Annotated in this window: 36 protein-coding genes; 25 read left to right on the plus strand and 11 right to left on the minus strand. The window is 71.3% G+C overall.

Annotated features, from left to right (window positions below; translation table 11 throughout):
• Positions 1–617: 617 nt before the first annotated feature.
• The 21 genes from KBY19_RS24405 to KBY19_RS24505 all read left to right on the plus strand — a co-directional run bounded on the left by KBY19_RS24405 (position 618) and on the right by KBY19_RS24505 (position 28,296).
• Positions 618–2,096, plus strand: coding sequence for a sugar transferase (locus KBY19_RS24405; RefSeq protein ID WP_185016282.1), 1,479 nt, complete (start codon positions 618–620; stop codon positions 2,094–2,096).
• Positions 2,097–2,178: 82 nt separating this feature from the next.
• Entirely contained in the window at positions 2,179–3,504 is a 1,326-nt protein-coding gene (locus tag KBY19_RS24410) for a nucleotide sugar dehydrogenase (protein ID WP_099878544.1), read from the plus strand.
• Positions 3,494–4,774, plus strand: a complete 1,281-nt coding sequence (locus KBY19_RS24415) for a glycosyltransferase family 4 protein (protein ID WP_210966726.1) — start codon at positions 3,494–3,496, stop codon at positions 4,772–4,774. Before KBY19_RS24410 ends, KBY19_RS24415 begins: the two co-directional genes overlap by 11 nt.
• Positions 4,771–6,171 (plus strand): Wzz/FepE/Etk N-terminal domain-containing protein, encoded by a 1,401-nt coding sequence (locus KBY19_RS24420; protein ID WP_210966727.1) that lies wholly within the window; start codon positions 4,771–4,773, stop codon positions 6,169–6,171. Before KBY19_RS24415 ends, KBY19_RS24420 begins: the two co-directional genes overlap by 4 nt.
• On the plus strand, positions 6,168–7,703 hold the full coding sequence (locus KBY19_RS24425; RefSeq protein WP_210966728.1) for a Wzz/FepE/Etk N-terminal domain-containing protein: 1,536 nt from the start codon (positions 6,168–6,170) through the stop codon (positions 7,701–7,703). The genes KBY19_RS24420 and KBY19_RS24425 overlap by 4 nt, the downstream gene beginning before the upstream one ends.
• Before the next feature lie 3 nt (positions 7,704–7,706).
• Positions 7,707–9,632: an asparagine synthase (glutamine-hydrolyzing) gene (asnB, locus tag KBY19_RS24430; protein WP_210966729.1), complete on the plus strand. Its 1,926-nt coding sequence runs from the start codon at positions 7,707–7,709 to the stop codon at positions 9,630–9,632.
• Positions 9,629–11,806, plus strand: coding sequence for a bi-domain-containing oxidoreductase (locus KBY19_RS24435; protein ID WP_185016276.1), 2,178 nt, complete (start codon positions 9,629–9,631; stop codon positions 11,804–11,806). The genes asnB and KBY19_RS24435 overlap by 4 nt, the downstream gene beginning before the upstream one ends.
• Positions 11,803–13,827, plus strand: coding sequence for an alginate lyase family protein (locus tag KBY19_RS24440; protein WP_210966730.1), 2,025 nt, complete (start codon positions 11,803–11,805; stop codon positions 13,825–13,827). The genes KBY19_RS24435 and KBY19_RS24440 overlap by 4 nt, the downstream gene beginning before the upstream one ends.
• Before the next feature lie 8 nt (positions 13,828–13,835).
• Positions 13,836–15,368, plus strand: a complete 1,533-nt coding sequence (locus tag KBY19_RS24445) for a right-handed parallel beta-helix repeat-containing protein (protein ID WP_210966731.1) — start codon at positions 13,836–13,838, stop codon at positions 15,366–15,368.
• Between the two features lies 1 nt (position 15,369).
• A complete protein-coding gene (locus KBY19_RS24450; protein ID WP_099878531.1) occupies positions 15,370–16,599 on the plus strand; it encodes a hypothetical protein in 1,230 nt (409 codons plus the stop codon).
• 2 nt (positions 16,600–16,601) lie between these two features.
• On the plus strand, positions 16,602–17,810 hold the full coding sequence (locus tag KBY19_RS24455) for a glycosyltransferase (RefSeq protein WP_210966732.1): 1,209 nt from the start codon (positions 16,602–16,604) through the stop codon (positions 17,808–17,810).
• A complete protein-coding gene (locus KBY19_RS24460; protein WP_099878527.1) occupies positions 17,807–19,117 on the plus strand; it encodes a class I SAM-dependent methyltransferase in 1,311 nt (436 codons plus the stop codon). Before KBY19_RS24455 ends, KBY19_RS24460 begins: the two co-directional genes overlap by 4 nt.
• Positions 19,114–19,920 (plus strand): sugar phosphate nucleotidyltransferase, encoded by an 807-nt coding sequence (locus KBY19_RS24465; protein ID WP_099878526.1) that lies wholly within the window; start codon positions 19,114–19,116, stop codon positions 19,918–19,920. Before KBY19_RS24460 ends, KBY19_RS24465 begins: the two co-directional genes overlap by 4 nt.
• Positions 19,917–20,564, plus strand: coding sequence for a PIG-L deacetylase family protein (locus tag KBY19_RS24470; RefSeq protein ID WP_210966733.1), 648 nt, complete (start codon positions 19,917–19,919; stop codon positions 20,562–20,564). Before KBY19_RS24465 ends, KBY19_RS24470 begins: the two co-directional genes overlap by 4 nt.
• A 3-nt stretch (positions 20,565–20,567) precedes the next feature.
• On the plus strand, positions 20,568–21,602 hold the full coding sequence (locus tag KBY19_RS24475) for an NAD(P)-dependent oxidoreductase (protein ID WP_210966734.1): 1,035 nt from the start codon (positions 20,568–20,570) through the stop codon (positions 21,600–21,602).
• Complete coding sequence (locus KBY19_RS24480; RefSeq protein ID WP_210956308.1) at positions 21,590–22,873, plus strand: DUF4910 domain-containing protein; 1,284 nt, start codon at positions 21,590–21,592, stop codon at positions 22,871–22,873. The genes KBY19_RS24475 and KBY19_RS24480 overlap by 13 nt, the downstream gene beginning before the upstream one ends.
• Before the next feature lie 5 nt (positions 22,874–22,878).
• Complete coding sequence (locus KBY19_RS24485) at positions 22,879–24,177, plus strand: hypothetical protein (RefSeq protein WP_210966739.1); 1,299 nt, start codon at positions 22,879–22,881, stop codon at positions 24,175–24,177.
• Entirely contained in the window at positions 24,174–25,121 is a 948-nt protein-coding gene (locus KBY19_RS24490) for a glycosyltransferase family 2 protein (protein WP_099878516.1), read from the plus strand. The genes KBY19_RS24485 and KBY19_RS24490 overlap by 4 nt, the downstream gene beginning before the upstream one ends.
• Positions 25,118–26,377, plus strand: a complete 1,260-nt coding sequence (locus tag KBY19_RS24495) for a polysaccharide pyruvyl transferase family protein (RefSeq protein WP_099878514.1) — start codon at positions 25,118–25,120, stop codon at positions 26,375–26,377. The genes KBY19_RS24490 and KBY19_RS24495 overlap by 4 nt, the downstream gene beginning before the upstream one ends.
• Positions 26,374–26,925: a dTDP-4-dehydrorhamnose 3,5-epimerase family protein gene (locus KBY19_RS24500; RefSeq protein ID WP_210956306.1), complete on the plus strand. Its 552-nt coding sequence runs from the start codon at positions 26,374–26,376 to the stop codon at positions 26,923–26,925. Before KBY19_RS24495 ends, KBY19_RS24500 begins: the two co-directional genes overlap by 4 nt.
• A gap of 6 nt (positions 26,926–26,931) precedes the next feature.
• Positions 26,932–28,296: a glutamate-1-semialdehyde 2,1-aminomutase gene (locus KBY19_RS24505; RefSeq protein WP_099878510.1), complete on the plus strand. Its 1,365-nt coding sequence runs from the start codon at positions 26,932–26,934 to the stop codon at positions 28,294–28,296.
• Between the two features lie 18 nt (positions 28,297–28,314).
• Here the strand turns inward: KBY19_RS24505 and KBY19_RS24510 are convergent, their stop codons facing one another.
• On the minus strand, positions 28,315–28,974 hold the full coding sequence (locus tag KBY19_RS24510) for a phosphatase PAP2 family protein (RefSeq protein WP_099878508.1): 660 nt from the start codon (positions 28,972–28,974) through the stop codon (positions 28,315–28,317).
• A 382-nt stretch (positions 28,975–29,356) separates the two neighbouring features.
• Positions 29,357–29,830 (minus strand): hypothetical protein, encoded by a 474-nt coding sequence (locus KBY19_RS24515; RefSeq protein ID WP_099878506.1) that lies wholly within the window; start codon positions 29,828–29,830, stop codon positions 29,357–29,359.
• Between the two features lie 542 nt (positions 29,831–30,372).
• Between KBY19_RS24515 and KBY19_RS24520 the strand changes: the two genes are divergently transcribed.
• On the plus strand, positions 30,373–30,720 hold the full coding sequence (locus KBY19_RS24520; protein WP_099878504.1) for a MerR family transcriptional regulator: 348 nt from the start codon (positions 30,373–30,375) through the stop codon (positions 30,718–30,720).
• A 504-nt stretch (positions 30,721–31,224) separates the two neighbouring features.
• Positions 31,225–31,428 carry a cold-shock protein gene (locus KBY19_RS24525; protein WP_027735515.1) on the plus strand — a complete coding sequence of 68 codons (204 nt, stop codon included), beginning with the start codon at positions 31,225–31,227 and terminating at the stop codon, positions 31,426–31,428.
• Between the two features lie 409 nt (positions 31,429–31,837).
• Here KBY19_RS24525 and KBY19_RS24530 read toward each other — a convergent pair whose 3' ends face one another.
• Positions 31,838–34,075, minus strand: a complete 2,238-nt coding sequence (locus KBY19_RS24530; RefSeq protein WP_099878502.1) for an MMPL family transporter — start codon at positions 34,073–34,075, stop codon at positions 31,838–31,840.
• 100 nt (positions 34,076–34,175) lie between these two features.
• Positions 34,176–34,775, minus strand: coding sequence for a TetR/AcrR family transcriptional regulator (locus KBY19_RS24535; protein ID WP_099878500.1), 600 nt, complete (start codon positions 34,773–34,775; stop codon positions 34,176–34,178).
• Between the two features lie 317 nt (positions 34,776–35,092).
• Here KBY19_RS24535 and KBY19_RS24540 point away from each other — a divergent pair, with 317 nt between their 5' ends.
• Positions 35,093–36,193: an acyltransferase gene (locus KBY19_RS24540; RefSeq protein WP_307843607.1), complete on the plus strand. Its 1,101-nt coding sequence runs from the start codon at positions 35,093–35,095 to the stop codon at positions 36,191–36,193.
• A 106-nt stretch (positions 36,194–36,299) separates the two neighbouring features.
• Here the strand turns inward: KBY19_RS24540 and KBY19_RS24545 are convergent, their stop codons facing one another.
• The 3 genes from KBY19_RS24545 to KBY19_RS24555 form a co-directional block, all read right to left on the minus strand.
• Complete coding sequence (locus KBY19_RS24545) at positions 36,300–37,730, minus strand: alpha-2,8-polysialyltransferase family protein (RefSeq protein ID WP_221505919.1); 1,431 nt, start codon at positions 37,728–37,730, stop codon at positions 36,300–36,302.
• A gap of 2 nt (positions 37,731–37,732) precedes the next feature.
• Positions 37,733–38,698 carry a glycosyltransferase family 2 protein gene (locus tag KBY19_RS24550; RefSeq protein ID WP_210966735.1) on the minus strand — a complete coding sequence of 322 codons (966 nt, stop codon included), beginning with the start codon at positions 38,696–38,698 and terminating at the stop codon, positions 37,733–37,735.
• Between the two features lie 472 nt (positions 38,699–39,170).
• Positions 39,171–40,799 carry an MFS transporter gene (locus tag KBY19_RS24555; protein ID WP_307843608.1) on the minus strand — a complete coding sequence of 543 codons (1,629 nt, stop codon included), beginning with the start codon at positions 40,797–40,799 and terminating at the stop codon, positions 39,171–39,173.
• Between the two features lie 218 nt (positions 40,800–41,017).
• Between KBY19_RS24555 and KBY19_RS24560 the strand changes: the two genes are divergently transcribed.
• Positions 41,018–41,575, plus strand: coding sequence for a MarR family winged helix-turn-helix transcriptional regulator (locus KBY19_RS24560; protein WP_210956301.1), 558 nt, complete (start codon positions 41,018–41,020; stop codon positions 41,573–41,575).
• A 132-nt stretch (positions 41,576–41,707) separates the two neighbouring features.
• Here KBY19_RS24560 and KBY19_RS24565 read toward each other — a convergent pair whose 3' ends face one another.
• The 4 genes from KBY19_RS24565 to KBY19_RS24580 form a co-directional block, all read right to left on the minus strand.
• On the minus strand, positions 41,708–43,798 hold the full coding sequence (locus KBY19_RS24565; RefSeq protein ID WP_099878490.1) for a M4 family metallopeptidase: 2,091 nt from the start codon (positions 43,796–43,798) through the stop codon (positions 41,708–41,710).
• Between the two features lie 480 nt (positions 43,799–44,278).
• The gene (locus KBY19_RS24570; protein WP_099878488.1) at positions 44,279–44,482 is read right to left on the minus strand and encodes a hypothetical protein; all 204 of its coding nucleotides are present in this window, start codon (positions 44,480–44,482) and stop codon (positions 44,279–44,281) included.
• A gap of 174 nt (positions 44,483–44,656) precedes the next feature.
• Positions 44,657–46,156: an NADP-dependent phosphogluconate dehydrogenase gene (gndA, locus tag KBY19_RS24575; protein ID WP_210966737.1), complete on the minus strand. Its 1,500-nt coding sequence runs from the start codon at positions 46,154–46,156 to the stop codon at positions 44,657–44,659.
• A gap of 129 nt (positions 46,157–46,285) precedes the next feature.
• Positions 46,286–47,150, minus strand: an 865-nt coding sequence (locus KBY19_RS24580) for a bifunctional 3'-5' exonuclease/DNA polymerase (RefSeq protein WP_210966738.1), incomplete at its 5' end; no start/stop codon positions are given.

The raw sequence follows: 47,150 nt of genomic DNA on the forward strand, positions 1-47,150 counted from the left end.
TGGACGCCCTGACGCCCCCGCCTCCCGGACGACTCCTCCGCCCGCCTGTTCGTGCCCGGCCCGACTGGCGGTGGCGGAACGCCCCGGGCCACCCCCTGTCGCATCCTGGAGAACGTTCGTCCTCACAGGTCACGAGGGGCGTCTTCGTCATCGAGGCGCTCGTGGGCGTGCATCGCTCGGTGGGGGCGGCTCCAGAGCTTGAGCACGAATTGCACACAACCCCTCTGCAGGCGGGCCCCGATGGTCTACATTGACCGTGCTTCGCATGTTTGGACACGAGGCGACAAATGCTGATCTATAGGTCAAGCGCTGCGAAAAGCCAGTAATCCCATCTCTGGCGCCAGATCCAGGGGTGCTCGATTCTTGGATCCCGAGCCGGGGTCCCGGGGGCGGGGAGCACCCGAGGTTCGACGAGTTCCAGGCACCTCGACGGTTGGGCAGGACATACGAGTCCTGCCGCCCGGCGGAGTGTGGTCACGCACTACTGCAACAGCCTGAGGCCATTCGCGGGGGCGGAGGCCTTGCAGGTGAGGAACAGCGCGGCGCGGGGGGCGGGGGCCTCCCGGAGGAACAGTGTTGGGCGAATACGTCGAACCACTGGTGACCTGGGGGGTCCTGTGCGGCAGGGCGAATTAGTCGACCCGTTTCCGTCGGCGCGTGAGCGTCTGGCGAACGGGGCAATCAGTCGGCCCGCGATCGATTGGGAGCCGCGGTACCGCCGTACCGTGATCGCGAGCGATACCGTGGCCACCGCCTTCGTGGTGGCGGCGATCGGCATCTTCTTCGGGGCCCGGGACGCGGCCAACTGGCACGAGAAGTGGGGCATTCTCGCATTCGGCACCGAGCTGCTGGTGCTGGGAGCGCTTGCGGTGAGCCGCGCGTGGGCTCCGGCCGTGCTCGGTGAGGGCGCCGAGGAGTTCCGCCGGCTCGGACGCTCGCTGTTCACGGCGGCCGTCGTACTGGCGCTCGGCGGGATAGCCCTCACCTCGCGCAACATCAAGCTCTGGATCTTCGTGGCGATCCCCGCGATCGCGCTCGTCACCATGACCGCGCGGTATCTGCTGCGTCTCTCGCTGCACAAGCAGCGGACGGAGGGAAAGTGCCTGCGGCCGGTGCTCGCGGCCGGGAGTCCGGCCACCGTGCGCGACCTGATCACCCGGGTCCGTAAGTTCCCGCACCTCGGCTGGCGGGTGGAGGCGGTGTGCACGCCGGACGGTCTCGGGCTCGACGGTGACCACCTGGACGGGGTGCCGGTCGTCGGCCGGCTGGCCGACGTCGCAGGCCATGTCCGTCGGGACGGCTACCGCGTTGTCGCGGTCACACCGGATCCGCACTGGTCACCGGACCAACTGCAGCGGCTGGCCTGGGACCTCGAGGGCAGCGACGCCGAGATGGTCGTGGCCCCCGTACTGATGGAGGTGGCCGGCCCCCGGCTGCACGTCGACGCGGTGCTCGGGATACCGCTGCTGCGGGTCAGCATGCCGACCTTCACCGGGGCCCGCCGCGCGGTCAAGGAGGCCGTCGACCGGATGGGCGCGGTGCTGTTGCTGATGCTGTTCGCGCCGCTGATGGTGCTCGTCGGACTGCTCGTGCTGGCGGACAGCCGGGGTGGGGCGTTCTACCGACAGCGCAGGGTCGGCAAGGAGGGCCGCGAGTTCACCATCCTCAAGTTCCGCACCATGGTCGCCGGGGCCGACCGGGCACGTGCCGAGCTGGCCGATCGCAACGAGGGCGCCGGGCTGCTGTTCAAGCTCCGCCGGGATCCGCGGGTGACCCGGATAGGAGCGGTGCTGCGGCGGCACTCGATCGACGAACTCCCGCAGCTTTTCAACGTACTCACCGGATCGATGTCGCTCGTCGGTCCGCGGCCTCCGCTGCCGGAGGAATCGGCTGCGTACGGCCCGGACATCCGGCGTCGGCTGCTGGTCAAGCCCGGGCTCACCGGCCTGTGGCAGATCAGCGGACGCAGCGATCTGCCGTGGGAGGAGGCCGTCCGGCTGGACCTGCGGTACGTGGAGGACTGGTCGCTCGCCCTGGACGCGGTGATCTTGTGGAAGACCTTGCGTGTGGTGCTTCGTGGCCAGGGGGCCTACTGATGCGCGGGGGTTCGTTGCTCGACAGTTCCGCCGGCGCATGTACCGCAGGCCGCAGGGGCCTGCCTGGGGGGAGGAACGGGTCATGAGGGTCAGCGTCTTGGGCCTCGGCTACGTGGGCTGCGTGTCGGCCGCGTGCCTGGCCAGTCTGGGGCACGAGGTCATCGGGGTGGATGTGAACCAGGCGAAGGTCGACCTGGTCAACGACGGCAAGGCCCCGGTGGTCGAGGAGCGGATCGGCGAGCTCATCGCCGAGGTCGTGCGCTCCGGAGCGTTGCGCGCCACCGGTGACGTCCGCGAGGCGGTCATGGGCAGCGAGGTGTCGCTGGTCTGCGTGGGTACGCCTTCGGAGCCCAACGGAAGCCTGTGCACCACGTATCTGGAACGGGTCACCGAGCAGATCGGCGCCGCTCTGGCGGACCGCAGCGGGGGCGGCGGGCGGCAGACCGTCGTGTTCCGCAGCACCATGCTCCCGGGCACCTGTCTGAACCTGCTGGTACCGATCCTGGAGAAGTACGTCGGCGGCACGGCCGGGGTGGACTTCGGAGTCGTGGTCAACCCGGAGTTCCTGCGCGAGGGCACGAGCGTGCGGGACTTCTTCGACCCGCCCAAGACCGTCATCGGCGAGTTCGATCCGGGCAGCGGCGACGCGGTTGCGGCGCTGTACGACGGCTTGCCCGGCGAGGTCTTCCGGGTGCCGGTCCCGACGGCCGAGGCGATCAAGTACGCGGACAACGCGTTCCACGGCCTCAAGATCGGCTTCGCGAACGAGCTGGGCGCGGTGTGCCAGGCGCTCGGGGTGGACTCGCACCAGGTGATGGATGTGTTCCTGGCCGACCGCAAGCTGAACATCAGCCCCGCCTATCTGCGGCCCGGCTTCGCCTTCGGTGGCTCCTGCCTGCCGAAGGACCTGCGCAGCCTCGTCCACGCGGCGCAGCGGGCCGATGTCTCGGTGCCCATCCTCGCCCATGTGCTGCCCTCCAACTCCGACCATCTGCAGCGCGCGGTGGAGTTGGTCGAGCGCACCGGCAAGCGCCGGGCGGGCCTGTTCGGGCTGTCCTTCAAGCCCGGCACCGACGACCTCCGCGAGAGCCCGCTCGTCGAACTGGCCGAGCGGCTCTTCGGCAAGGGCTACGACCTGCGGATCTACGACGCCAACGTCAGCCTCTCCCGGCTGCTCGGCGCGAACCGCGAGTACATCGAGACCCGGCTGCCGCACCTCGCGCAGCTGCTGGCGGACTCCGTCGGCGAAGTGCTCGAACACGCGGAGGTGTGCCTGGTCGGAACCAGGGACCCGGCCGTGCTGTCGGCGCTGCCCCATGGGGACGGCCCGCTGCTCATCGATCTCGTCCGCCTTCCCGACGCCGAGACGCGCCGGGCCGAACAGGGGTACATGGGCCTTGCCTGGTGACATATCGTCCGGCGGCACAGCCGGTGGCGACGGGCCGGGCCGGCGCGCGCTGGTCCTGGTGGAGAACCTGTCGGTGCCGTTCGACCGGCGGGTGTGGCAGGAGTGCACGACGCTGCGCGACGCGGGCTGGACGGTGCACGTCATCTGTCCCCGGGGGGAGAAGCGGGACACGGAGCCGGAGGCGGAGATCGACGGGGTGCGGATCCACCGCTACCCGCTGCGCGCGGCCACCGGAGGGCCGGCCGGCTATCTGCGGGAGTACAGATCGGCGCTGTGGCACACGGTCCGGCTGGCCCGCAGGATCGGCCCGGTCGACGTGGTCCACGCCTGCAACCCGCCCGACCTGCTGTTTCTGCCGGCGCTGTGGCTCAAGCGGCGCGGCGCGCGGTTCGTCTTCGACCAGCACGACCTGGTACCCGAGCTGTATCTCTCCCGGTTCGACCGCGGCGCAGACCTGCTCTACCGCGCCGTGTGCGCGCTGGAACGACTGACCTACCGGGCCGCGGACGTGGTGCTCGCCACGAACGAGAGCTACCGCGATGTCGCGCTGCGCCGCGGCGGGCGGCGGCCGGGGGACGTCTTCGTGGTGCGCAGCGCACCCGACATCGACCGGTTCCACGCCGTACCGCCGGAGCCGGAGTTGAAGCGCGGCAAGCCTCATCTGCTGTGCTACCTGGGGGTCATGGGCCCGCAGGACGGCGTCGACTACGCCTTGCGGGCGCTGGCGAAGCTGCGCGACGAGTTCAAAAGGACCGACTGGCACGCGGTGTTCGTCGGCGGCGGCGACACCTTCGACGCGATGGTGGAGCTGTCCGGGCGGCTCGGGCTCACGGGGCAGGTGGAGTTCACCGGGCGCGTTCCGGACGCCGATCTGGTGCGCTACCTGTCCACCGCTGACGTGTGCCTCTCGCCCGATCCGCGCAATCCGCTCAACGACCTGTCCACCATGAACAAGGTCCTGGAGTACATGGTGATGGGCCGGCCGATCGTCTCGTTCGACCTGAAGGAGGCACGAGTCTCGGCCGGGGACGCCGCCGTCTACGCGTCCGCCGACGATGAGGCCGAATTCGCCGGGCTCATCGCGCTGCTGCTGGACGATCCGCAGCGGCGGGCCCGAATGGGCAAGATCGGCCAGGAGCGGATCAGCGGGCAGCTTTCCTGGCGGAACTCGCAAGCGTCGCTGCTCGCCGCCTACGACGTCGCCTGCCGTGGCCGCACTCCGGTGTCGACGGGCGACCCCGTCCCGACAGGGAAGAGGCGGCGCCGTTGAGCGATGACACGATACGCCTGGTCACGATCGGGCGGATTCTCCGTCGGCGCCGGCGGCTGCTCGCCGTTCTCGCCGTGATCGGTGCGCTCGTCGGCTACGGCACCTCGGCGCTGTTCCCGCCGCGTTACACGGCGTCGGCATCGGTACTGCTGCCGGGGCAGTGGGAGGAGCGCGAGCTGCTGACCCAGGCGGAGATCGCGACCAGTTCGGCGGTGGTCGACCGGGCGGCCGCCACACTCAGATGGAAGGGCGTCGGCGGCGGCGAGCTGCGCGATCGGGTGAGCGCCAGGACAGCCGACGGGAACATCATCAAGATCTCGGGGACGGCCGGCACCCCGCAGCGCGCACAGCAGCTCTCCGACCGGGTGGCCCAGCAATTCGTCACGTTCGCCGCGCGGATCGCGGACGAGAGCACCGACCCGGACGCGGCGGCGGGGGCCGAGGCACTGCGGCAGAAGGTGGCGCAGACCAACCGCCGCATCACCGACCTGGCCGATGCGGCCGATCCGGGGCGGACCGTGGAGGGCGTGCAGGCCCGCACCGAGCTGGAAAAGCTGCGCACCGCGCTGCAGGAGGCCATGAAGAAGCTGGACGACGCCGCCCCGGCGACCAACAAGGCCGGCATGGTCGTCATGGGGCCGGCGGCCCGGCCGACCGGCGAGGCGCCGCCGACCAGGACGCAACTCGTCGTCGCCGGGGCGCTGCTGTTCTTCCTGCTCGCGGTCCTCGGCCATCTCGCCGCCGCCCGGGTGAGCCGCCGGCTGCGCACCGAACCGGAGATCGCCGCGGCGCTGGGCTCGGCGCTGCTGGGCACCGTCGAGGTGCCTGACGAACGGCCCGCCCACCGGCCCGAAGGCAGCGGCCTGTGGGCCTGGATCCGCCGGCTGCTGGGCGTCGACACCCGGTGGCACCTGCCGACCCCGCGGATGTCCGGCGACGAGGCCGACAGGCGGATCCGCTACCGGCGGGTGTGCGCTCGCCTGCGGGAGCAGCTGCCGGCCGCCGGGCAGCTGCTGGTTGTCGTACCGGACGGCGACGAGATCGCCCGCCGGGCCGCCGGGCAGCTCGTCGCCGAGGCCGAGAGCGATCCTTCCTGGAACTCTTCGGGCACGGAACACCCCCTGTCGCTGGTGGGAGTTTCGGTGTTCCGCCCGCTGGTGCCGGACCGCGGCACCGAGTCCGGTGTCCTGGTCGTACTCAGCGCGGACTGCTGGACCGCGGGGGAGCTCGCCGGCATCGCCGAGGCGTGTGCGGACGCGGGGCACGAGGTCGTCGGCGTCGTCGTCGCCGGCGCGGTCCGGGCCCACCCCACGCGTACGCGTCCGGTCGGCCGTCCTCCGCGGCACGCCACGCCGTCGAGCCCGGTCGGTGGCGCCGTGAGGGGAGGTTCGGTGTGACGACGAGCGAGGCTTCTCAGCCGTCGGCCGGCACTCCGCTGCTGGACCTGCAGGCGCTGGTGGTGGCGGTGCGCAGACGCCGCCGCCTGTGGTGCTCCTTGGCGCTGCTGGGCCTGCTGGTCGGTGTGGCGGTGGCGGTCCTGCTGCCGCCCTCGCCGACCGCGGTGACCAAGGTGCTGGTCACGCACCAGGAGGACCAGCCGAACGACACCGGGACGCTGATCCGCACCGATGTCGAACTGCTGGGGACCACGCGGATCGCCGAAAAGGCCCTGCGGTCCCTCGACTCCCCGCAGACCCCGGAGGACTTCCTCCAGGACTACCGGGCCACCGGCGTGACCAACAACCTGCTGCGGATCGAAGTGACCGGTGACAGCGACGTGGAAGCGGTGGCCCGGGCCAAGGCGCTGGCCGATGCCTTCGTCGCGGACCATGTGCGGCGGATGCGGCAGACCGCGAAAGCCGAATCCAAGGCGCTGCTCGACCAGCGTGACCGCATGCGGGACGAACTCGCCGAGGTCAACAAGGAGATCGGAGGCCGGTCGTCGGCCCAGAGGGATCCGAAGGCGTCGGCGCGCACCGAGTCGCTCTTCGCCCGCCGGGCCGAGCTCAACTCGCGGATCGCCGAGTTCGACCAGCGCGCCGCGGAGGCACGCACCGGCACGCCCCGGATCATCGCCGGAACGCAGATCGTGGACGTCCCCCGCGCGGTGCAGCACTCCCTGCCCGGGGCCGCCGCCACCAACGCCGCGATCGGGCTCCTCCTCGGGCTCGTCCTCGGGCTGGCGGTGGCCGCGGTCGGCGCGGTGGTGGCCGACCGTCCCGTGCTGCGCCGGGAGATCGCGGCGAACCTGGGCGCCTCGGTCATCGCGGAGCTGCACGGCGCGGCCCTGCGGCCGGGCAGGCTGTGGCGGCTTCGACGGACGCGGGCGGCACGGACAAGGCTCACCGCGACCCTGGCCCGTACCGTGCGCGGCTCCGCGGAACCGCTGTCGCTGCTGGAGCTGGGCTGTCCGCGCGGCACGAGCGTGATCGCCCTGGATGTCGCCGGGGAACTGACGCCGGAGCTGCCGGTGGTGATCATCGACGGTCTGCCCGGCACACAGCTCGCACACCGCCGCCGGCGGTCGGGAGCCCCGGACGTGGTCAGCGGCGACCGAGCCGACGCCGGGCCGCCTCAGGAGCGCCGGCTCGGCGTCGGCTCGGTCGCGCCCGGCACGGCGTGGGTCGACCTCCGGCACCTCGGCACCCGGACCGTGCTCGTCGTGCGTGCCGGGCACGGCAGCGCCGCCTGGCTGCACACCGTGGCGCGGCACCTCGCGGACCAGCGCATTCCGGTGATCGGTGTGGTGCTGATCGACCCCGATCCGGGTGACCGCAGCGACGGCGCGCTGTGGGACGCGCCGACCACCGCGCTGCGCCGCGGCCGGAGCGAGCGGTCGGCCGGGCACAACGGCGCGGGCCGTCGGCAGCCGGAGCGGCTGCCGATGTGGGCCGCAGGGGCTCCGGACAACGACCAGGAGGCGCGGTAGGACATGTGTGGCATCGCAGGCGCGTACCGATGGCCGGACGGGAAGGTCGTGGCCGACCGGCTCACCGACACCCTCGCCCATCGCGGTCCGGACGGTGTGGGCCGCTACAGCCACTCCGCCGGCTACGGCGAAGTGCACCTCGGGCACCGCCGGCTGGCCGTCGTCGACCTGTCCGGGACCGGCGCCCAGCCGATGGCCTCGGGCGGCCTCGTCCTGACGTACAACGGCGAGCTGTACAACGCGCCCGAGCTGCGTGCCGAACTGGCAGCCGCCGGGGTGCGCTTCCGCGGGACCTCCGACACCGAAGTGCTGCTGGAGTCCTGGCGGCGCTGGGGCGTGGACTGCCTGCCCCGACTGCGCGGCATGTTCGCCTTCGGGATCTTCGACGAGCGGACCGGTGAACTGGTGCTCGCCCGCGACCAGCTCGGCATCAAGCCGCTGTTCCTGCTCCGGCGCGGCGAGGGCCTGGTGTTCGCCTCCGAGCTCAAGGCGCTCGCCGCCGTGACCGGCGGGTCGTTGCAGGTGGACCACGCGGCCCTGGTGGCCTCACTGCTGTACTACTGGGTGCCGGACTCGCGGTGCGCGTTCCGCGAAGCGGAGAAGCTGCCGCCGGGAAGCTGGCTGCGGTGCCGGTCCGACGGCCGGGTGGAGCGCGGCCGGTTCTGGAACCTCAAGGACGTCGCCGCCGAGGGCCGGGAGCGGGCCCGGGCCGGCGAGCGGCCGGACATCGCTGCCCTGGTCGAGGAGTCGACCCGGCGTCACCTGCTCTCCGACGTACCCGTGGCGACCTTCCTGTCCGGGGGGTTGGACTCCAGCTATCTGACCGCGCTGGCGGCCCGCCACCAACCCGGGATCTCCGCCTACACCATCGGATTCCGTGCCGAGGACGCCAAGTTCGAGGCGATGCCGGACGACCTGCGCCATGCCCGGCGGGTGGCCGAGCAGTTCGGCGTCGACCTCCAGGAGATCGAGATCGCTCCGAACGTGCTCGACCTGCTGCCGCGGATGACGTACCACCTGGACGAGCCGATCGGCGACCCCGCCGCGATCAACACATATCTGATCTGCTCGGCCGCCCGGGAGGCCGGGGTCAAGGTGATGCTCTCGGGGATGGGTGCCGACGAGCTGTTCGCCGGGTACCGCAAGCACCTGGCCAACCTGCTGGCGCTGCGCTACCAGCGCATCCCCCGGCCGCTGCGGCGCGGCCTGTCCCAGGCCGTGGACCGGCTGCCGGTCGCCACGGCCCGCCGGGGGTACCGGTCGGTGCGCTTCGCGAAGCGGTTCCTCTCCTTCGCCGAGCTCCCGGAGGAGACCGCGTTCCGGCGCAGCTACACCATGTACGACCGGGGCGAGCTGCTCGCCCTGGTCGATCCGGACCTGGCCGGGTCGGTCGATGACGTGCTGACCGAGCATGCGGACATCTACCAGGACAACGACCTCGATGACCCTGCCGACTTCGTCAACCGCATGTGCCTGGGCGACGCCCGGATGTTCCTGCCGGGCCTGAACCTCGCGTACACCGACCGCTCCAGCATGGCCGCCTCGACCGAGGTGCGGGTGCCGTACGTGGATGTCGAGGTGGTCGAGGCGGCGTTCGCCGTGCCCGGCGAGCGCAAGATCGTCGGACGACAGGGAAAGGCCGTCCTCAAGGAGGCGGCCTCCTCGATCCTGCCCCGGGAGATCGTGTACCGGCCCAAGGGGCTGTTCAGCGCCCCGCTGCGCGCCTGGATGAGCCGGGATCTGGCGCCGCTGGTGCGCGAGGTGGCGAACGACGGCGAGCTGGTCCGCTCCGGGTTCCTGCGCCGCGACGCGCTGGCGCGGCTCGTCGCCGAGGACGCGGCCGGGCAGCGGGACCACTCCAAGCATCTGTGGCATGTGCTGACCCTCGAGTACTGGTATCGCGGCGCGACTTCTGGGGAGTTCGGGTGAAACAGGTAGTGCAGAACTACAAGAGCGGTGAACTGGCGCTGCTCGATGTGCCGGTGCCGGGATGCAAGCCGGGCGGTGTGCTGGTCCGCAGCGCCTACTCGCTGATCTCCACCGGCACCGAGCTGATGAAGGTCTCCGAGGCCGGTATGTCGATGGTGGGCAAGGCCCGCTCCCGTCCTGACCAGGTGGCCAAGGTCGTGCAGAGTGTGGCCACCAACGGAGTGCCCGCCACCTACCGCAAAGTGATGGGCAAGCTGGACTCCTACACGCCGCTGGGCTACTCGCTGTGCGGGGTGGTCGAGCAGGTCGGCACCGGGATCGACGATGTGAAGGTCGGCGACTTCGTGGCCTGCGCCGGCAACGAGCACGCGCTACACGCCGAGTTGAACTGGGTGCCCGAGAACCTCTACGCCCCGGTGCCGGACGGCCTCGCGCCGCGGCACGCGGCCTTCGGCACCGTCGGGTCGATCGCGTTGCAGGGCGTCCGCCGGGGCGAGCCACAGCTCGGCGACGTGGCGCTGGTCATCGGCCTCGGGCTGATCGGGCAGTTGGTGGTGCAGCTGCTGACCGCCTCGGGCGTCCGTGTCGTCGGGGTCGACCCCGACCCGGTGCGCTGCGAGCTCGCCGAGCGCATGGGCGCCGCGGCCTGCGGCGATCCCTCGTCCGCTGCCGTGGAGACCGCCGTCGCCGAACTCACCGGCGGCCTGGGCGTGGACCACGTCTACCTGGCCGCCGGCGGCGCCGGCAACCAGCCCGTCGAGCTGGCCGCCCGGATGAGCCGGGACCGGGGCCGGGTCGTCGACATCGGCAAGTGCCGCCTGGACCTGCCGTGGAACGCGTACTACGAGAAGGAGCTCGACGTCCGCTTCTCCCGCAGCTACGGCCCCGGCCGCTACGACCCGGAGTACGAGCTGGAGGGGCGGGACTACCCGATCGGCTATGTGCGCTGGACCGAGCGCCGCAACCTGGCGTGCTTCCTCGATCTCCTCGCCCGCGGCAGCGTCGACGTGGATCCCCTGGTCTCCCACATCGCCGCCTTCGATGACGCCGTCGAGACGTACCAGCGACTGAAGGACGGCGATCTGAAGGCCGTGGCTGTGCTGTTCAGCTACCCCGGACAGACGGCGGAGGCGGCAGCCCCGGCGGTGGCCGTGCCCGCGGTGAAGGCGAAGCCGACTCCGGCACGGCCCCTCAGGGCGCCGGTGCGCCTCGCGTTCGTCGGCGCGGGGAACTACGCGACGTCGATGCTGCTGCCGCACCTGGCACAGCGCGACGGCGTGGAGTTGTCGACAGTCGTCACCACGACGGCGCTGTCGGCCGCCAACGCGCAGCGGAAGTTCGGCTTCGGCCAGGCGACCACCGATCTGGACGCCGTGCTCGGCGACCCCTCCATCGACGCCGTGTTCGTGGTCACCCGGCACAGCTCGCACGCCGAACTGACCCGAAGGGCACTGCTGGCCGGCAAGGCGGTGTTCGTGGAGAAGCCGTTGGCGCTCACCGAGGACGAACTGGCCGGCGTGCTGGCGGCAGTCGAGGAGTCCGGCAACGACCGACTGCAGGTGGGCTTCAACCGCCGGTTCGCGCCGCTGCTGCAGGAGGCAGCAAAGCGGTTCGGCGCCCGGACCGGCCCGGCGAGTGTCCGCTACCTGGTCAACGCGGGCCGGCTGGAGCACGGCAGCTGGTATCTGCAACAGGGCACCGAGGGCTCGCGGTTCGCCGGCGAGGGCGGGCACTTCATCGACACGGTGAGCTGGCTGCTCGCGGCCGACCCGATATCGGTGTACGCGCGCGCCACGTCCGGCAACGAGGACCTGCACATCGTGCTGGGCTATCCGGACGGGTCCACCGCCACCGTCAGCTACGTCACGACCGGCCCGGCCGGCTTCCCCAAGGAGACGCTGGACCTGGTCGCGGACGGCCGTGCGCTGCGGCTCGACGACTTCGTCCGTGCCGCCGTGTACGACGGCCGCCGCGGCCGGTGGGTGAGTTCGCGGCTGCGCAAGGCCCGGGACAAGGGCCAGAACGCCGAGCTGGCCGCGTTCGTCAAGGCCGTGCGCACCGGCGGACCGATGCCGGTGCCGCTCCAGTCGCTGGTCGCCACCACGGCGGCCACTCTCGCCGTGCGGACCGCCCTGGCCGGCGGCGCTCCGGTGACGTTGGCGGGGGCGCGATGACTGTGAGCTCGGGAAGTCCGGGCTGGTACCTGCGGCGGCTGTCCCGGATGGGGCCGGGCGAGGTCGGCGGCCGGGTGGGCGACGCGGTGCGCAGGCGGCGGTGGCGGTCGGCGCCGCCGCGCTGCCCGAGTGTGACCGGCGCCCGGTTCACCGCGCCACTGCCCGCCGGGACGCTCACCGCAGTGCCACCGGACGCCGCGAAACGGCTCATCGCCGAGGCGGACCGGCTGATGGACGGACACGCCGAGTACTTCGGGGTGGCCCGCGAAGACATGGCCGACCCGGACTGGCGGTACGACCCGAGGACCGGGCGCCGGGCCCCGTGGGGCCACGCCTTCGACGTGCCGTACCGGAACGAGGAAGTGGTCGGCGACATCAAGCAGATCTGGGAGCTGTCCCGGCACCAGTACCTCACCCAGCTCGCCGTCGCCTACGCACTCACCGGGAACGAGCGGTACGCCGAGCGCGTGGCCGAGCATCTGCGGTCGTGGTGGGCGGCCAACCCCCCGCTGCGGGGCGTGCACTGGACCAGCGGCATCGAGCTGGGCATCCGGCTGCTGTCCTGGGTGTGGATCCGCCGGCTGCTCGACGGCTGGCCGGACGCGGCCGGGCTGTTCGAGGACAACCCGGTGGCGCTGAACCAGATCTGGCACCACCAGCGCTGGCTGGCCGCCTTCCCCAGCCGGGGCTCCTCGGCGAACAACCACATCGTCGCCGAGGCCGCCGGCCGGTTCGCCGCAGCCTGCGCGTTCGCGTGGTTCCCCTCCTCGGCGCGCTGGCGGGCCGACGCGCTGCGGTCGCTGGAGCGGCACCTGCGCAGCAACACCTTCGCCTCCGGCCTCAACCGCGAGCTGGCCACCGAGTACCACGGGCTGGTGCTGGAGCTGGGCTGGGCCGCGGTGGCCGAGGCGGACGCCGCCGGTGTGCCGCTCCCCGAGTCGATCCGGCTGGTGCTGCTGCGGATGACCGACGCGCTCGCGGCCGTCGTGGACAGCCGACTGCGGCCGCCGCGCCAGGGGGACGCGGACGACGGGCACGGTCTGGTCGTGGACGGCGCGGGCACCGACCGCTGGGCCTCGCTGCTGGCCACCGGGGGAGCCGTCTTCGGCCGGCTCGCCTGGTGGCCGGCCGTGGCCGGCACCGATGTGCGCACCCCGCTGCTGGCCGCGCTCGTCCAGCCGTACCCGAAAGGTGGCACCGCACCGGCCGCCACCCGCCCGAAGAGCCGACCGGCCCACTTCGCCGACGCGGGGCTCACCATCCTGCGCGGCCCGGGAGAGATCTGGTGCCGCTGCGACGGTGGTCCGCACGGATTCCTGGCCATCGCCGCGCACGCCCACGCCGACGCACTGTCCGTGGAGGTCCGGCACGACGGGGTCGACGTGCTCGCCGACCCGGGTACGTACTGCTACCACGGGCAGCCCGAGTGGCGGCAGTACTTCCGCTCGACCCTCGGCCACAACACCCTGCAGCTGGACGGCGGGGACCAGTCCGTCTCCGGCGGTCCGTTCCTGTGGACCCGGCATGCCCACAGCCGCGTGCTGGTCGCGGACGCCTCTGGTGGGGGAGTGGCCCGCTGGTGTGCCGAGCACGACGGATACCGGCACTCCGTGCACCGCCGCCGGGTGGAGCTGACCGCCGCGACCCAGGAGTTGCGGGTGGTCGACGAGATCCGCGGCCCGCACGGTCCGCACGGCCCGCGCCGGGCCGTGCGCCTGGCGTTCCACCTCGGTCCCGCGATCACCGTGGACCTGGTGGGGAACCGGGCACAGCTGCGCTGGAAGCGGGACGGTGAGGACCGCTCCGCCGTGCTCGACCTTCCCGAGCAGCTGTCCTGGCAGGCGCATCGCGGCGAGACCGACCCTTCCCCAAGTTCTTCGAGCAGGGGATACCCCATCCTGGGCTGGTACTCCGCAGGCTTCGGGCGCAAGGAACCCACCACGACCCTGGTCGGCACCGGCTCGGCCGGCGGCGCCGTGCCGTCCAGGGAGCTCATCACCGTCCTCGGGTTCCGCGGCTAGGGGGATGTGTGGGGATCAACTGGCGGAACCGCGTGGTGCCGGTGGCGGCGTCGGCGCTGGCCCTGCTGGCGGCGACCGGCTGTGTGAGCACGCCGGACGGCCCGACCGGGCCGACCGCCGCGCCCTCCGCGTCCCCGGCCCGGCCCGTGGCCCGGGTGTGCGCCGACCCTGCGGCAGGGCCGGCGAAGGCGCCGGCGGGCGCCGTGCCGGTCGACCCCGCGGTCGTGGGTGATCTGGCAGCGAAGACCCGGAGCAACCCCGCGAACACCACGTTCTGGCTTCGGCCGGGCAAGCACAGGCTGGATCCGGGCCTCCACGCCCAGGTCGTCCCGAAGAAGGGGAACAGCTATCTCGGCGCGCCGGGCGCGGTGCTCGACGGCCGGAAGAAGAACCAGTACGCCTTCGGCGGCAGCGCCCGCGACGTCACCCTCCGCCATCTGACCGTGCAGGGTTTCGTCGCGCCGCACGACGAGGGCGTGGTCAACCACGACTCGGCCGACGGATGGGTGATCGAGCACGCCAAGATCCAGTACAACTCCGGCGCCGGGCTGATGGCCGGTGGCCGCCAGCGGGTCCGCGCCAACTGCCTGCGCGGCAACGGGCAGTACGGCATGAACGCGTACAAGGCATCCGGCCGTATCACCGGTCTGGTGGTCGAGGGCAACGAGATCGTCGGCAACAACACCGGCGACTGGGAGCGGCGGCGGAAGGGCTGCGGCTGTACCGGCGGCGTCAAGTTCTGGGCCGTCGACGGCGCCGACGTACGCGGCAACTGGGTGCACGACAACCGCGGAGCCGGATTGTGGGCGGACACCAACAACAACGACTTCCGCATCGAGGACAACGTGCTGGAGGCCAACGACGGTGCCGCGCTGATCTATGAGACCAGCTACAACGCGGTCATCCGGAAGAACACGATCCGGCGGAACAACTGGGTCGAGGGCCGCAGATACGCCGACCGCGACGACAACTTCCCGTTCGCGACCGTCTATCTGTCCGAGGCCGGCGGTGAACCGCGGATCCGAGCCCGCACGGACAAGATCGAGATCTACCGGAACGTGCTGGAGAACAACTGGAACGGGATCACCCTGTGGGAGAACGCCGACCGGTTCTGCAACAGCCCGGCCAACACCTCCACCGGGGACTGCACCTTGCTGGTACGGGACGCCGACCGCTGCGCGCGGCCGCAGATCGCCACCGCACCGCTGTACGCCGACTGCCGGTGGAAGACCCAGCGGGTGGACATCCACGACAACCGCTTCGTGCTGGACACCTCCGTCGTCGGGTGCACGGTCAAGTGCGACCGGATGGCGGTGCTGGCCAACTACGGCACCTATCCGGACTGGTCGCCGTACCAGGGCGAACGGGTCGCCGAGTCGATCACCCACAAGCAGCGCAACCGCTGGCACGACAACGTCTACCTCGGACCGTGGAACTTCGTCGCCCACGACCCGAGCCGGGTGCTCGACTCCGGGCAGTGGCAGGGCACGCCGTACCAGCAGGACGAGGGCAGCACCTTCCAGCCACAGGACGGTGGTTGAGATGGGCGGGGACACACCGAAGACCGTCGGGTTCGTCTGGGGGCTGCTGGTCCTCAACACGCTCGGCTCCGCCGGGGCGCAGACGATCGTCCCGCTGCCCCGCTCCCTCATCCAACTGATCACCATGGGCGCGCTGGTCACCGCGTTCGCGCTGGCGCTGGCGCTCAACCTCCGACTGCGCATCCGAGCCAGTGCCTTTCTGCTCCTGCTCACCCTGCTGCTGGTACCGAGCGTGATCTCCAGCGTGCACCCGGAGCCCGGGCTCGGCGCGCTGTTCCGCTGCGCCCGGCTGGCTCTCTTCGTCGGCACGCTATGGCTGCTCAGCCGCTGGTGGGACGGCGGCACGACGTTCGTCAGGCACCACATCCGGATGTACTTCGCGGTCCTCGGGTCGGTCGCCGCGGGCCTGGTCATCTCACCGGGCGCGGCTCTGCCCGAGCTCTACGGCGGACGGCTGGTCGGCGCGTTGTGGCCGCTCACCCCGCCGCAGATCGGACAGTACGCCGCGGTGATCACCGGGCTCACTGTGCTGCTCGTACTGGGTCGCCGTACCGACCGGGCGAGCGCGGCGGTGGTCGTCGCGCCGTCACTCCTGCTGCTCGCGCTGACCCACACCCGCACGGCCACGCTCGGCCTGCTCATCGGGCTGGCGTTGGCGATCGGCTCGCTCGTTCTGACCAGCGCCGCCGCCCGCCGGGTGTTCACCTGGACCGTGCTGGGCGCCGCGGTGGCCGCGGTGGGGTTCGGCTCCGCGCTGCGGGCGTGGTTCCTGCGCGGACAGAGCCAGGAGAACTTCACCAGCCTCACCGGCCGGGCCAAGGTCTGGGACGCCCTGCTGACAGCGCCCCGGACGGGTGTGGAGAAGTTGTTCGGCACGGGGCTGGGCGACAAGTCGTTCGACGGGCTGCCGATCGACAACAGCTGGCTGGCCGTCTACCACGAGCAGGGCCTGACCGGCGTCGCCCTCGTGGCGGCCGTCGTCATCGTGCTGGGCGGTGTGGCGCTGCTGCGGCCGCCGTCGCTGTCGAGAGCCTGCGCGATCTTCCTGATCAGCTACTGCGCGATCGCGTCGTACACCGAGGCCGGGCTGGGCGACGCCTCTCCGTATCTGCTGCATCTGGCCGTCGCCGCCTCGCTTCTGGTGGCACCTGCGGCGGCCACGCCCCCTTCGGCGCCCGCGGCCCCTCGACGACGTGTCCCGCGCTGGGCCCGGGATCCGGAGGTGACTTGAGCATGCACGTCCTCGTGGTGCACAACCGCTACGCCTCGGCGCAGCCGAGCGGGGAGAACAAGGTCGTCGACCAGGAGGTGGAGCTGCTGCGCGCGGCCGGTCACCGGGTCGAGGTGTTCGAGCGGCGCAGCGACGACATCGCAGCCCGGTCCCTGCTGGGCAAGGCCGCGGTGCCGCTGCTGGTGCCGTGGAACCCGGCGGTCCGCGCGGAGCTAGCCGCCCGGCTTCGCGCCTCACGCCCGGACGTGGTGCACGTCCACAACGTCTTCCCGCTCCTGTCGCCCGCGGTGCTGGCAGCCTGCGCCGACGCCGGTGTGCCCGCCGTCGCCACGCTGCACAACTACACCCAGGTCTGCCCGCCCGGCACGCTGCAGCGGGACGGTCGGCCGTGCACCGAGTGCGTCGGGTCGGCGCCGCTGCCCGCCGTCCGGCACGGCTGCTACCGGAACTCCCGGCTGGCGACGGTGCCCCTCGCGGTCAGCCTGTCGGCCAACCGCCGGCGGTGGTCGTCCGGCGTGGAGCGGTTCTTGTGCATCTCCGCGGCGCAGCGTGACGTCCTGGTGCGGGCCGGCATGCCGCCCGAGCGGCTGGCGGTCAAGCACAACTTCGTGCCCGACCCGGGCGGCTGCCGAGCGGGCACCGGCGAGCAGCTGCTCTACCTCGGCCGGCTCGCTCAGGCCAAGGGCGTGCGGCTGCTCATGGCCGCGTGGGACGACATCGCCGCGGACGGCGGGGTGGGCGTGCCGCTCGTGATCGCCGGCGCGGGCCCGCTGGAGGCGGAGGTGACCGCCTGGGCGGCGGGCCGGGACGACGTGCGGTACGTCGGCCTTTACGACACCGCGGAGTGCCGGCAGGCCATCGCGCGGTCGGTCGCCGTGGTGGCTCCCTCCACGTGGCTGGAGGCGTTCGGCCTGGTGGTCGTTGAGGCGATGGCGGCGGGAGTCCCGGCGGTCGCCGCAGGTCACGGCGCCTTCGTCGAACTCGTCGAGGAGGGGGTGACCGGGCTGCTGCATCAGCCGGGCGAGCCCGCCTCGCTCGCCTCCTGCCTGCGCCGGATCACGGCCGAGCCGGCCCTGGGCCGGGAGATGGGCCAGGCGGCCCGGCGCCGCTACGAGCAGGGCTTCAGCCCGGCTGTCGGGCTGGAGCGCCTGGTGGAGGAGTACCGCACCGCGATCGCGGGTCGGACGGAAGCAATGGGGGGCAGTAGATGACACGATGCCGACTCTGCGGCTCGGAAGCGATGGCGAGCGTCGTCGACCTGGGGGCGATGCCGCCGTGTGAGAGCTTTCTGGCCGCGGACCGACTGGACGAGCCGGAGCCGGCGTACCCGCTGCACCTGCGGGTCTGCACCGACTGCTGGCTCGCGCAGATCCCTCCGCTGATCACTCCGGAGGAGACGTTCAAGGAGTACGCGTACTTCTCCTCGTACTCGACCTCCTGGGTGGAGCACGCGCGCACGTTCGTCGCCGACGCCGTCCAGCGGCTGGGGCTCGACTCCGGGGCGAAGGAAGCCTTCGTGGTCGAGGTCGCCAGCAACGACGGGTATCTGCTCCGGCACATGGTGGAGCGTCGGATCCGCTGCCTCGGCATCGAGCCGTCGGTGAACGTCGGCACCGCGGCACGGGAGGCGGGTGTGCCCACGCTCACCGCGTTCCTGGACCCGGACACCGGCGCGGCCGTCCGCGCCGAGCACGGCCCGGCGGACCTGGTCGTGGCCAACAACGTGTACGCGCACATCCCCGACGTGGTCGGGTTCACCCGGGGGCTGCGCGCCCTGGTCGCCGACGACGGCTGGGTCTCCATCGAGGTGCAGCACCTGCTGACCCTGATCGAGCAGAACCAGTACGACACGATCTACCACGAGCACTTCCAGTACTACACGGTCGCGTCCGCGATCCGCGCGCTGGCCAGTGGCGGACTCGCGCTCGTGGACGTCGAGCTGCTGCCCACGCACGGCGGCTCCCTCCGGCTGTGGGCCCGGCCCACCGAGGCGGCCGGCGAGCCGGGTAACGGTGTATCCCCTGCTCTGGGGGCCCCTCCCGGCCGAAGACTGGGGGAGGAGCCGAGAGCTTGGGGCAAGGTGGCCGACGTGCTGGAGCGGGAGAAGGCCGCCGGGCTGCAGGAGCTGTCCGGGTACACCGAGTTCTCAGCGCGGGTGGCCAAGGTGCGCCGGGACCTGCTGCGGTTCCTCATCGAGGCGGCCGAGCGCGGCGAGACGGTCGTCGGCTACGGCGCCCCTGGCAAGGGCAACACCCTGCTCAACCACTGCGGTATCCGGCCCGATCTGCTCCCGTACACGGTCGACCGCAACCCCTACAAGCACGGCAGGTTCACCCCCGGCACCCGCATCCCGATCCTGCCGCCCGAACAGATAGCCGCCGACAGACCGGACCACGTGCTCGTCCTCCCCTGGAACCTGCGGACCGAGCTGGTCGAGCAGCTGTCCTTCGTACACGCCTGGGGCGGCCGGCTGGTCTTCCCCGTTCCGGAACTGAACATCGTCGAGGTCACACCATGAAGGTCGTACTGTTCTGCGGCGGTTATGGGCTGCGCATGCGCAACGGAGCGTCCGACGACATCCCCAAGCCGATGGCGATGGTCGGCCCGCGCCCGCTGATCTGGCACGTCATGCGCTACTACGCGCACTACGGGCACACGGAGTTCATCCTGTGCCTGGGGTACGGGGCCCACCACATCAAGGAGTTCTTCCTCAACTACGAGGAGACGACGTCCAACGACTTCGTGCTGCGAGGCGGGCGGACCGAGCTGCTGTCCACCGACATCTCCGACTGGACGATCACCTTCGCGCAGACCGGCATCGAGTCGCCGATCGGAGAACGGCTGCGCCGGGTACGGGACCATCTCGACGGCGATGAGATGTTCCTCGCCAACTACGCCGACGTGCTCACCGACGCCCCGCTGCCGCAGATGATCGAGCGCTTCGCCCGGCGCGACGCCGGTGCGTCGATGATGGTGGTGCCGCCGCAGTCCTCGTTCCACTGCGTGGACCTGGGCGAGGACGGGCTGGTGGGGGGCATCACCGCGGTGAGCGAACTGCCGCTGTGGGAGAACGGCGGCTACTTCGTGCTCCGCCAGGAGGTCTTCGACCACATACCTGAGAACGGCGACCTGGTCGCTGACGGATGCGCCCGGCTGGCCAAACGCGGCCGGCTGGTGGCGCACCAGCACCGCGGCTTCTGGAAACCCACCGACACCGTCAAGGAGCGGGCCGCGCTCGACGCCGCCTACGCCCGGGGCGAGCGCCCGTGGGCGGTGTGGGAACGGGACGGCGCGGGTGCGGGCACGGGGGTGAGCGCGTGATCCGGCTCGGGGCCGGGCGTTGGGACCGGATCGTCGCGGTAGGGGCGCACTGCGACGACATCGCCATCGGCGCCGGCGGCACCCTGCTGACGCTGTGCCACGCGCGGCCGGGCCTCCGCGTCGACGCGCTGGTGCTCTCCGGCGGCGGCAGCGAGCGGGAGCAGGAGGAGCAGGCCGCGCTCACCGCCTGCTGCCCGGGCGCCGACCTGCGGCTGACCGTGCTCAAGCTGCCGGACGGCCGGCTGCCCGCGCACTGGGACGAGGCCAAGGCCGCGGTCGAGGAACTGCGGGAGCGGACCGAGCCGGAGCTCGTGCTGGCCCCGCGCACCGAGGACGCGCACCAGGACCACCGCGTACTGGCGAAGCTGATGCCCACCGCGTTCCGCGACCATCTCGTGCTCGGCTACGAGATCGTCAAGTGGGACGGCGATCTCGGCCGTCCGGCCGCGTACCAGCCGCTGTCGCCGCAGCTCGCCGAGGAAAAGGTGCGGCTGCTGCAGGAGCACTACCCCTCGCAGCGGCACCGGCCCTGGTACGACCGGGAGGCCTTCCTCGGCCTGGCCCGGATCCGCGGCATCGAATGCCATGCGCGCTACGCCGAGGCGTTCGCCGTCACCAAACTCACTCTCGACCTGGGGGACTGAACTGTGCGCGTGCTGCTGACCGGACACCAGGGCTACCTGGGCACCGTGATGGCCCCGGTCCTCACGGCCGCCGGACACGAAATCGTCGGACTGGACTCCGGACTGTTCGCCGAGTGCGTCCTCGGCCCGTCGCCCGCCGACCCGCAGGGGCACCGGGTGGACCTGCGCGATGTCACGACAGAACATCTGGCAGGGGTGGACGCCGTGATCCACCTCGCCGCGCTGTCCAACGACCCGCTGGGCGCGCTGGCGCCGGAGCTGACCTACGACATCAACCACCACGCGTCCGTGCGGCTGGCCCGGCTGGCCCGCGACGCCGGTGTGCGGCGCTTCCTGTACGCGTCGACCTGCTCGGTATACGGCGCCGCCGGCGGCGGTGACTCGGCGGACCTGGTGGGCGAGGACGCCCCGCTGCGCCCGGTGACGCCGTACGCGGAGTCCAAGGTGCGGGTGGAGGACGACCTGCACGCGCTGTCCGACGGCGACTTCAGCCCGGTGTTCATGCGCAACGCCACCGCCTTCGGCCACTCACCCCGGCTGCGCGCCGACATCGTGCTGAACAACCTGGTGGGCCACGCGCTGTTGTCCGGAGAGGTACTGGTGCTCTCCGACGGCACCCCCTGGCGTCCGCTGGTGCACGCCGCCGACATCGCACGGGCCTTCGCCGCCGCACTGATCGCGCCGCGGGAAGCGGTGCACGCCCGCGCTTTCAACATCGGCAGCGAGACCAACAACGTCACGGTCGCCGAGATCGCCGAGCAGGTCGCCGAGGCGGTCTCCGGGGCGAAAGTGGTGATCACCGGGGAGACCGGTGCCGATCCGCGGTCGTACCGGGTGGACTTCTCCCGGTTCCGCGCCGCGATACCCGGCTTCGACTGCGAGTGGACGGTGCGGCAGGGCGCGCTCGAACTCGCCGACGCCTACCGGAAACACGGGCTGACCCGCGAGGACTTCGAGCGGCGCTTCACCCGGCTGGCCGTGCTGCGCGCGGGGCGCGACGCCGGAGCCGTCGACGAGACCCTGCGGTGGCGCCGATGACCGCGCCGGGCGATCAGCTGTACGCGCTGGTGGAGCGGTTGTACCCGCTGTGCCGGAGCATCACCGGGGACGGGGTGCGCGCCACCTTGGAGATCGTCGGCGAATACCTCCCGCTGCAGGTGCAGGAGGTGCCGACCGGGACGCAGGTGCTCGACTGGACGGTGCCGCAGGAGTGGAACATCCGGGACGCGTACATCGCCGACACCGCCGGCAACCGGGTCGTCGACCTCGCCGCGTCCAGCCTGCACGTGCTCGGCTACAGCGTGCCGGTGTCGGCGACGATGCCGCTGGCCGAGCTCCGCTCACACCTGCACACCCTGCCTGACTATCCGACCTGGGTGCCGTACCGCACCAGCTACTACACGCCGGACTGGGGGTTCTGTCTGGCGCAGGAGACCTTGGACGCGCTGCCGGACGGCGAGTACGAGGTGCGCATCGACTCCACACTCACCGACGGCCACCTCACCTACGCCGAGCACGTCGTCCCCGGGCAGGTCGCCGACGAGGTGATCGTCTCCAGCCACGTCTGCCACCCGTCGCTGGCCAACGACAACCTGTCCGGTATCGCGGTGGCGACGTTCCTGGCCCGGGCGCTGGCACAGCAGACGCCGTACTACACCTACCGGTTCCTGTTCGCGCCCGGCACCATCGGCGCGATCACCTGGCTGGCCCGTAACGCGGAGCGGGTCGATCAGGTCAGGCACGGACTGGTGCTGGCCTGCGCCGGCGACCCGGGCCGGCTGACGTACAAGCAGAGCAGGCGCGGTGACGCGGAGATCGACCGGGTGCTGCGGCATGTGCTGACCGTCTCCGAACGCCCGCACCACGTCACCGAGTTCACTCCGTACGGCTACGACGAGCGGCAGTTCTGCTCGCCCGGGTTCGACCTCGGTGTGGGCTCGCTCAGCCGGACCCCGTACGCCGGTTACCCCGAATACCACACCTCGGCGGACAATCTGGACTTCGTCTCCCCGGAGGCGATGGCGGACACCCTCGCCGTCTGCCGCGAGGCATGCGCCGTACTGGACCGCAACCGGCGCTACGTCAACCTCAGCCCCTACGGCGAGCCGCAGTTGGGCCGGCGTGGGCTGTACGACTCGCTCGGTGGCCGCAGCGACGCCAAGCAGGCCCAGTTGGCCATGCTCTGGGTGCTCAGCCTCTCCGACGGCGAACACAGCCTGCTGGACGTCGCAGAGCGGTCCGGGCTGCCGTTCGACACCGTCGCCGCCGCGGCCGACGCCCTGCACGGCGCCGGGCTGCTCAAGGCATGACGCCGATGGCCACCGAGGGGGCGGATCCACGGACACCGGCGCCACCGGCCGGGTCGGCCAGGCGGGCCATCGTCGGCCGGCTGTCGTGGGGACTGGCCGACCAGGCGGCCTCCAGCCTGACCAACTTCGCGGTCGGGATCTATGTGGCGCGCTCGCTCGGGCTGGTCGCGTTCGGCGCGTTCAGCCTGGCCTGGGTGACTTACGGCGTGGTGCTCAGCGTCTCCCGCGGGCTGGCCACCGACCCGCTCATGGTGCGCTTCAGCGGCGTGTCGGACGCCTCCTGGCGCGGGGCCGCGGCCCGGTCGTCGGGTACCGCGCTCGGCGTCGGTGCCGCCCTCGGCGCGGCGTGTCTGGCCGTCGGTTCCGCGCTCGGCGGCGGTGTGGGGACCGCGTTCGCCTGCCTCGGCGTCATGCTGCCAGGGCTGCTGCTGCAGGACGCCTGGCGGTACGCGTTCTTCGCCGCCGGCACCGGGCGCAAGGCGTTCGTCAACGACCTCGTGTGGGGCCTGGCGCTCGTCCCGGCCATGGTGGTGGCCGCTCGCGTCGGCAGCGTGGCCGCATTCGTGCTCGCCTGGGGCGCGTCCGCCACGGTGGCCGCGGCCTACGGCTGCCTGCAGTCCGGCATCCGGCCCCGGTCGAGCGGAACGCGCGAGTGGCTGCGCGAACACCGCGACCTCGGTTACCGGTACCTGGTCGAGAACGTCAGCAACAGCGGCGCCGGCCAGCTGCGGGCCTACGGGCTCGGCGCGATCGTCGGCGTCAGCGCGGTGGGTGTGGTGAGGGGCGCCGAACTCCTGCTCGGCCCGTTCCTCGCGGTGCTGATGGGGCTGTCGCTGGTCACCGTCGCGGAGGCGGCACGCGTGCTGCGGCGGTCCCCGCACCGGCTGGGCACCTTCTGCCTCCTGCTGGGCGGCGGACAGGCCGCCGCCGCGCTGCTCTGGGGCGCGGCACTGCTGCTGGTGCCGGACCGGGCCGGCGAGCTGGTGCTCGGCGGCGTCTGGCACTCCGCCTCGGAGCTCATCGTGCCGGCCACGCTCGGCGTCGCGGGCGCCGGCCTCGGCACCGGCGCGGCGGCCGGGCTGCGCGCACTCGGCGCGGCCCGGCGCAGTCTGCGCAGCCAGCTGTTCGCCTCCATCTGCTACGTCGGCGGCGGCCTGGGTGGCGCTGCCGTGGCCGGCACGATCGGCTCGGCCTGGGGCGTCGCCGCCGCGACCGTCTGCGGCTCGGCCGTGTGGTGGCTGCACCTGCGGTCCGCGCTGCGCCGGCACCGTCAAGATTCCGTCCCCGAAGTGAGGACCACATGACCGACCGCCCCCGGTTGAGCATCGGCCTGCCCGTGTACAACGGTGAGGAGTACCTCGCCGAGTCGCTGGACGCCCTGCTCGGCCAGACTTACGAGGACTTCGAACTGGTCGTCTCCGACAACGCCTCGACCGACGGCACCCAGGACATCTGCCGCGAGTACGCCGCGCGGGACTCGCGTATCCGCTACCTGAGGCTGCCCCGGAACATCGGCGCCGCGCCGAACCACAACCATGTGTTCGCCGAGTGCCGCGGCGAACTGTTCAAGTGGGCCTCGCACGACGACCTGTACGCGAGGGACCTGCTGCGACGCTGTGTGGCGGCGCTGGACGAGCGCCCCGACGTGATCCTCGCGCACACCGGCCAGGCGGTCATCGACGGCGACGGCCGCGTGAAGGTCCCGTACGAGTACGGGCTCGCCACCGACTCGCCGCACGCGCCGGAGCGCTTCCGCAGTCTGCTGTTCGAGCCCGGTGGCGACGACTTCTACGGGGTGATGCGGGCCGACGTGCTGCGCAGGGTGAAGCCGCACGGCAGCTATCACCACGCGGACCGCACGTTCGTCGCCGAGATCGCCTTGCACGGAGCCTTCCACCAGGCGCCGGAACTGCTGTACTTCCGCCGCGACCACCCCACCCGCGCCGAGCGGGCGAACCCGTCCAAGCGCTCCCGGTGCGTCAACCTGGACCCACGCCGGGCGGGCCCGCTGCACCCGACGCCCCGGCTGCTCGCCGAGTACGTCTGGGGCTTCGTCTCGGCGATCCGGCGGGCGCCGTTGTCCCCGGCCGACCGGCGTGCCTGCTACCGCCACCTGGCCGCGTGGGCGGCCAGCCGCGCCCGGCCGGGTGCCGGAGAGCGGGTCGAGGACCGTGCCCCCGCCGACCCGGCCCGGCTCACCGTCTCCGTCGACGCCCTGGTCGCCGGACGTGAGGGGAGGCAGGCGTGACGACCGCGGACGGAAACCCGGTGCGCGTCGGGGTGTTCGGACTGCTCGGCTCCGGCAACCTGGGCAACGACGGGTCGTTCGAGGCCCTGCTCGGGTACCTCGGCGCCGAGCACCCGAAGGCGGTCGTGGACGCGCTGTGCGGCGGACCCGAGGTCGTCGAGAGGCGGTACCGGATCCCCGCGACGCGGTTGCACTGGTACCGCGGGGAGTACCGGACCGCGACACGTGCGGGCGCGATGGCGGGGAAGGGCCTGGGCAAGCTCGTCGACGCCGTCCGCACCGCCGCCTGGGTGCGTCGGCACGACGTGGTGATCGTGCCGGGCACGGGCGTCCTGGAGGCCACGCTGCCGCTGCGGCCGTGGGGCTTCCCGTACTCGCTGTTCCTGCTCTGCGCGAGCGGCCGGCTGTTCGGCACCCGCGTCGCGCTGGTCGGTGTCGGCGCGGACGCGATCCGCGACCGGCCGACCAGGGCCCTGGTGCGCTGGTCGGCGCGGCTGGCCGCGTACCGGTCGTACCGGGACGCCCCGTCCCGCGACGCGATGCGGCGAATGGGCGTGGACACCGCGCGCGACGAGGTCCACCCGGACCTCGCGTTCGCCCTGCCGGCACCGCGGACGAGTGTGCTCCCGGGGCCCGTTCCGAGCCCGCGGGGCCCGGTCTGCGTCGGCGTCATGGCCTTCCACGGCGGCAACGACGACCGCGCCCGGGCCGAGGAGATCCACCGGCGCTACCTCGACGGGACGATCCGCTTCGTCCGCGCACTGGTCGAGGACGGCCGGCCGGTCCGGCTGCTCATCGGTGACGAGGTGGACCGGCCGGTGGTCGCCGCGATCCTCGACGCGGTGGACTCACCGCTGGTCACCGCCGCCGAGACGGCCTCGCTGGCCGACCTGATGACGGAGGCGGCGGCCGCCGACGCCGTGGTGGCGACCCGGTACCACAACCTGATCTGCGCGCTGAAGGCCGGCACCCCGACGCTCGCCCTCAGCTACGCGGCGAAGAGCGACGCGCTCATGGCCCGGATGGGGCTGGGCGCGTACCGCCACCCGGCCCGCGAGATCGACGCCGACCGGCTGCTGCGACAGTTCCGGGCGCTGGAGCGGCGCTCGGCCCAGCTGCGGCAGACCCTCGCCGAGCAGAACCGGGTCGTCGCCCGCCAACTCGCCCACCAGTTCGCCGCCCTGACAGCGGCTGTCTTCCCGGCAGCCCCGGCGTCCGGTCATGCCCACGCCCATGCGTATCGGGAGGCCCCATGAAAGCGATCGAAGTCCCGGAGATAGCGGGCGCGTACCTGTTCGAGCCGGCGCCGTACGCCGACGAGCGCGGCTTCTTCTGCCGCACCTTCGACGCCGACGTGGTCCGCTCGGTGGGCCTCGATCCGGGCGCCTTTGTGCAGGACAGCCTGTCCCGCTCGGCCCGGGGCGTACTGCGGGGCCTGCATCTGCGCTCGGGGGCCGGCGAGGCCAAGCTGGTGCGGTGTTCGTACGGGAGCATCTTCGACGTCGTCGTGGATCTGCGGTCGGGCTCGCCGACCTGCCGCAACCGGGCCTTCTTCGAGCTGTCCGGCGAGACGCAGGTGACCCTGTACATCCCGGCGGGGTGCGCGCACGGCTTCCAGGCGCTGACCGAGACCGCCGACATCTCCTACCGGATCGACCGCCCGCACGATCCGGCCGAGGACGTGACGATCGCCCACGACGACCCGGAGCTGGCGATCCCCTGGCCGCTGCCGGTCACCTCGATGTCCCAGCGCGACCGGGAGGCGCCGCGCCTCGCCGAGGCACTGCAGCAGAAGGAGAGGTGAGTCGGCGTGGACACCGAGAAGTTGCGGCTGCCCAGGTCGAGGCAGGCGAACGAGCGACTGCACGCCATGATCCCTGGGGGCGCCCACACCTACGCCAAGGGCGACGATCAGTATCCCGAACACCTGGCCCCGGTCATCAGCCACGGCCGCGGTGCCCACGTGTGGGACATCGACGGCAACCGCTACATCGAGTACGGCTCCGGCCTGCGGTCGGTCAGCCTTGGCCACGCCCACCCACGCGTGATCGAGGCGGTGCGGCGGGAACTCGACCGCGGCAGCAACTTCGTGCGGCCGTCCATCGTGGAGGTCGAAGCCGCGGAACGCTTCCTGGACACGGTGCCGACCGCCGAGATGGTCAAGTTCGCGAAGAACGGCTCCGACGCCACCACCGCCGCCGTGCGCCTCGCCCGCGCCGCCACCGGGCGCCCACGGGTGGCCGTCTGCGCCGACCATCCGTTCTTCTCCGTCGACGACTGGTTCATCGGCACCACACCGATGTCCGCCGGAGTTCCGGCGGCGACCACCGACCTCACCGTGGCGTTCCCCTACGGGGACCTGGCCGCCACGGAGCAACTGCTGAAGCGCCACCAGGACGAGATCGCCTGCCTGATCCTCGAACCGGCCACCCACACCGGGCCTTCCCCCAGCCCTCAACTCGGTTCCGGCAGGGGAGACCCCACGCCCGGATACCTCGCCGGCCTGCGCGAGCTGGCCGACCGGCACGGCTGCGTACTGATCTTCGATGAGATGATCACCGGCTTCCGCTGGTCCGAAGCGGGCGCCCAAGGCCTCTACGGCGTCGTCCCCGACCTCTCCACCTTCGGCAAGGCGCTGGGCAACGGATTCGCCGTCTCCGCGCTGGCCGGGCGCCGCGACCTGATGGAGCGGGGCGGGCTGCGTCACTCCGGAGACCGGGTGTTCCTGCTGTCCACCACCCACGGCGCGGAGACGCACTCGCTGGCCGCCGCGATGGCCGTGCAGACCACCTACGTCACCGAGGGGGTCACCGCGCGGCTGCACGCACTCGGCGAGCGGTTGGCCGCCGGCGTCCGCGACGCCGCGGCCGGCACGGGCGTCGGCGACCACCTCGTCGTCCGGGGCCGGGCCAGCAACCTGGTCTTCGCCACGCTGGACGAGAACCGGCAGCCGTCGCAGCGGTACCGCACCCTGTTTCTGCGCCAACTCCTCGCGGGCGGAGTGCTGGCCCCCTCGTTCGTGGTGAGCAGTGCGCTCAGCGACGCCGACATCGACCACACCGTCGAGGCGGTGGCCCAGGCATGTGCGGTCTACCGGAAGGCACTGGACGCCGCCGACCCCACTCCCTGGCTGGCCGGCCGGCCGGTGAAGCCCGTCTTCCGCCGCTCGGCGTGAGCGTGAGGTGCGGCGGCGTCAGCGCCGGTCGCGCCACCAGACGTCGGCCGCCCGGTCGACCAGCCACGCGGCTGCCGGTACCACCGCCAGCGCGGTGCACCAGCCGCCGAGGACGTCGGTCGGATAGTGCGCGCCCAGGGCGGCCTGCGCCCACCCCATGGCGCCGCCGGCAACCAGCGCGGCGGCGAGCACGAGTGACGTCCCGGCCGCTCTGCCGAGGCCGAGCCGTCCGGTCGCCGGCAGCGCCACCGCGAGGGCGAGCGCGGTGAGGAAGGCGGTGTGCCCGCTCGGGTAGGACAGATTGCCGTCGCCGTGGATGGTGCGCCCCACCAGGTGCTTGAGCAGCGTCGTCGTGCCGACGCTCAGACCGGCGCCGACCACGACGAGTACCGCCGCGCGCGGAAGCCGACGCAGCAGGCACCCCGTCACGGCGGCCACGACGAGCGCCGCCGCTCCGGCGGGCTCCCCCAGGAAGTCCGTGGCCAGCGCGACGTGCCGCCATAGCGGCCCCGGACCGTCCACCGCCGCCCAGACCCGCGCGTCCACCGTGCCGGGCCGACCCTGCCCGGCGTACAGGACCCCGAGCACGGCAACCACCAGCGCGGCGAGGGCCGCGAGCGCCCCGAGCCAGGTGCGCAGCGACGGAGGCAGCACCGCGACCGTCGGCCGGCCGGTCATACGCCCACCGCACCCGGTCGACCTGCGGCAATGCGCTTCTTGTCGGCCGCGCGCGGTGTCGGGCGTCGCGAAAAGGCGCCGCCGCCCCACCGGTGCCGGGGGAGCGCAAGCCCGGTGGGCGCACCAAGGCCATGGCGTTCCGGGCGCTGGTGCCCGGCATGGCGGATACCGCCGACCGGTACGGGCTGTGCGGCTGGACCGAGCAACGCGAGCCCCCCGTCGTGTCCGACCCACCCTTCATCGACCATAACCGCCCCGCACGTCATGGGCGTTGCCGGCGGGCACACTGATGTGCCGTCTTCCTCGGCACGCCTGAAGGCGCCCTGCCGGAAATCCCGGAGCGCTGTGCGGGAAACGGCTACGCGCTTCGGACAGCGGCGGCTCAGTTGCTCGCCGCACAGACACCGTCGGCCGAGTCGCTGGACGCACCGCTCCGGGTCCCGGCTCCGGGCCTGGACGGCTTCTTGGTGTACCCCACCCCCTGGGACAGCACGCACAACTTGCCCTTCATCAGGTGCAGATCACCGCCGAAACCCGCGGATATCGCCAGGTCGACGGGTGTGGCAACGGCCTGTTCCCACGGGAGCACGGGAAGGCCCGGTTCGGCGAAGAGCTCGGCCGAGACCTCGGTGAAGGACGCCCGTTGGCCCGAGCGCGACTGCCCATGGCCGGGGGCGAGGAACAGGAGCGCGATGCCGGGCAGTTCCTTCCCCCGGGGCGCGAGCGCATCCGCTCTCTCGTCACACCCCTGTGCGGCTGAGCCGCACCCGACAAGGAGTACCCGTCCGTATGAGCCGTGCCGCTGCCCTGTCCTCCTGGAAGAAGCCAGTTGTGCGCGGCTCGCCTGGTCACGCACCGGCGGCGCGCGCTTCCCCTCATGCGCACGGAGGAGGATCCCGCACACTGGCCCCGGAGAAAATCTATGATCGCGGAAGTAGACATGAGTAGGTGCTGGGGGTAGAGTCTTTCTCGTACTCGCAGAGATCAGAAGGGCGAGGCAGAGGACGAACTGCCTCGTACGCAGGTCGAGCAAGATGTGGACCGGCAGTCGAGCGGTGCGGCCGGATGGTGAGGGCTCCACCGCTGGCTGCCGGGCCGGGCGACCCCAGGGGTCGCATGCAGTTCTGCAAGATCGAGCAAGTGCACAACAGATCAGAAAGAGAAGGAGGAGAGAGGCGCCATCAGGATCGCCCGGGCAGGCAGAGACCGCTCGGGTACCGCAGACCCCGGATTGGAAGGTGGTCCCCGGTCACGCAGCTGCGATCCCCGCAACCGTCCTCCTGGACGGTGGTGCGGAAAAAGGAAGCCGGCGCATAGCCGGTGGATGGTGTTGATCCCCTCGGGGCCCTGGTGCTGTACGGCGCCAGGGCCCCTCGACACGTTTCCCGAGAGGTGCCAGTGGCCGCAGACAACCCTTCCACCCTGTCGAGCAACCTCGACGACGACGATTACCCCGCCTACACCATGGGGCGGGCCGCCGAAATGCTCGGTACCACGCCCGCCTTTCTGCGGGCCATCGGCGAGGCGGGCCTGATCGTGCCGCTCCGCTCGGAGGGCGGGCACCGCCGCTTCTCCCGCTACCAACTGCGGCTCGCGGCCCGGGCTCGGGAACTGGTCGACCAGGGGACGCCCGTGGAGGCCGCCTGCCGCATCATCATCCTGGAAGACCAGCTCGAAGAGGCCAAGCGCATCAACGAGCAGCTGCGCGGCGCGGAGGCGGACTCGGGGTCGAAAGCCGATGCCTGACGGTCGCGCCCCGCTGTGCGACGGGCCGGGCACCGGCGCTCTCCTGCCCGCTTCGAGCGGGAATGCGAGCGGCGAGAGGTGTGCTGCTCAGGTGTGCGAAGCTGACGTCGCTCCGCAGCGGCCACCGGATGGTCGACGCCTGCCCGGCGGTCGACGCACGGCTGTTCCTCCCGCGGGTACGCGCTGCTGGTGACCGGCGCTCGCCGTTCCGTTCGGCACCCGCCCCTGCAGCTAAATTTCATTTCGCCGTTACAGAAACACGAGTAATGCGCGCTGAGAAATTCTGCCCCGGTGGATCCGAACCGGGAAATCGTCGCGCTCCCGGGATTGCCCGTGCTACGGTTTCGTCAGTTGCAGTTGTGGTTCCCCGAAACTTCAAGTGCTCCTTCCAGGACTCCTGGGGGGAGTCTTGTGTATTTCGGTTCTTCCGGACGGGTGATCATCGCGGCAACTCCGATTCCTGCACAGTGCGGGCATCGGGTACCGCCCCGAAGGAGATGTATTTTGGCTACTGGCACCGTGAAGTGGTTCAACGCGGAAAAGGGCTTCGGCTTCATCGAGCAGGAGGGTGGCGGCGCTGACGTCTTCGCCCACTACTCGAACATCAACGCCACCGGCTTCCGTGAGCTGCTCGAAGGCCAGAAAGTAAACTTCGACGTCACGCAGGGCCAGAAGGGCCCGCAGGCGGAGAACATCGTTCCCGCCTGACGCTGACGCATACGACGAGCTGGGGTACGCACCTGCGTGCGACCCCAGCTCGTTGCGTTTGTGCCGCGCTCGCCGCAGAGCATCGGCTGCCGCCTCCACGACCCGTGGACCGGGCAGCAGTAGCAGCTCCCACGGCGCCCTCGCACCCGTATATCGTCCGCATTTTCCACGGACGGTGTACCGGTGTTTTTCCATACCGACTCGATGGCCATTGCGGCCCGGTTCCGGTCGGCCCGGCTTTTCTTCGGCTCGATCTCGCGAATCCCGTGCGACGGTGTGACAGCTCGAATCTGTCCGGACGCCGGCGAATCGACGCGCCGCCTCCGGTCGGCGCCCCCGCGCAAGCCGGACAGCCGGTGCGGGCATCGTCGCGAACGGTGCCCGCACCGGCTGGTGCCGTGCGGTGGCGTCAGGTGCGTACCAGCTCCCGCTCGTCGCCCGGGTCGGAGTCCGAGCCCTCGTCCGCGGCGCCGGTGTGCAGGCTTTCGCCCTCGATGTCGACATCGGGCAGGGCTCGGTCCAGCCACTTGGGCAGCCACCAGGCCCGCTTGCCCAGCAGGGCCAGGACCGCCGGGACGATCGCCATGCGGACGATGAACGCGTCGAAGAAGACCGCGGTCGCCAATCCGAAACCGATCATCTTCACCATCGACTCGCTGGAGCCGATGAAGCCGGCGAAGACGGCCATCATGATCACCGCCGCGGCCGTGACCACCCGCGCGCCGTGCTTGAAGCCCGTCACCACCGCCTGGGTCGGCTTCTCGCCGTGGACATGGGCCTCCCGCATCCGTGTCACGAGGAACACCTCGTAGTCCATGGCCAGGCCGAAGACCACTCCGACCATGAAGATCGGCATCATCGACATCACCGGGCCGGTCTCCTCGACGCCCAGCGGGCCGGCCAGCCAGCCCCACTGGAAGACCGCGACGACCGCCCCCAGCGCGGCCAGCACGCTCAACAGGAAGCCCAAGGCCGCCTTCAGCGGGACCAGGATCGAGCGGAAGACCACGATCAGCAGCAGGAACGCGAGCCCGACCACCAGGATCAGATACGGGACCAGCGCGTCGTTGAGCTTCTGGCTGACGTCGATGTTCATCGCGGTCGCGCCGGTGACCAGCACCTCGGCGCCGGTGTCGGCCTGCACCTCGGCCCCCGCGTCGCGGATGCCGTGGACCAGGCTCTCGGTCGCGGCCGACGACGGCTCGGAGTCGGGGATCACGGTGATGATCGCCGTGTCGCCGGACCGGTTGTACTTCGCCGGGGTGACCGCCACGACGTCTTCCAGGCCCTTGATCCGGCCGGACACGGCGGTGACGGCGCCCTTGGGGTCGTCACTCGCCTCCGTGTCGACCGCGACGGTCAGCGGGCCGTTGAAGCCGGGGCCGAAGCCCTCCGAGAGCAGGTCGTAGGCGCGGCGCTGCGTCGTCGATGTCGGCTGCGAGCCGTCGTCGGGCAGGCCCAGCTCCAGCGAGGAGGTGGGGATCGCCGCGGCGCCGAGACCGACCACACCGAGCAGGAGGACGGCCACCGGGCGGCGTACCACGAAGCTCGCCCAGCGCGTGCCCGCGTTCGGCTTCGCTCCTTGTGCAGCCGCCTTCCTGGCGGCGCGGCCGCCGCCGAGCAGCTTGCTCTTCTCACCCGCGGGCTTCACCCTGCGGCCCGCGTAGCCGAGCAGGGCGGGGATCATCGTCAGGGCGATGAGGACCGCGATGGCGACCGTGCCGGCAGCCGCCACGCCCATCTTCGTCAGCATCGGAATGTTGACGACGGAGAGTCCGACCAGTGCGATCACCACCGTCAGCCCGGCGAAGACCACCGCTGAACCGGCGGTGCCGACGGCCCGGCCGACGGCCTCCTCACGCTCCCGGCCCTCGGCCAGTTCGGCGCGGTAGCGGGAGACGATGAACAGGGCGTAGTCGATGCCGACGGCGAGCCCGATCATCATGGCCAGGGTGGAGGTCGTCGATCCCAGCTCCAGAGCGCTCGCCAGCGCGGTGATCGTGGCGACACCGATGCCGACGCCGATGAGCGCGGTCAGCAGCGGCAGCCCGGCCGCGAGCAGTGAGCCGAAGGTGATGATCAGGACGACCGCGGCGATGGCGATACCGATGATCTCGGTCGCTCCCGTTTCCGGAGTCGTGGTCAGCGCGTCACCGCCGACCTCGACCGTCAGCCCGGTGTCGCGTGCGTCCTGTGCGGCTTCCTTCAGCTCGTCCCGGGTGGAGTCCTGCAACTCCATACCGGAGGCCTGGTAGGAGACCGACGTATAGGCGGTCGTTCCGTCCCGGCTGACGCTCTTGGTCTCGTACGGGTCGGCGACGGAAGCGACCTCGGAGCCGCCGGACAGCTCCTTGACGGTCTGCTGGACGGCCGCCCTGTTGTCGGGGTCGGTCATCTTCTCGCCCGCGGGCGCCTTGAAGACGACGCGTGCGGTCGCGCCGTCGGCGCTTGCGCCGGGGAAGCGTTCTTCCAGGAGATCGAAGGCCTTCTGGGCCTCCGTGCCCGGTATCGAGAACGAGGTGGAGCCCGCGGTGGGGGCACTGGCCGCGCCGGCACCCGCGAGCGCCAGCAGCGCCACCCAGAACAGGGCGACGATGTGCCGTCGCCGGAAGGCGAGGCGTCCGAGTTTGTAGAGGAACGTGGCCACGAGGGCGTACTCCCGGTCAGTCGTGCGGTCTCAGGACAGGGGTGATCAGCCCGACGGCGTGAGCGGTGACGTCAGGTGGGAGGGCCGGCTCAGGGACTCGTCAGTGAGGCGGCAGGCCGAGGGCGGGGAGTACCACGGCGTCGATGTAGGAGGTGAGGAACGTCTGCGTCGGCGGTTGGTCCTCGATCAGCGCCCGGGTGGCGAAGGCTCCGATCAGCATGTGCACCACGTAGTCCAGCGCGGGGTTGTCCGAGCGGACCTCGCCCCGGTCCACGGCGCGCCGCAGCACCCGGCGGAACTCCGCCATCTCGGGCTCGATCAGCAGTTCCTGAAAGGCCCGCAGAAGTTCCGGATTGTGGTGCACCGCCATGAACAGCCCTCGCATCAGCGCGGAGTTCTGCTCCATGGTGCAGTCGTCCTCCCGCGCCACGATGGCGTGGAAGTCGCCCCGCAGGGATCCGGTGTCGATGTCGCCGAGCCGTCCCGGCTTGCTGTGCCGGACGGCCGTCGCGACCAGTTGCGGCTTGCCGCCCCACTGGCGGTAGAGCGTTGCCTTGCTGGACCGGGTGCGGGTGGCCACGGCGTCCATGGTGAGGGCGTCGTAGCCCACTTCGCGGAGCAGATCGAGCACGGCCTCGTACAGCTCGGCCTCACGCTCCGGGGTGATACGACTGCGACGCGTCGCTGCGGCCTCGACCATGCGTCCCTCTCCTTCCGGTCCGAACGAAACGGTTTCGTACGCTACGAAGCGTAGCGCGAACCCCCTGCGAAACGAAACGGTTTCGTTCGTGTGCTGGCTCACAGCGGCCAGCGCCGGGCCGGACACTGCCGACGCACAGGCGGTGAGCAGGAGGAGAGCCGGCCAGGGGCGAAGAAGTTCGGCTGCTGTTCCTCTTCCGTACAGGCTTCCGCACACGTCGACTGGCAGGATTCCGGCGTCTGCTCGCCAGTGATCGGCGAGGTAGCGCGGAATTCCTCGTACTCACAGGGCTGGGCATGTCCACTGAAGAAGTTTCCGTGAGCCCGACGGCTCCGAAGACCCCGGTTCCCGGGCCCCGGTCGAGCTCCGAGAACACCGGAGCCGGGCGCAGGGAGCCGGCCAGACCAGGGCACCGGTTCGACATCGACCTGCTGCGCGTCATCTGCGCCTGCTCGGTCATCATCGGCCACGTCGGCGGCGAGTGCATGGCGGCGGTCGACAAGAGCGCGCAGAACGGCCGGGCGGTCTACTGGACGGGCCTGTTCCTCGACTCGGTGACCAGTTGGGCCGTCCCCATGTACTTCGCGATCGCCGGCTGGGCGGTACTGGTGGGAGCGCCGCCGCGCAACGGGGGGACGCTGCGCACGCGTTCACTGCGCATGATCGTCCCGGTGGGCATCTGGTCGGCGGTCTACCTCGCCTGGGGCCGGTGGCGGGACACCAATGACGCACCGACGTCGAAGCTCGCGCTGGACGCCGCCTTCGGCACCGTCCAGCCCGCCTTCCACCTGTGGTACTTCTACGCCCATGTCCCGCTGATCCTGATGCTGGGCTTCGTGATGCTGCTGAAGGCGGGCAAGCGTCCCTGGGGCGTGGTCGCGGCGCTCGTGGTGATCGCCGCGGGGCCCACGGCCTTCGGCGACCTGGAGGAGCTCACCGGCTGGGACGTGCCGCGCTTCGGCTGGCAGACCGGGACCTACTCGCTGGTCTACGCGGTGGTCGGCGCGCTGCTGCTCAGCCTGCCCGCCACCGCACGCCGACACCGGGGCTGGTGGCTGGCGGGCGCGCTGGTGGCGCTGGCCGCTGTGCTGTGGTCACAGGACCGGATCCACTTCGTCATCCCCAACGCCAGCATCTTCGTGGCGGCCCTCAGCGTCTGCGTGCTGTTCGCCGCCAACGGGGTGCGGATTCCGGAGCGGGTGCGACCGGCGCTGGGCAAGCTGACGGACGCGGGACTGGGCGCCTTCATGTTCCATGTGCTCCTGCTGAAGACACTCGCGCCCTCGTTCATCTCCGCGGAGCACGGCTGGCTGGGTGCGGCGGGGGCCGCGGCCGCCCTGGCGGTCCTCACCGTGGTCCCGTCCTTCGCCGTGAGCATGCTGTGGGGCCGGCTGAAGCTGCGGCGCTTCCTGGGCTAGGGCCGGCTGGACGCTCCCTGGGACACAGCCGGGTGGACGCAGCCGCGGGGAACCAGAAGCGGGCCGGTGCCGAAGAGCCCTCCGGCACCGGCCCGCCCACTGTCCGTCACCCCGCTTGCCGCAGTGCGCGCTGTGCCGCGCGGATCCGGCGCGCCGCCCAGCGCGCGGACGGGCTGGTACGCAGCAGCCGGGCGCGGACCGAAGTACCACCACCTGGCAGCGCCAGCGCGGTCAGCCGGCGGCGCTTGAAGTAGCGGGCGGTGGCCTCGCCCAGGTGTGCGTCGAGCCACTGGACGGCGTCCTCACGCAGCAGCGGGTGGAGCTTCGCCTGCATGCAGTAGCCCACCGTCCGCACCAGCGCCGCCAGTTCGTCGGCCTGCCGCGGGGCCATGGGGGTGTGCTCGGCGACGGCCTCCAGGTCCGGCACGGCGAAGTCGACGATGGTCACCGGTACCCGATTGCTGTTCTGGTACGGCGTCAGCCGGTCCAGCAGGGACTCCGTACCCACCTTGGCGATCGGGATGTCGTAGTAGGCCGCCGCGGTCAGCAGCGCGGTGGAGAAGCAGCCCACGACCAGGGTCGGACGGCAGCGGTCGTACACGGCTTCGGCCAGCACCGGGCCCCGCAGGATGTGCAGCCGCACTCCTTCCTGGGCGGCGGCCTTCTCCAGCACCTGGGAGTAGCGTGCGGGGGCGGTGGGGTGCGGCTTGAACACCACACACTCGTGGCCCGCCGCAGCCGCACCCCGCAGCATGCGCGCGTGCAGCTCTTCCTCCTCCTCGGGGGTGAGGATGTTCAGCGCGGCGAGATACTGCCCCAGCAGTACGGCGGTCGGGCGGTCCGCGGCGACCCGAGCCAGCTCCGGCTCCCCGGCGGCGGCCTCGCCCAGCTCGCCGAGCACCTTCACAAAGGCGTCACTGGGCACGATCTCGGGTCGTACGGTGTGCTCGGCGAGCAGCAGTGGGCGCAACCCGGGCACCAGATCGAGATGCAGCAACCGCTGGATCCGGCAGCCCAGCCACTGGGGCAGCCGCTCCCTGGTGGGTCCGTAGCTCATCAGGCCGTCCGCATAGACGTGGATGGCACTGCCGCTGAAGATCGTGGCCAGCGCCCTGGCGGGGCTGACATGCACCGATTCCACGACCAGTTCCACCGGTGCGCTGCCCAGCTGCCAGGCGTTGCGGAACATCCGCTCCCACATGGGTGACTCGTCGCGCAACGGCGACCAGGTGCTGGGGTGGTAGGGGCGGATGGCCTCGTTCCAGTCGATGATCTCGTCGAAGCGCTGGGCGAGGGTGGCGAAGCCGTTCATGGTGACGAGGCGGGTCGCGGCCTCCGGTGTCGCGGCGTTGTTGGACACCAGCAGGATCCTGCGGGCCGCGCCGGGCGGACCGAACTGCCCCGCGTCCAAGGAGGCGGCCAGGGTCGCCACCCCGTAGAGCGTGGAGACCTCGAAGATCTGAACGGGCTCGGCAGGCGCGGGGCGGGCGGACCGGGCCGCGGGGGACGGCTGAGGGGTTCGACGGGACTCGGACATGGTCAGGCCGCCTTCCCCGCCGTGCGGAAGCGCCGCAGCTTGTCGGCGCGTTCGTGGTCCATCCCTGCCAGCGTCGTGTCCAGCACATCCTGCGGCATGCCCTGCAGCGCGGTGGTCACCCTCTTCTTCAGCCGTCTGGCGACCGGTCTGTGGTAGCGCCGGATGTTGGCCAGATGGAAGGCGAGCAGGGCGCAGTAGGTCCGCACCGCCTTGGGCAGGAACCGCTCGCCCTGGGGATCGCCGGCGAGGTCGGCGAGCAGCGCGTCGTGGGCGGGGATGAAGTCCAGCTGCCGGGCGTCGCGGATCTGGGTGAGCGAGGTGGCCACCCCGCGTCGGTAGAACATGCCGAGCAGGCCGGTCGCCGCGAAGGACCGGGCCCTCAGATGCAGCCGCCAGGTCCACAGCCGGTCCTCGGCGGTGCGCAGGTCCACGGCGAACCGCATCGCGCCGTCGTCGAACAGGCTGCGCCGGTAGACGCCGGCCCAGACGAAGGGATAGTCCACCATCGTCTCCGCCTGCGGCGGAGCGATCACGTCCCGCGGGTGCAGCACCGTGTCCCGCACCGGCGCCGGAGCGCGGCGTACGACCCGGGTGGTCCCGGTGCTCTGCACATGGTCGGTCCGTACGAAGTCGCAGTCCAACTCCTCGATGGTGCATACGAGTTCGTCGAGGTACCCGGGGCCGTACCAGTCGTCGCCGTCGAGGAAGGTGAGGTAGTCGCCGCGGGCGGCGTCGATTCCGCTGTTGCGGCTCTGGGCGATGCCCTTGTTCTCCTCGTGCCGGATGACGGTGGTGTGCGGGAGGCGCTGCCGCCACCCGTCCAGGATCTCCGGGGTGGCATCCGTGGAGCAGTCGTCGACCAGGATGAACTCCGTTGCGGGACCCGCGTTGTTGGCGAGACTCCGCAGGGTGTCGTCCGCGAATTGCTGCACGTTGTGGCACGGCACGATGACGGAAAGTTTGGGCATGCGAAATCCAGGCGGTAGGATCGATGATGGAAACGGCTCATCATCCGTACGGTGAACGGATGATGAACGGCCGAGGAAATGGTCACGCTGAGCTGAAAAGCAGGGACAGGGCATTCCCGGTCGCAGCGGTTTTTGCGTCCGGACCTGTAGCGTAAGCGCTCGAGGAACCCCGTTGACCAGGGATTTCTGAAGCCCGGAAGAATTGGGTGAACCAATTGGCCCGGCATTCCGCGCAATGCCGGGCAGTTGCTCACATGTTCGGTGAATTCTCTGTGATTCATCTCACGGCTCGGCTGAACCCGCCGGATATGCCACGCTGTTGGAATTTCTCCGGGGATCTCGGATCGGGGATCTCGGATCCCGGTTCCGGGGGACTGCGGACCTACGGCGCGGATCCCCGGACCGGCCGATCCCCGGACCGGCTCGGCCGGTCCGGGGCGCCGCCGGTCGGGGCGGCCCCCGTCCGGGTCGGTCAACCGGCGCTGACCTCCTGGCCGGGGAGAGCGGGTTCGGCAGACGGCGCGGCCGGCTTCTTCGCCGTGACGAACAGCGTTGCCGCGAGGGCCAGCATGAGCAGCGCCGCGCAGGTGTAGCTCGCCAGTTCCAGGCCGTGTGCCATGGCCTCGCGGGCGGCTTCGGCCGCGTCCGCCGTGCGCGGGTCGTCCGAGAGGGAGGGGATGACGGAGCCGGCGCTCCTGGTGACGACGTCGCTCAGTCGGTCGGCCTGCTCACCGCTCAGGCCGGCATCGCCGAGCCGGTTCCTGAGGTCGGAGGCGAGGGTGCTGAAGAAGAGCGTGGTCAACACGGCGATACCCAGCGCGGAGCCCAGTTCCCGCGCCGCGCTCTGGATGCCGGAGCCCTGCCCGGCGCTGCCCACCGGTACATCGGCGAGGACCACGTTGGTGATCTGGGCGGTCGCGAAACCGACGCCGACGCCGTAGACGAACAGGGAGGCGGCGATCAGCCACCAGGTGCTGTCCGTCGAGGCGATGAGTCCCAGCATCACCAGACCGCCCGCCTCCAGCACCAGTCCGATACGCACCTGCTGGAGCGCGGGAACCGAGGCGGCCATCGAGAAGCCGGCGCCGCTGGCGAAGAAGCTGCCGGCCGCGAGGGCGACCAGGGCCAGGCCGGCCTCGAAGGCGCTGTAGCCGAGCGCGAACTGCAGCCACAGCGGCAGCACGGCGATGATGCCGAACTCGCCGACGCCCACCAGCAGGGTGACGAAGTTGCCGCTGCGGAACGAGTGGATCGAGAAGAGCCGCACATCCATCAGCGGCTCGTTCCCCGCCTTCCCGAGCGCGGCCTGTCTGCGCCAGAACAGCAGCAGCGCCACGGCTGCCACCACCTGGGCCACGAAGACCGGCGAGGGGTTCGCGCTCCAGCTGAAGTCGCCCAGCTCCAAGGGCTCGACCGTCTCCACCCAGCCGTAGGTGCGCCCCTCGATCAGGGCGAAGGCGAGCAGTCCGAGCCCGACGACCGACAGCGCACTGCCCACCGCGTCGATGCGGGCGTTCACCCGCGGGGAGGCGTCGAGATGGCAGAGGGCTCCGACGATGATCAGGGCCACCAGCGGGATGTTGATGCCGAAGGCCCAGCGCCAGGAGAAGTCCGCCAGCCGGCCACCGAGCAGTGGACCGACCGCCGCGGCGGCGCCGATGGTCGAACCCCAGATGGCGAAGGCCTGTCCGCGCGCCCGGCCGGTGAAGGTGGCGTTCACCAGTGCCAGGGAGGTGGGGAGGATCGCCGCGGCCCCCAGGCCCTGGAGGAACCGGGCGAGGATCAGGGTGCCGCCGTCAGGTGCGGCGGCCGCCAGCAGGCTGGTCAGCCCGAACACCACCAGGCCGACGAGGAAGACCTTACGCGCGCCGAGCACGTCGCACAGGCGGCCGGTCAGCAGGAGGAGCGCGGCGAAGGAGATCGCATAGGACTCCTGGATCCACTGGGCCTCGACGGAGTCGATCTTCAGGTCCTCGATGACCGGGGCCAGGATCACATTGACGATCGTGATGTCCACCACGATCAGGGCCACACCCAGGGACACGGCGAGCAGGCCGAGCCACTGGCGTGCGGTGGGAGGGGCTTCCGGGGTGCCGTTCACAGTTTCTCCGCTCTGAAGTATCTCCGTGGTGAAGTTATTTCGCGGCAGTGTCATTGTCAACGTGCGCGGCACCGGCCCGACTCCACAGCGGTGAATCTTTATGGTGAAGTGACCCATGAAGGGGTGAGGCACCGTCGACGGGCCGAGTGGCGAGGACGGGGCGTCTGCTTCGACCCGGCGGAGCCCCGAGCCGGACCGACAGGATGTGAAGCTGAGCGATGGAGGAGCACACGGTGGCACGTGCCGACACCAGTCCCGAGCGGCTGATGGAAGACTTGCGGACCTTCGGCGCCAACTACGCCGAATTCACCCGGAGGTTCGCCGCCTGGCTGGGCCTCCACTCGACGGACGCAGCGGCGCTGGCCGAGATCCTGTACGCGGAGGACAAGGGCGCCCCGCTCTCGCCCGCACGGTTGAGCGAGCGGATCGGCCTCTCCTCGGGAGCCACGACAGCACTGCTGAACCGGCTGGAGAAGGCGGGACACGTCGTACGGAGACGGGAGCACACCGATCGCCGGATCGTCACCCTGCGCAGCAGCCCCGAGGTCAGGCCGCAGGCGATCAAGTTCTTCGGGTCCTACTCCGAACGTCTGGCGGCGGAGATCTCCCGATACCCGCCCGAACAACTGCGGCAGTTCCAGGAGTTCGTCACCCACCTGAGCGGCACCATGAACTCCCTGCTGGCACACGAGTACCACGCGCTGGAGCCCGGCGACCGGCCCGGAACACAGCAGGACGCCGAGAAGGCAGCGCCTTCCCGCAGAGGACGCAGCTGACGGAAGCTTGTATCGAGCCGGGAACCCGGGAGCGGAAACACGCACGCCGTGCCGGGAGCCAGGCTCCGGCACGGCGCGTCCTGTGCGGTCTTCCCCCGCGCGGAGCGCACCGGGCGAGGGAAATCCGGAGGGTTACGGGAAGGTGAGCTTGAAGCTGTTGATGTGACCGGTGTCGGCCGGGCCCCGGTCCCGGACCCTCAGTTGCCAGACTCCGTTGGCGTTCTCCGCCGAAGCGTCGACCGTGTAGGTGGTGTCGATGTTCGGCGTCGGGTCGGCCGCCACATTGTGCAGTCGATACGATCTGCCGCTCGGGCCGATGAGATCGATCTGCAGGTCACCGCTGTAGGTGTGGACGATGTTCACACCCACCTTGAGGTTGCTGGGCGCCCGGCCGGTCAGCCCGCTGGTGGTGATCTTGGAGGTGACCGCCGCGCCCGGGTAGTCCGGGATGGAGACATCGGCGTCGTTGGTGAACGTCTTGCCGTCGCCCGGGTCGCCGCCGCCGGAGCGGGCACCGACCGCCACGCCTGCCCAGGCGTCCGCCACGGCCTTGTACTCGGCGCTGTCGGTGCCGTACAGCTCACCGGCCACCGCGAGCGTCCCGGTGCGTGCCGAGGCGTAGTTGGTGGTGGAGGTGAACTTCGTGGTCAGCGCCTTGTACCAGATGAGCGCGGCCTTCTCGCGGCCGATCCCGGTGACCGGAAGGCCGTCCGCGGTGGGCGAGTCGTAGCTGACGCCGTTGATGACCTTGGCGCCGCTGCCCTCGCTCAGCAGATAGAACCAGTGGTTGGCGGGGCCCGACGAGTAGTGCACGTCGATGTTGCCGATGCCCGCGTACCAGTTGTCCTTGGAGGCGCCGTCCCGGCTGGGCTTGTCCTGGTAGCGCAGCGGGGTGCCGTTGCCGCGGATGTCTATCTTCTCGCCGATGAGATAGTCGCCCTTGTCGGCGGAGTTGGCGGCATGGAACTCGACCGCCGTGGCCAGGATGTCGGAGGTCGCCTCGTTCAGGCCGCCGGACTCACCGCTGTAGATGAGGCCCGCTGTGGCCGAGGTGAGACCGTGGGTCATCTCATGGGCCGCCACGTCCATCGAGGTCAGCGGCTTGCTGTTGCCCGATCCGTCGCCGTACGTCATGCAGAAGCAGCTGTCGCTCCAGAAGGCGTTGACGTAGTTGTTGCCGTAGTGGACCCGGGAGTAGGCGCCCCGGCCGTCACCGCGGATGCCGGAGCGGCCGAACACGTCCTTGTAGTAGTCCCAGGTCTCCGCCGCGCCGTAGTGGGCGTCGGCGCCGGCGGTGGCGGCGTTCGACGGGCTGCCGTTGCCCCAGGTGTCGGAGGACTGGGAGAACAGGGAGCCGGTGCCGGAGGTCCCGCGGTTGAGGTTGTAGGTCCGGTGGCCGCCGCGGTCGTTGTCGGTCAGCGTGTAGTTCGACCCCGACCTGGCCGTGCTCAAGGTGACCTGGCCGCTGTACTGGGTGTTGCCGATGCCGTTCTGGACGGCCTGCCACTGGTAGAGCTTCTTGCCGCTGCGGGCGTCGGTGACCACGTGCAACTCGTTGGGAGTGCCGTCGTCCTGCAGCCCGCCGACGACCGTCTCGTAGGCCAGCGTCGGCTTGCCCTTGGCCAGCCATACGACCTTGCGCGGCGCGCGGTCGGCGTCGGTCTTCTCCGAGCCCGCGGCGTCGGCGGCCTTGAGTGCCTGCCGCTCCGCCGTGCCCGGTCGCACGCTCGCCTTGGCGGGGACGTTCTTCAGCGCGTGCTTCGAGGCGCGGACGACCTCTTCGGTGCTGCCCTTCTTGGTGGTCTCGACGATCATGTCGCCACCGAGGACGGGCAGGCCGTCGTAGGTGCGCTCGTAGCGGGTGTGGACGGTGCCGTCGCGGTCCTTGAGCACGTCGCGGACGACCAGCTTCTCCTTGGCGCCCAGGCCCAGCTTCTCGGCGGTTGCGGCCTTCTTGCTGTCGGCCTTCCGCAGCAGCGCGGCGCGCTGGGTGGGCGACAGATCGGCGGGCAGGGCACCGGAGTCGGCTCCCTTGGCGGCGGTGGTACGGGCGGTGGCGCGGTCCTGGTCGTCAGCCGTGGCCGGTCCGCTCTGGACGGCGACCGAGAGCAGAGCGGCGACGGCGCCGAGCGCGATACCGGCCGACGCCCTGGGGTGGGGAAGACGTGCGGGGCGACGTCTGTGGGAGGTGGCGGGGTTTCCGTGGGAGGTTGATCTTCGCAATGCTGACTCCTTCTGCGGGCCGCAGGGATGTACGGCCTGGGAGACCCGGCGGCGGATGACCGTCCGGGCAGTTCTCGGCAGAACAAGGCGAAGCAAGGCTGAACCGGTGGAACCAGTGGAACGTGATGGAACCGGTGCGGCGGCCGGGACCTCCCGAACGCCGCGTGGGGAACGGCCGCTCGACGTTCGCGCGGTAGCGCGGCGGCCAGTCGCAGAGTGCCACCCGGATGAGTGTCTGTCAGGAGCGCATCAAGGGTTTGGCCGGAATCGGTCCGTTGTCCGTAAGTGCGCGTTCGCTATCCGGAGTGCTCGGCTGTCGCGAGGGCGCGCGTCAAGTCCGCCCGGGCCAGGGCTCCGCCGCGGCAACGTCCGGCATCGGAGCGGACGATGGAGGTGCGGGCACCCCTCGCCGTCGGGAGCGGGCAGCTCCCGACGGACCGAGGAGGTCCGCGCAGTTGCCGTTCGGTCCGACTCGTACGCTCAGTCGCGGAACGAACCGTCCGCGCGCCGTGCGTGGTTGGACAGCAGATGCCCGCACTGGGGGCAGTGGCGCCGCAACCCGCGCTTGAGGACGTAGCCGATTCCCACGGTGCACAGGTACATCAGGCCGACCGCGGTCTTCTGTCCGAGCTTCCCCAGCCCCGACTTGGTGCAGGTCGCGCAGTCACGGCATCCGGTGGCCATCGGGTCTCCCTCGCGTCGGTTCTCAGCGGTACTGCTGATCAAGACGTGAGGGAGGAGGGGACAGGGTGCTCCGCGGACCATCCGGCTACGGCCCTGGGACCGTGCTGTTACGCACGCGGCCCACCGTGGGCGTACCCCGTTGTGGGCGCTCCCCGACACGGGAGGGCCTGCCCGCTAATCGGTGCGGGTCTCCCGGCGGTCGCCGCCCCATCGGGTGTGGTAGGTACCCTCGCGGTCGGCGCGCTGGTAGGTGTGGGCGCCGAAGTAGTCGCGTTGGGCCTGGGTGAGTGCGGCGGGGAGCCGGTCGGCACGCAGCCCATCGTAGTAGGCCAGCGCCCCCGACATGCCCGGCGTCGGCACCCCGTGCCGCGCCGCCGTGGCGACGGTGTCCCGCCAGGCTTCCTGAGCCCGGCCCAGTTCCCCGCCGAACTCCGGATCCGCCAGCAGCGTGGGCAGGCCGGGGCGCTCGGCGAACGCCGCGCGGATGCGGTCGAGGAACGCCGCACGGATGATGCAGCCCGCACGCCAGACGGCGGCGACGGACGACAGTTCGATGTCCCAGCCGTACTCCGCGCTCCCGGCGCGGATCATGTCCCAGCCCTGGGCGTAGGAGATGACCTTGGAGGCGTAGAGGGACTGCTCGATCTGCTCGGCGAAGCGGGCCTTCTCCGCCTCCGGCAGCCGGGCCGGCCCCGCCGGCCCCGCCGGCCCCGCCGGCCCCGCCGGCCGCGGCGCGCCCGCGTCCTGGTGCGATCCGGGCAGGGACGCCGCCGCCTCGCGCAACGCGGTGTGGCCGGACTGCGAGCGGGCGAAGACCGCCTGCGCGATGCCCGGCACCGGCACCCCCAGATCGAGCGCCGTCTGCACGGTCCAGCGGCCGGTGCCCTTCTGCTCGGCGCGGTCCGCCACGATGTCGACGAACGGCCGGCCGGTGTCCGCGTCGGTGTGGGTGAGGACCTGGGCGGTGATCTCGATGAGGTAGGAGTCCAGCCGCCCTTCGTTCCAGCTCCGGAAGACGTCCGCGATCTCGGCGGGGGCCAGGCCGGCCACTTTCCGCAGCAGGTCGTACGCCTCCGCGATGAGCTGCATGTCCGCGTACTCGATCCCGTTGTGCACCATCTTCACGAAGTGACCGGCCCCGTCGGGCCCCATGTGCGCGGTGCACGGCGCACCGTCCGGGGCGCGGGCCGCGATCCGCTCCAGCAGGGGGCCCAGCGCCTGGTACGACTCCGCCGAGCCGCCCGGCATGATGCTCGGGCCCAGCAGCGCGCCCTCCTCGCCGCCCGAGATGCCCGTGCCGACGAAGTGGATGCCGCGCTCGCGCAGCGCCGCTTCCCGGCGGCGGGTGTCCTCGAAGTGCGCGTTGCCGCCGTCGACGATGACATCATCGGGTTCCACCAGCTCGGCGAACTCCTCGATCACCGCGTCCGTCGGCCCGCCCGCCTTCACCATCATCACCAGGCAGCGTGGCCGCCGCAGAGCGGCCACGAACTCCCGGGCCGAGGTGGTGGGTACGAAGGCGCCTTCGTCACCGAACTCCGCCACCAGTTCCCGGGTGCGGGCCTCGGTGCGGTTGTGCAGCGCGACGGTGTAGCCGTTGCGGGCGAAGTTGCGCGCGAGGTTGCGACCCATGACGGCCAATCCGGTGACACCGATCTGCGCCGACGCTGTCATGATCATCCCCTTCGGGCTCTCGGAGCTCCGGGCTCACGTGACGGTCCGGGCACGGCTGCACGACTGCCCCACCGATCGTCTCCCGACACGTGCGGGACCGCTCGTCGGCGAGCGGCTCCGCACAACCGGTCACTTGGCGTCCGCGTAGCACTCCACGACGCCCGTGGTGAAGGTGAACCGCACGGGGGTCGGTCCGAACGCGGCGACGGCCGCCTGCTCACCGGCCGCCGTGATCGCCTCCCGCACCTGTTCGGCCTCCTCGGCGGGGCAGTGCACGATGACCTCGTCGTGCTGGAAGAACACCAGTTCGGCAGCGAGGGGCGCGAGTCGCTGCCGCAGCGCTGCCAGCATCAGCACCGCCCAGTCGGCCGCGCTGCCCTGCACCACGAAGTTCCGGGTGAAGCGGCCCCGCGCCCGCGCCGCCCCCGGGCCACCGGCGCCCGGGTCACCGGCTTCGCCGCCCACACCCTCGCCCGCCTCCGGGCCCGTGCCGCTCGCCTCCTCCCCGTCCGCTTCCCCGTCCCCGTCCCCGTGGCCCACCGGAGGGCAGGTGCGGCCCAGGTGGGTGCGGACCAGGCGGCCCTCCTCGCCGGCGCGGGCGGCCTCGTCCACGTATGCGACGGCAGCGGGGAACCGTCTTCGCAGCGCGGCGAGGTTCTTCAGCCCGTCGCCGCTGGTCTGGCCGTAGATCGCACCGAGCAGCGCCAGCTTGGCCCGGGCGCGGTCGCCGGAGAACGCGCGCTCCGACAGCGCCGTGTACAGGTCCTGCTCACCGCCGGCCACCGCCATCAGCCCAGGGTCCCGGGAGACGGCGGCCAGCACCCGGGGCTCCATCTGGTCGGCGTCCGCCACCACCAGCCGCCAGCCGGGATCGGCGACCACCGCCCGGCGCACCACCTTCGGGATCTGCAGGGCACCGCCCCCATTGGTCGTCCACCGGCCGGAGGCCGCACCGCCGGGCACGTACTCGGCGCGAAAGCGGCCGTCCCGCACC

The organism is Streptomyces sp. B15 (assembly GCF_018070605.1).
Taxonomy (GTDB): domain Bacteria; phylum Actinomycetota; class Actinomycetes; order Streptomycetales; family Streptomycetaceae; genus Streptomyces; species Streptomyces smyrnaeus.

Coding starts and splice junctions, on each gene's coding strand:
- KBY19_RS24410 (WP_099878544.1), top strand. CDS start 2,179: ATGAGGGTCAGCGTCTTGGGCCTCGGCTACGTGGGCTGCGTGTCGGCC.
- asnB (WP_210966729.1), top strand. CDS start 7,707: ATGTGTGGCATCGCAGGCGCGTACCGATGGCCGGACGGGAAGGTCGTG.
- KBY19_RS24440 (WP_210966730.1), top strand. CDS start 11,803: ATGACTGTGAGCTCGGGAAGTCCGGGCTGGTACCTGCGGCGGCTGTCC.
- KBY19_RS24450 (WP_099878531.1), top strand. CDS start 15,370: ATGGGCGGGGACACACCGAAGACCGTCGGGTTCGTCTGGGGGCTGCTG.
- KBY19_RS24455 (WP_210966732.1), top strand. CDS start 16,602: ATGCACGTCCTCGTGGTGCACAACCGCTACGCCTCGGCGCAGCCGAGC.
- KBY19_RS24460 (WP_099878527.1), top strand. CDS start 17,807: ATGACACGATGCCGACTCTGCGGCTCGGAAGCGATGGCGAGCGTCGTC.
- KBY19_RS24465 (WP_099878526.1), top strand. CDS start 19,114: ATGAAGGTCGTACTGTTCTGCGGCGGTTATGGGCTGCGCATGCGCAAC.
- KBY19_RS24485 (WP_210966739.1), top strand. CDS start 22,879: ATGGCCACCGAGGGGGCGGATCCACGGACACCGGCGCCACCGGCCGGG.
- KBY19_RS24490 (WP_099878516.1), top strand. CDS start 24,174: ATGACCGACCGCCCCCGGTTGAGCATCGGCCTGCCCGTGTACAACGGT.
- KBY19_RS24500 (WP_210956306.1), top strand. CDS start 26,374: ATGAAAGCGATCGAAGTCCCGGAGATAGCGGGCGCGTACCTGTTCGAG.
- KBY19_RS24510 (WP_099878508.1), bottom strand. CDS start 28,974: ATGACCGGCCGGCCGACGGTCGCGGTGCTGCCTCCGTCGCTGCGCACC.
- KBY19_RS24535 (WP_099878500.1), bottom strand. CDS start 34,775: ATGGTCGAGGCCGCAGCGACGCGTCGCAGTCGTATCACCCCGGAGCGT.
- KBY19_RS24545 (WP_221505919.1), bottom strand. CDS start 37,730: ATGTCCGAGTCCCGTCGAACCCCTCAGCCGTCCCCCGCGGCCCGGTCC.
- KBY19_RS24550 (WP_210966735.1), bottom strand. CDS start 38,698: ATGCCCAAACTTTCCGTCATCGTGCCGTGCCACAACGTGCAGCAATTC.
- KBY19_RS24560 (WP_210956301.1), top strand. CDS start 41,018: ATGGAGGAGCACACGGTGGCACGTGCCGACACCAGTCCCGAGCGGCTG.
- KBY19_RS24570 (WP_099878488.1), bottom strand. CDS start 44,482: ATGGCCACCGGATGCCGTGACTGCGCGACCTGCACCAAGTCGGGGCTG.
- gndA (WP_210966737.1), bottom strand. CDS start 46,156: ATGACAGCGTCGGCGCAGATCGGTGTCACCGGATTGGCCGTCATGGGT.